Raw genomic sequence first — 47,890 nt, 5'->3', positions numbered from 1 at the left:
ACATGGGTCCCATCACCCTGGTGGAGTTCCTCCGGAACGCGGACAAGCTGGTGGCGGGCTGGCCGAGCCCGCGCCTGCGGCCTCGGCGGTTTGGCCTCCGGTCGGGTCTGCGCCGGCGGCCAGGGCTGCGACCTGCGCCCCGGCCTGACCGGTCGCGGCCAGGGCTGCGGCCTCGGCGGCCGTAACCCCGGCCGGGGTCCCGGTCGGCTGCTGGCCGGCTGCGGCCGGCAGGGCCGGGCCGTGGGTTTGGCCCGCTATGGCCTGGGCGGCCGGGGGGAGGAGGACCGGGTCGATGCCGGCTGCGGCCAGGCCGTCCGGGGCGGTCTGGGACAGGGGGACGCCGATTCGGGCCAGGCGGAGCGGCATCAGGGCTTCCACCGGGGCCTTGCGGCGCCAGGCGCGGCCGTAGCGGGCCTGCAGGCGGGCCTGGTAGATCAGCCGGTCCTGCTCCATGCCGACGGCCTGCTCGTAGGAGCGCAGCTCCCACAGCTTCATCCGCCGCCACAGCTTGAAGGTGGGGATCGGGGAGAGCAGCCAGCGGGTGATGCGGACGCCCTCCATGTGGCGGTCCGCGGTGATGTCCGCGATCCGGCCCACCGCGTGCCGGGCCGCCTCCACCGTCACCACGAACAGGATCGGGATCACCGCGTGCATGCCGACGCCCAGCGGGTCCGGCCAGGCCGCCGCACCGTTGAACGCGATCGTCGCCGCCGTCAGCAGCCACGCCGTCTGGCGCAGCAGCGGGAACGGGATGCGGATCCAGGTCAGGAGGAGATCGAGGGCGAGCAGCACACAGATGCCCGCGTCGATTCCGATCGGGAACACCAGCGAGAAGTCGCCGAAGCCCTTTTTCAGCGCGAGTTCGCGCACCGCGGAATACGAGCCCGCGAAGCCGATCGCCGCGATGACCACGGCTCCGGCCACCACGACGCCGATCAGTATTCGGTGCGTCCGAGTCAGCTGCATCGCGGCCACCCGCGATCCCCTCCCACTCCCACTATTCGAGCTCTGGCAGCCACAGCGTACGGGGGGTGGCCAGGAGTTACTGCTGCGGCTGCTGGTTCGCGGCGCCGACCGAGGCCACGGCCTCCTTCGCGGCGGTGATCGCACCCTCCATCAGCTTGGCCTGGTCGGGGGCCTTCGCGCCCTCGTAGGCGGCGCCGTTGTAGTCGAGGGTGAGCACGACGTTCTGGGTGCGGGCGACGATCGTCGTGTTGAAGGACTCCACGTCCTTCTTCACGCTGTACGTCACGCTGGTCGCCTGGTCGCCGACCCCGCCCGCGGGCTCCGCCTTGACGTTCTGGGCGCCTTCGGAGGCCTTTGCCGCCTCGACCTGCTTGGCCAGCTGCTCCTCGGCGCGCTTGTTGCCGCTGCCGAGGGAGGCGTGCGAGTCGTAGCGGACCAGGGAGACCGCCAGCCAGCGGTAGTCCGAGCCCTTCAGGCCGTCCTCGTCGAGGCCGTTCCAGGAGCAGCCGGCCCGGTTGGCCAGGTCGTTCGACTTGGTCGCGGTGCCGTTCTTGTCCTTGACCTCCGGAACCAGCGTCTCGATGGTCTTCGCCTGGACCACCTTGCAGGGGTCGGGCAGCTTGTCGAAGGCGGCCTTCTCCGGCTTGGCGGCCGAGGGCTGGGTGCTCGGCTGCGCAGAGGAAGCGGACGATTCGGACTTCTTCTTGCCGTCCTCGGAGCCCGAGCCCCCCTTGCCGGAATCGGACGAGCAGCCGGCCACGGTGAGGACCACCGGGACGGCTGCGCAGGCGAGAAGGCGGGTGAGGCGCGAGGCAGATCGGTGCATGATTCCTTCAAAGACTCGTCGGCGGGACCCGGCAACGGTAGCCCGATCGGCGGACGGCCTGCTGTGCGCGCCGTCACGCGGACCGGGTCCGGCCCCGCTCAGTCGCTGAACCGCTCGGCCAGGGCCTCCGCCAACTCCAGTGCGAGGTCCTGGTTTTCCTCGCTCGCGGGCACCGTGCCCGGGACCGAGGGCTGGACGCTGTAGTCGACCGTCACGACGACGTTCGAGGTGCGGAACACAATGCGCACCGTCCGGGACTGGGCGGTGGCGCCGGCCGCGCTGAGCCGGTCGTCCAGGAACGCCTCGTCGCCGAGGCTGTCCAGGACGCGGGAGCCGGGGGTGGCCGGCGGGCTGCCGTTCGGGCTGCTGCTCGGGCTGCCGCCGGTGCTCGGGGTGGGGGCCGGGGAGGCGGTCGGGGAAGTCGTACCGCCGGCTGCCGAGGGGGTGGGCGCCGTCGAGGGCGTCGAGGGCGCCGGCGGCGGGGAGGTGGCGGTGGTCGCGGCCGGCAGGCCGGCTCCGATGAGCTGGCGCTCGTAGACCCGGTGGGCTTTGTCGTCGTCGCTGTCCGCGGCGCGGTCGTAGGACACCACCCGCTCGAAGCCGACGTACAGCAGGTGGGTGGTGGCTCTGTCCTGAGCGTCCTGGGATTTCCAGCGGCAGCCGACGCGGCGGTCCCCGTCGTAGGAGGTGTCGGCGACCCCGGCGTAGAGCTGGTCCTTCTGTTCGGAGGTCAGCGCGGAGTCGACCGGCAGCATGGCCTTGAGGCGTTTGCCGTCGACGGCCTTGCAGGGCATCGGCAGGCTCCGGTACTTGCCGGGCGGGGCGGGCGCGGGGGCGGTGACGCCGCCCTTGGCGTCGCCGTCGCGGTCCCCGGTCCCGCTGCCGCCGGTGCACCCGGCCACCAGCGCGGTGGCCATCGCGATGCCCGGCAGGGCCAGCCGTACTGCCTTGCGCTGCACGTCCTGTGGCTCCCTCGGTCGGAAAATCCGTTGCCGCGGTGTGGCGGCGGCTGGACACAATGTCTACCGCACACGCTGGCGCTGACGCCGGTCCCCTGTCGCCTTTGGGGCCAAGAGCGAGGCTTTTTGCGTATTCAGACTTTTCTTTGGTTTACGGGGTAGTGGGGACGATATGTCATACGTAGAGGTGCCCGGGGCGAACGTCCCGATCCGGATGTGGACCGATCCGGCGTCGGTCGAGGACAGCGCCATGCAGCAGCTCCGCAATGCCGCCGGCCTCCCGTGGATCAAGGGACTCGCGGTCATGCCGGACGTCCACTACGGCAAGGGCGCGACGGTCGGCTCGGTGATCGCGATGAAGGATGCGGTCTGCCCGGCGGCGGTCGGCGTGGACATCGGCTGCGGCATGTCGGCGGTGAAGACCTCCCTGACGGCGAACGACCTGCCGGGGGACCTGTCGAAGCTGCGCTCCAAGATCGAGCAGGCGATTCCGGTGGGCACCGGGATGCACCGCGAGGCGCTGGACCCGGCCCGGCTGTACGGGCTCGGGCCGGCCGGGTTCGGGGACCTGTGGGAGCGCTTCGACTACCTCGCGGACGAGGTCAAGTTCCGGCACGAGCGGGCCACCAGGCAGCTGGGAACGCTGGGCAGCGGCAACCACTTCGTCGAGTTCTGCATCGACCAGGAGGGTTCGGTCTGGCTGATGCTGCACTCGGGGTCCCGGGGCATCGGCAACGAACTCGCCGCGCACCACATCGGCGTCGCCCGCGGGCTCTCCCACAACCAGGGCCTGGTCGACCGGGACCTGGCGGTGTTCCTCGCGGCCACCCCGGAGATGGACGCCTACCGCAACGACCTGTACTGGGCGCAGGAGTACGCCAAGTACAACCGCGCGGTGATGATGGCCCTGTTCAAGGAGGTCGTCCGGAGGGAGTTCCGGAAGGCCAAGGTCTCCTTCGACCGCGAGATCAGCTGCCACCACAACTACGTGGCGGAGGAGCGGTACGAGGGCATGGACCTGCTGGTCACCCGGAAGGGCGCGATCCGCGCGGGCAGCGGCGAGTACGGGATCATCCCGGGCTCGATGGGCACGGGCTCGTACATCGTGAAGGGACTCGGCAACGAGAAGTCCTTCAACTCCGCCTCGCACGGCGCGGGCCGGAAGATGAGCCGGACGGCGGCGAAGAAGCGGTTCTCGGCGCGGGACCTGGCCGAGCAGACGCGGGGCGTGGAGTGCCGCAAGGACGCGGGCGTGGTCGACGAGATCCCGGGCGCGTACAAGTCGATCGAGCAGGTCATCGACCAGCAGACGGACCTGGTGCAGGTGGTGGCCAAACTCAAGCAGGTCATCTGCGTGAAGGGCTGAGGCCGCGCCGCGCAGCTGCTTTCCGGTGGCGGTCGGCAGGGACCCCGCCCTACGGTGAAATCCGATGCACTTTTCCTGACATCCGAGGAGAGGGGCTACGGCAATGGTTGAACGCGACATACGGCGGCAGAGGATGGATGCCGCGGAGGTCTCGGCGGCAGTGGCGGAGGCGCTGGTTCCGGCGCCGCTGGCCACATCCCAGGTCACCAGCTGGCTGACCTGGGATTACGAACCCGTGGTCTCCGTCTACGGGGCCTCGACCCAGCCGGGGACCGCGCTCTGCATCTGGCCGAACAAGGATTCCGAGACTACGGACCAGGTTTCGGACCAGTATTGGAGCTATGCCAACGGCTATCTCACGAATGTAAACAGCGGACTGGTCGCGGAGATCCGCAACTCGGATCCGAGTGACCAAGCCATAGTCCAGATCAACAATCGTGTCCAGGGCGCCCTCAACCAGCAGTGGACGATCTGCGGCGACGGCTTCATCCGGAGTGTGATGAACGGGTACGCCCTCTCAGTCCAAGACAGCTCGGACAACCCCGGCACTCCCGTGGTCATGACCCAGCCCGTACTGCCCATCATCAAGGAACCGACCGCCGCCAACCAGGGTTGGTGGCAGGACTGGTTCAGCAACGGGTCATGCAACAACCTGGTGACGGTCGTCAACAACAACACGCCCTTCGACATGTTGATCCAGGGAACTCCTTCCACCGGAACGCACATGCTCTATCCCGCACCCGGGTCCCCCTCGCTGGACTTTCCACCCGGCGCGTACGTGGTGTTCATGTCGCATTACCACAGCGACAACGAAGTCAGCTTCGACATCTACGGAACGAACCCGAACTCCTCGGCGTCATTCGATGTCCATCAGCACCAATGCGGACTTGAAGCCGGAAACGTCTGGGTCGACAACGTCAACTTCCTGTACGGATTCTGGCTGACGCCGGCCGAATGCGTCGGGGGCAGCTGGGACGAATCGCTGCCCGGCACCATCCTCATCTCGCTGGAGTACAGCAGCCAATGAAACCGGCCGGGCTGCTGCTCCTGATCGGCGTGGCCGGGTCGGGCAAGACCACGGTGGCGCGGCTCCTCGCGGACCGGCTCGGCTGGCCCTGGCGGGACGCGGACGAGTTCCACTCCCCGGCGAACCACGCCAAAATGGCCGCCGGCCAGGCCCTCACGGACGCCGACCGGGAGCCGTGGCTGGATGCCATCGCCGCCTGGATGGACCGGGCGATCGAGGCGCAGCAGCCGGCCGTCGTCACCTGTTCCGCACTCAAGCGCGGCTACCGGGACCGGCTGCTGGCCGGCCGGCCCGGGGTGCGGCTGGTCTACCTGCACGGTTCCCCCGAGCTGATCCGCTCCCGGCTGGCCGCCCGGCAGGGCCACTTCTTCCCGCCGGGCCTGCTGGACAGCCAGTTCGCGGACCTGGAGGAACCGGAGCCGGACGAGCACCCCTGGGTGGTGGACATCGACCGGTCCCCGGAGGCCGTCGCCGATGCCGTGCTGTCTCTGCTGGCCGGAGACGCCGAGGAAGCCGCCGCGGCCCGGCCGGCCGTCGGGCCGACCGGCGAGCAGTGGCAGCTGCAGCACGGCGGGCAGCGTGCCGTCGTGGTCCAGCTGGGCGGAGCCCTGCGCCACTACGAGGCGGACGGCCGACCGGTGCTGGACGGCTTCGGCCCCGGCTCGCCCATCACCGGCGGGCGGGGGCAGCTCCTGGTCCCCTGGCCCAACCGGCTGGGGGACGGCCGCTACCGCTTCGACGGGCAGGACCTGCAACTCCCGCTGACCGAACCGGAGAAGCAGAACGCGATCCACGGGCTGCTCCGCTGGACCCCGTGGCAGCTGCTCGGCCGCACCGAGGACACGGTGCGGGTCGGCACCACGCTCCATCCCCAGCCGGGATACCCGTTCCTGCTGGAGGTTGCCGCCGAGTACCGGCTGGGGCCCGACGGGCTCGATGTCGCCGTCTCCGCCACCAACGCCGGCGCCGGGTCCGCTCCGTACGGGGTGGGCCAGCACCCGTACCTGACGGTCGGCACCGACCTGGTCGACACCGCGCTGCTGACCGTTCCCGCCCGGTACCGGCTGCGCACCGACGAACGGGGCATGCCGGCCGGGCAGGAGCCCGTGGACGGTACGGCGTACGACTTCCGCACCGCCTGCCCCATCGGCGACCTCGCCCTGGACACCGCCTTCACCGGGCTCGACCGGGATTCCGGCGGCCGGGCCGTGGTCCGGCTGGCGCACCCCTCCGGGCTGCGGGGGGTCGACCTGTGGCTCGGCGAAGGCACCCGGTACGTGCAGGTGTACACCGGCGACACGCTGGCCGAGCCCGGCCGGCGGCGCCGCGGTGTCGCCGTGGAGGCCATGTCCTGTCCGGCGGACGCCTTCCGCAGCGGCACCGATCTCACCGTCCTGGAGCCGGGCGCCGTCCACGTGCTCCGATGGGGCCTCACCCCCTGGAGATCCGCATGACCGGCCGGATGCCACAGGAAGAATTCAGGGAGCTCTACCGGCGCCTGCGCGAGGCGACGCGGACGGAGGACCCGCGCGGAGCGCTCCGGCACCTGACACCCGAGCGGATCGCGGCAGCCGCTGCGGAAGTGCGGCTCGGGCGCACGGTGTCCATGGCCGCGCCGATCGAGACCCTGCCGGGCCCGGACAACCCCGTTCCCGCCGCCCACCGGATGACCGGACCCGACCCCGACGACATCGGGGCGGACGGGCTGCACTTCGCCCTCGACCGCATCTCCATGAACGTGCACGGGGATGCGGACAGCCATCTCGACGCGCTCTGCCATGTGATGTTCGACGGGGAGCTGTACCAGGGGGTGCCCGCGAGCACCGTGACGGCCGAGGGCGCCCTGTCGCTCTCCGTGGACCTGGTCAGGGACGGCATCGTCGGCCGCGGGGTGCTGCTGGACATCCCACGGCTGCGCGGCGTGCCCTGGCTGGAGCCCGGCGACCATGTGACCCCGGCCGATCTGATCGCTGCCGAGGCCGCGCAAGGGGTTCGCGTCGGCCCCGGGGACCTGCTGATGATCCGGGTGGGGCACCGCCGCCGGCGCAGGGAACTCGGCGCGTGGGACGCGGCCCGGGCGCGGGCGGGCCTCCATCCGGCGGCCCTGGATTTCCTGGCCGAGCGCGAGGTCGCGGCCCTGGGCGGGGACGGCAACAACGACACCGCGCCCAGTGCGGTCGCGGGCGTCGCCTTCCCGGTCCATGTACTGGCCATGCACGCCATGGGCGTACACCTGATGGACTACCTGCAGTTCGAGGAGCTGGCCCCGGTCTGCGCCGCGGCGGGCCGCTGGAGCTTCCTGTGCACGGTCGCCCCGCTGCGGCTGCCCGGTGCCACGGGCTCCCCGGTGAACCCGATCGCCGTGCTGTGACCCGGTGACCCGCTGACACGCCGACCCGGTGACCCGGTGCCCGTCCGGTCGCCGATCACCGGGAGGGCGGATACGTTCGAAGAGCCAGGGCGTCAAGCGCAAGGACGGTGGTGGCCGTGGCCGACTCCCCGCATTACGACGTGATCATCATCGGGACCGGTGCCGGCGGCGGCACCCTCGCTCACCGGCTGGCCCCCTCCGGCAAGCGGGTGCTCCTCATCGAGCGCGGCGGCTACCTGCCGCGCGAGCGGGACAACTGGGACTCCACCGCCGTGTTCGTCAAGGGCAAGTACCGGGCCCCTGAGTTCTGGTTCGACCGCACGGGCACCGAATTCCCGCCCGAGGTCAACTACTACGTCGGCGGGAACACCAAGTTCTACGGTGCGGCCCTCTTCCGGCTGCGCCCGGAGGACTTCGGCGAACTGCGCCACCACGGCGGGATCTCACCGGCCTGGCCGATCCGCTACGAGGATCTGGAGCCGTACTACACCCAGGCCGAGCACCTCTACCTCGTACACGGCCGGCACGGCGAGGACCCGTGCGAAGGCGCGGTGAGCGCGCAGTACGCCTTCCCGCCCGTGGCGCACGAGCCGCGCATCCAGCAGCTGAGCGACGACCTGGAGAAGCGCGGGCTGCACCCCTTCCACCTGCCGATCGGCGTCAACCTCAGCCAGGACGGCAACGGGCGGGCCAGCCACGACAGCGTCTGCATCCGGTGCAACCGGGTGGACGGCTTCCCGTGTCTGGTGCGCGGCAAGTCCGATGCCGAGGTGATCTGTGTGGAGCCGGCCCTGCGGCACCCCAATGTCGAGATGGTCACCGACACGCGGGTGGTCCGGCTGGAGACCGATCCGACCGGCCGCAGCGTCGACGCGGTCGTCGGCCGGCTCGCCGACGGCTCGGAGGTCCGGTTCTCGGCGGACATCGTGGTCGTCTCCTGCGGGGCGGTCAATTCCGCGGCCCTGCTGCTGGCCTCGGCGAACGACCGGCATCCGGCCGGGCTGGCGAACAGCTCCGACGTCGTCGGCCGCTTCTACATGCGGCACAACAACATGGCCCTGATGGCGGTGTCGAAGGAGCCCAACGACACCCAGTTCCAGAAGACCCTGGCCCTGCACGACTGGTACTTCGGCTCGGACGACTGGGACTACCCGCTGGGCGGCATCCAGATGCTCGGCAAATCGGACGCCGAGCAGATCCACGGCGAGGCCCCGCGGTGGGCCGGCGCGGTCACCCCGGACATGCCCTTCGAGGTGCTGGCGCACCATGCCGTGGACTTCTGGCTGTGCGGCGAGGACCTGCCGCTGCCCGGCAACCGGGTCACCCTGGACGGCGATGCCCGGATCCACCTCGCGCTCGACGAGAAGAACAACATCGAGGGGCTGAAGCGGCTGCGGCACCGGCTCCAGTCGATGCTCGGCCACCTGGGCATGCACGAACACCATCTGCTGTCCCACAGCATCTACCTGCACAAGGGCATGCCGATCGGGGCCACGGCCCACCAGGCGGGCACCGTGCGCTTCGGCACCGACCCGGCCGCCTCCGCCCTGGACGTCAACTGCAAGGCCCACGACCTCGACAACCTCTATGTGGTCGACACGAGTTTCTTCCCGAGCATCGGCGCGGTCAACCCGTCCCTGACGGCCATCGCCAACGCCCTGCGGGTCGGTGACCACCTGATGGCCCGGCTCGGCTGACCCCACCGGCCCGACCTGACCCCCACCGGCCCCGACCGGGCGAAGATGCTGCGCCAGGCGGCCGAACGGCGGCTCGCCGCACATGCCGCCCGCCCCGGCCGGTGGTTGTGTGACCGTATGAATATTCCGGCACAGTTGCTGAAGGGCCAGAAGGCGCTGGTCACCGGCGCGAATTCGGGCATCGGCATGGCCACCGCCATCGGGCTCGGCCGGGCCGGCGCCGATGTGGTCGTGAACTACGTGGCCGACCCCGAGGCCGCCGAGAAGGTGGTCGCGGAGATCACCTCCTTCGGGGTCCGCGCGGCGGCCTACCAGGCGGACGTGTCCCAGGAGGACCAGGTCACGGCCATGGTGGACCGGATGGTCCAGGAGTTCGGGACGATCGACATCATGGTCGCCAACGCCGGCATGCAGCGCGATGCGGCCTTCACCGAGATGACCCTCGGCCAGTGGCAGAAGGTCATCGACGTCAACCTCACCGGCCAGTTCCTGTGCGCCCGGGAGGCGACCAAGGAGTTCCGGCGGCGCGGGGTCGTCCCCGAGGTGTCCCGCTCGGCCGGAAAGATCATCTGCATGAGTTCGGTGCACCAGCTCATCCCCTGGGCGGGCCACGTGAACTACGCAGCCTCCAAGGGCGGCGTGCTGATGATGATGGAGACCCTGGCCCAGGAGCTCGCGCCCGAGAAGATCCGGGTGAACGCCGTCGCCCCCGGGGCGATCAAGACGCCGATCAACCGCAGTGCCTGGGAGACCCCCGAGGCCCTCGCGGACCTGATGAAGCTGATCCCGTACGACCGGATCGGCGAGCCGGAGGACATCGCCAACGCCGTTGTCGCCCTCTCCTCCGACCTCATGGACTACGTGGTGGGGGCCACGCTCTACGTCGACGGCGGGATGACCCTGTTCCCGGGCTTCGCCACCGGCGGCTGAGCCGCGCATGCACATCTCGGTCCATCTGCTGGCGGACGCCCCGGCCCAAATGCTGCCGGCCCGGGAGCTCATGGCTTTCACCCTGGCCTCGCACATCATCCTGGTGCCCCTGGGCGTCGCCCTCCCCTTCATCACGCTGGTGATGCACTACCGCGGGCTCCGTCACCAGGACCCCACCGCCCTGCTGCTGGCGCGGCGCTGGTCGGCGGTCATGGCCGTGCAGTTCGCCGTCGGCGTGGTCACCGGCACCGTGCTCTCCTTCGAGTTCGGCCTGCTCTGGCCGGGCCTGATGGGCCGGTGGGGGGATGTCTTCGGGATCGGATTCGGTGTCGAGGCCTGGGCGTTCTTCCTCGAGGCGGTGCTCATCGCCATCTACCTCTACGGATGGCGGCGGCTGAAGCCCCGTACGCACTTCCTGCTGGGGCTGCCGCTGCCGGCCGCCGCCCTGCTCGGGGCGTTCGGCATCCTGGCCGCCAACTCCTGGATGAACACGCCCCGGGGGTTCTCGCTCGACTCCGAGGGCAACCCGGTCGACGTGAACGTCTGGAAGGCGATCTTCACCCCGATGTTCGGGCCGCAGTACTGGCACTTCGTGGTGGCCATGCTGCTGACCGCGGGCTATGTGGTGGCCGGTGTCTATGCGGTGGGCTGGCTGCGCGGGCGCCGGGACCGCTACCACCGGCTCGGCTTCGCCGTCCCCTTCACCATCGCCGCGGTGGCCACCCCGGTGCAGTTCATGCTGGGTGACTCCATCGCCCGGCAGGTGTTCCACAAGCAGCCGGTGAAGTTCGCCGCCCTGGAGATCGTCTGGGAGACCGACACCCGGGTGCCGGAGTACCTGTTCGGCCGCCTGCAGGAGGACGGGACGGTCAAGGGCGGCATCAAGATCCCCCTGCTCGACTCCATCCTGGCCGGGTTCAGCCCGGACACCAAGGTGGTCGGGCTGACCTCCGTACCGGCGGACGAACGGCCGACGGCCCTTCAGGCGACCATCGCGCACTGGGCCTTCGACCTCATGGTCGTGATCGGTTCCGTGCTGGTGCTGCTCGCCCTCTGGTACGGCCTGGTCTGGCTGCGGTACCGGCGGCTGCCCGAATCCAAATGGTTCTACCGCAGCGCGGCCTGCGCGGGCGTCGCCTCCGTGGTGGCCGTCGAATGCGGCTGGATCGCCACCGAGGTGGGACGCCAGCCCTGGATCGTCTACCAGAACATGAAGGTGGCCGAAGCGGTGACCGCGACCCGCTCCAGCACCCTGTGGATCATGCTCGGACTGGTGATCGTGGTGTACGTGTTCATCTTCGGATCGCTCCTCGCCGTCCTGCTGAAAATGCGGACCCGCTGGCGGCTCGCCGACGAACAGCGGGCCGCGGGGGAACCGGCCGAGGCACCGGAGGCGGACACCCCCTACGGGCCGCGGTCCGAGGCGGCGGGCCGGCCATGACCACCGCCGACCTCATCGCCCTGGTGCTGCTGCTGGCCGTGGCCGCGTACGCCTGCGCGGGCGGCACCGACTACGGGGCCGGGTTCTGGGACCTGACCGCCGGGGGAGCGGAGCGCGGCAAGCGTCCCAGGTGGCTGATCGACCACGCCATGGCTCCGGTGTGGGAGGTCAACAACGTCTGGCTGATCTTTGTCTTCGTCATCATGTGGACCGGCTTCCCGGTGCTGTTCCAGACCGTGTTCTCGGCGATGTGGCTCCCGCTGGCGCTGGCCGCCGTCGGCCTGGTCCTGCGCGGGGCCGGCTTCGCCTTCCGCAAGGTCGCCCGGCGGCTGGCCGGCCGGCGCCTCTACGGTGCCGTGTTCGCCGTGGCCTCGCTGGTCACACCGTTCTTCCTGGGTGCGGCCGTCGGCGGGGTCGCCTCGGGCCGGGTGGCCCCCGGCACCGAGGCCTCGGCGGACGCCTGGGCCAACCCCACCTCCCTGATGTTCGGGCTGATGGCCATCGCGGCCACGGCCTTCCTCGGCGCGGTGTTCCTCGCCGGGGACGCCCGCCGGTTCCACGCACCCGATCTGATCGGCTACTTCCGCCTGCGGGCGCTGGCCAGCCTCATCGTGCTCACCGCATGGGCGGCGCTCACGTTCGTCATCACCCGCGACGACGCCCCCCATGTGTGGCACGGGCTCACCCACGGCCTGGGGCTCGCCTTCGTCGTCCTGGCCGGAGCCGCCGCGCTCGCCACCGCCTGGCTGCTCCTGAAGACGCCCGGCAAGTGGGCCCGTATCGCCGCCGTCGGGGTCGTCGCGTCCGCCGTCCTCGCCTGGGGCATGGCCCAGCGCCCGTACCTGATCCCCACCTCGCTGACCGTGGCCGAGGGCGCCGGCGCACCGGCCACGCTGACCTGGCTGGCCTTCGTCACGCTGGTGGCCCTGGTGCTCGTCGTGCCGGCCGTGGTTTTCCTGTACTGGCTGGACACCCACGGCGTACTGCAGGAACTCACCGACGCCGAACTGCGACGGCCGGACGCCGGCGGTGACGGTGACGGTGGCGGTGGCGGTGCTGCGCCGGGCACGCCGTTGTGACGGAAGACCAGATCCTGCTCGGACTCGCACTGACGGTGGCGCTCGCCACCGGCTCGCAGATCCTGGCGAGCAAGCTGCGCGTCCCCGCCCTGATCATCCTGCTGCCGGTCGGGTTCACCGCCGGCGCGCTCACGCATGTCGTCCATCCCGATCAGCTGGTGGGGCCGGAGTTCTCCGCCCTGGTGTCGCTGGCCGTGGCGGTGATCCTCTACGACGCCGGTCTCGGGCTCGACCTGCGCAAACTCACCGGCCACACCCGGTGGATCGTGGGGCGGCTGCTGGTGCTCGGGGTGCTGCTCACCTTCTTCGTCACCGCCTCGATCTCACCGGCGATGTTCGACATGCCGCTGCGCGTGGCCTCGATGCTCGGCGTGATCCTCGTCGTCTCCGGGCCGACCGTGGTGGGACCGCTGCTCGAATACGTGAAGCCGACTGACCGGGTGCGGCGCATCCTGATCTGGGAAGGGACGCTGACCGACCCGATCGGCGGCATCCTCGGCGCACTGGTCTTCCACGCCATCGCCACCACGCACCAGATCGACATCGGCCGCGGCTACCAGCTGGGCCAGTTCACCATCAGCATGGCCGTCGGCCTGGCCGGCGGAGCCGTGGGCACCGCGGTGCTGTGGTTTACGCTGCGCACCCTGCGGCTCGGCGAGACCCTGGGCACCCTGGCGCAGCTGGCCACCGTGATCGCCGTATCGGCCGGCTGCGACATCGTCCGGGACGACACGGGGCTGATCGCCGCGGTCGTCACGGGACTGGCCGTCGCCAATATCCGCGGCTTCGACATGCCCGCGCGGCGCCCCTTCTTCGAAACCCTGGTCCAGCTGATCATCGGGCTGCTGTTCGTCTCGATCTCCGCCACCGTCACCCCGGCGTCCCTGGTGCCCGTGCTCCTTCCCTCGCTGGCCCTCATCGCCATCCTCGTCCTGGTGGTCCGTCCGGCGGTCGCCTTCCTGGCCACGACGAACTCGGGGCTGAGCCGGGGGGAGCGGGCCTTCGCGGGCTGGATGGACCCGCGCGGCATCGTCGCAGCCGCCACGGCCTCGACGTTCACCGCCGGCCTGGTCGACCGCGGGGTGGCCGGAGCCGGCGCCATCCTTCCGGTCACCTTCCTGGTGATCGTGGGAACCGTCCTGCTGTACGCGCTGACCGCGGCGCCCGTGGCCCGCCGGCTGGGCGTCGTCAAGCCCGCCGGTACGCGGCTCCTGCTGGTGGGCGGCGAGCCGTGGGTGGTCGAGATGGGCAGGACGCTGCGGTCCGCCGGGCTGGACGTACTGATGTGGGCGGGGCTCGACGAGGAGCGGGAACGGATCAAGGAGGCGGGGATCGAACTGGCCACGGGGGACCTGCTGGCCACGGCCACCAACCCGGGGGCGCGCCTGGAGGGGGTGACGGCCGTCTTCCTTGCCACCGACGACGACGACTTCAACGCCCTCGCCTCGGTCGTGATGCAGGGCAACGTCGAAGGCCCGGTGTACCGGGTCGGGCCGCCGCAGCGCAGCCACGGAGTCGTCGCCCCCTACACCGGCGGCGAGATCCTCTTCGGCAGCTCCCTCGTCCGTCATGTGCTGGCCGCGCGCTACGAGGGCGGCGCCCGCTTCGTGGTCCAGCCCGCTTCCGCGCCCCGGCCGCCGGACCACGAGACGCTGTTCGTGGTGCGCGCGGACCGCCGGCTGCAGCCGGTCACCGAGAAGGAGCAGGTCACTCCGGAGAAGGGCGACAGCGTGGTGCTGCTCGTCCCGGCCGCTACGCCCCGCCCGAACCCGCCCGGTTGAGGGTCGCGTCCAGGGTGATCGCGGCATCGATCAGCGCGAGGTGGGTGAAGGCCTGCGGGAAGTTGCCCAGCTGTCGGCCGGTCAGGTCGATCTCCTCGGAGTACAGGCCGAGGTGGTTGGCGTACGTGAGCATCTTCTCCAGCGCGAGCCGGGCCTGATCGGTCCGGCCCGCCCGGGCCAGGGCGTCGACGTACATGAACGAGCAGAGCGAGAACGTCCCTTCGGAGCCGCGCAGTCCGTCGGGCGAGGCCTCCGGGTTGTAGCGGTAGACCAGGCTGTCGGTGACCAGTTCCCGGTCCATCGCGTCCAGGGTCGACGTCCACATCGGGTCGTCGGGGGTGATGAAGCCCACCGTCGGCATCCGCAGCAGCGCGGAGTCGAGCACATTGCTGCCGTAGTGCTGCACGAAGGCCTTGCGGTCCGGGTCCCAGCCCTGCGCCAGGACCTGCTCGTAGATCTTGTCGCGTTCGGCCGCCCAGCGCCCGAAGGCCGACGGCCGGCCGCTGGCGGTGGCGAGCCGGAGGGCGCGGTCGAAGGCCACCCAGGACATCACCCGGCCGTAGGTGAAGTTCTGCCGGCCGCCGCGGGTCTCCCACACTCCCTCGCCCGGCTGGTCCCAGTGGTCGACCAGCCAGTCGAGGATGGTGTGCAGCGAGGTCCAGCCCCGGTGGTCGAGCTGGATGCCGCGCTGGTGCGCGAAGTAGATGCTGTCCAAGGCCTCGCCGTAGATGTCCAGTTGCAGCTGGGTCGCGGCGCCGTTGCCGATGCGTACGGGGGCGGAGCCCTGGTACCCCTCCCAGTGCTCCAGGGTCTCCTCGAACAGGTCGGAGGAGCCGTCGACCCGGTACATGATGTTCAGCGGTCCGGTGCCGGCGCCGTTGTCGTCGCCGGCCTTCTCCCTCACCCGGTCGCGCAGCCAGCCGATGAACGCGGTCGCCTCTTCCTTGAAGCCCAGGCCCAGCAGGGCGTATACGGAGAACGAGGCGTCCCGGATCCAGGTGAACCGGTAGTCCCAGTTGCGCTCGCCGCCCAGCTGCTCCGGCAGGCCCGCGGTGGGGGCCGCGACCAGCGCACCGCTGGGCGCATAGGTCATCAGCTTCAGCGTCACGGCGGAGCGTTCCACCGCCTCGCGCCAGCGGCCCGAGTATCCGGACTGCTTCAGCCACGACCGCCAGAAATGCACCGTCTCCTCGAAGAGCTGCTGGAACTCCGCCAGCCGGATCGACTGGGGCGGCCCGTCGGGTGCGGACTCCATGATCAGGCCGCGCTGTTGGCCCGCCTGGAGGGTCAGGGTGAAGCGGACGTCCTTGTCGCCCGAGAGCAGGTTCACCAACCGCTCGTCCCCCGGCTCGCGGACGGCGTGGACGGCCAGGTTCACGTCCTCGGAGGTGAACACCGCCCCGTTTTCGGTGAGGTGCAGCCCGTGGGGCTTGCGGCCGTAGTCGAACCGCGGGGCGATCTCGACCTCGAAGGTCATGCTGCCGCGCACACAGCGCAGCATGCGGATCAGACGGTGGCAGTCCGTTGCCGTCGTCCCGGTCACCGGCATGAAGTCGATGACCTCGCCCGCACCGGCCTCGGTCATAAAACGCGTCACCAGGAGGGCGGTGTCGGGAAGGTACATCTGCTTGGTCGTGTACGTATCCACGGACGGCCTGACCGAGAAATGGCCACCCTTTTCCCGGTCCAGCAGAGCGCCGAACACACTGGGCGAATCGAAACGCGGACAGCAGAACCAGTCGATCGTCCCGTCGGTGGACACGAGGGCCGCGGTCTGCAGGTCGCCGATCAGCCCGTGGTTTTCGATCAGCGGATAGTCGTCCATTTGCCCAGCTTAGGCACGGGAAACCCGCGCAGTCCTGCTGAGCGGATTCGGGTGAACGGCCTTACTGTGTTCCCATGGTGTCCTGGGCGGCCAGGTTCAGGCTGCGGCAGTACGCGAAGGCAAGCCTGTGGATCGTGCCGCTGATCGGGCTCGTCCTCGGGGTCGTGCTCGCCGAATGGGCGACCGGCGTGGACGGTGCGGACTGGACGTCGGGCGGCTGGGATTATTCCGCGAGCACGGCAAGCGGTGTGCTCACCGCAATTGTCGGGGCCATGGTGGCGCTGCTCGGATTTGTGGTGACCATCGGCGTTCTCGTGGTCCAGCAGGCGACCGGAACACTTTCCCCGCGCTATATGCGCCTGTGGTACCGGGACCGGCTGCAAAAGGCCGTACTGGCGACCTTCACCGGGACGTTCGCCTTTTCCTTTTCCCTGCTGCGCAGCATCGAGGCGAATTCCGTTCCCGACCTCGGGATCACCCTGGCCGGCGCGGCGGTGGCCGTCAGCCTGCTGCTCCTGCTCATCTACCTCAACCGGTTCACCCACAACCTCAGACCCGTGGCCATCGCCGATCTGGTCGGACGCCTGGGGGAGGACGTCCTCACCCAGGGGGTTGCGGCGATCCGCGGCGCGGCCCCGCGCGAGGGCGCGACCATACCGTCCGGGGAGCCGGTGGCGGAGGTGCGCAGCGAACGCGGCGGTGCCATCCAGGCGTTCCATGTGTCCGGGCTGCTGGCCGAGGCGGAGCGCCACGACTGCGTGTTCGTCGTGACCCACCTGATCGGGGACTCCGTACCGCCCGGCGCCGTCCTCGTCGAGGTTCACGGCGGCGCACCGGCGCCTGATGCGGACCGGGTGATCGGTCTGATGGCCCTCGGTGCCGAGCGCACCATCGAGCAGGATCCCGCCTTCGCGCTGAGGATCCTCGTCGACATCGCCATCCGGGCCCTGTCACCGGCGGTGAACGACCCCACCACGGCGGTGCAAGTGCTCAACCACATCGAGTCGTTCCTGCACGTGGCGGGCCGGGTACGGCTGCCCGGCCGCCATGTGCTGGCCGACGACCAAGGCCGACCGCGGCTGGTGGTGCCCGGGCGCGACTGGAAGGACTACCTGCAGCTCGCCGTCTGCGAGATCCGTGAGTACGGGGCCTCGTCCGTGCAGGTCTGCCGCCGGCTGCGGGCCCTGCTGGAGGGCCTGCACGACACCGTGCTGCCGGCCCACCAGCCGGCGGTCCGGAGGGAGTTGGAGCTGCTCCGGGAGTCGGTGGAGCGGGAGTTCACCGACCCGGCCCGCCGTGCCATCGCAGGCCGTGCGGACCGGCAGGGCATCGGCGGCCGGGTCCGGTTCTGAGGGTCAGAGCTCGCGGTGGACCTTGGTGTTCGAGGCCTGGGCGCGCGGGCGGACCACCAGAAGGTCGATGTTGACGTGGCTGGGACGGGTCACCGCCCAGGTGATGGTGTCGGCCACGTCGTCGGCGGTGAGGGGCTCGGCCACGCCCGCGTAGACCTTCGCGGCCTTGTCCGCGTCGCCGCGGAAGCGGGTGGTGGCGAACTCCTCGGTCTTCACCATGCCGGGGGCGATCTCGATGACCCGCACCGGCCGGCCGACGATCTCCAGGCGGAGGGTCTCGGCGAGGACGCGGGCGCCGTTCTTGGCGGCGACATAGCCGGCGCCGCCCTCGTAGGTGGCGTGGCCGGCCGTGGAGGACAGGATGACCACGGTGCCGTCGCCGGAGGCGTCCAGCGCGGGCAGCAGGGCCTGGGTCATGTGCAGCGTGCCGAGGACGTTGACCTCGTACATGGTGCGCCAGTCGGCGGGGTCTGCGGTGGCGACCGGCTCGGCGCCGAGTGCCCCGCCCGCATTGTTGACCAGCAGGTCACAGCGGTCCAGGGAGGCGGCGAGGGCGTCCACGGCGGCCCGGTCGGTGACGTCCACGGCGTGCGCCGCCGCGGAGTGGCCGGCCGCGCGGAGCTCCTCCGCCAGCGCCTCGATGCGGTCCTTGCGGCGGGCCGTGAGGACCACGTGGTACCCGGCGGCGGCGAGCCGGCGGGCGGTGGCCGCGCCGATGCCGCTGCTCGCTCCGGTGACTACTGCGGTACGGGTGGCCGTGCTCATGTGCGGAGCTCCCTCGTATGTACGTACGGTTGCGTTCCGGCCAGGATAGGCAGGGTTCAGCGGCTGCGCGGGGCGTACATGATCACGGCCATGCCGACCAGGCAGATCAGCGCGCCGATCACGTCCCAGCGGTCCGGGCGGTAGCCGTCCGCGACCATGCCCCAGGCGAGGGATCCGGCGACGAAGACCCCGCCGTACGCGGCGAGGATGCGGGCGAAGTCGCCCTCCGGCTGGAGGGTGGCCGCGAAGCCGTAGAGGCCGAGGGCGATCGCTCCGGCGCCGATCCAGACCCAGCCCCGGTGTTCGCGCACGCCCTGCCAGACCAGCCAGGCGCCGCCGATCTCCAGGAGGGCGGCGAGGGCGAACAGGGCGGCGGAACGGAAGATCAGCATGTCCTGAAGGTTCCCACGCCGGGCGCCGCGGGCGCGCAGATGGCCCCTCGCCCCGCCCTCGTTCGTGTGATGGTCCGACTGCCCTCCCGGCCGACTGGTTACCTTCCGCCTGTGGAGGTGGTGGCGGTGGTGCGTCGTGGTGTCGTACGGAGAGCAGTGGCGGCCGTGTCGGCCGCGCTGGCCGTGGTGCTCGTGGCCGGGGCCGCGGGAACGGCCGGCGCGGCCGAGGGCGGACCGGAGGCGGATGTGGCGTACCACGGCCGGGTGTCCCTGGCCGCGGGGCGGCTCGGCATCCTGCTGATCCCGGAGAACCAAGGCCCCGCCGCCCTGCCCACCGCCACCCTCCGGCTCCGCCTGTCGGCCGCACTCGCCGACCGGCAGCCGCTCATCGAGGGCTGCGCCCGGGTCGGCCTGCGCGAGGTGGTGTGCGAGACGGGCGCCCTGCCCGAGCACGGGCAGGGCCGGCACATCGGGCTCGCGCTGCGGCTGAAGGAACGGCCGACCGAGGTGACCCTGCGGATCGACACCTGGTGGAACGGCGGCGCGACCGACCGGAACGTTCACAACAACGAGCATGTGGTGCTGGCCCTGGAGACCGGGGACGTCTACGCCTTCTGAGGCACCCGCTGCGGCCCCGGGCCGAGCCAGCGGGAGACGGCCGCGGCCGTCTCCCCGGGGCCCGGGCGGTCCGCGGACCAGGCGACGTAGCCGTCCGGGCGGATCAGGGCGCAGGTGGTGCGGTGCGGGTCCCGCCAGTGCGCCTGCGCGAGGTGCGGCGGGCCCGGCGGGGGCAGCGGGGTGCCCGCCGGGGTGAGCAGGACGAAGCCGCCCGCGCGCAGTTCCTCGTACAGCCGGCCGCCGTGCGCGAGCGGGACGTCCGGGGCGCGCCGGCCGGCCGGCGGGCGACTGCCGGGCGGTGCGGCGTACGCGATGCCGATGCCGGTGATCAGGCCCATGGCCCGGTTCCGGACGGGCGGCAGCACGCCGAGCGCGACGGCGCCGACCTGCCGGGCGGCGCGCACCGCGGGGGAGCCGGCGATCACCAGCCGGATCAGGGCGCCGCTGGTGCGGAGGACCATCCGGCCGACCGGGTGGCGTTCGCTGTGGTAGCTGTCGAGGAGCGCCTCGGGGTCGGGGGCGCGGCCGTGCAGGGCGGCGGCGAGCTTCCAGGAGAGGTTCGCGGCGTCCTGCATCCCGGTGTTCATGCCCTGGCCGCCGGCCGGGGTGTGGACGTGTGCCGCGTCCCCGGCGAGGAAGACCCGGCCGACGCGGTAGTGCGGGACCTGGCGTTCGTCGCTGTGGAAGCGGGAGATCCAGCGGGCCTCGTACACGCCGTGGTCGGTGCCGAGGGCGTTCCGCATGATGGTGCGGAGCTCGTCGAGGTCGACGGGGTCCTCGTCGGGGGGCTGGTGGTCGCGGTCCCAGGCGATCGCGCGGTACCAGCCGTCGCCGAAGGGGACGAGGAAGGCGAAGGAGTCTCCGGTGCCGCTGAAGGCGAGGAAGTCGCCGGGCGGATCGGTCAGGCGTACGTCGGCCAGGACCACGGAGCGTACGGCGGCGCGGCCGGGGAAGGGCAGGTCGACTGCCTCGCGGACGGTGGAGCGGTGGCCGTCGGCGCCGACGAGGTGGCGGGCGGACAGGGTCCGGGGCCGGCCGTCGGGTCCGCGGACGGTCAGTTCGACGGCCCCGGGGGTGTGCTGGTGGAGGCCCAGGAATTCGGTGCCGAACCGGATGTCCACACCTGTGGACAGTGCGCGGCGCTCCAGCAGCCGTTCGGTCTCGTACTGCGGGGTGATCAGTACGTAGGGGAAACGGGTGTGCGCGGCCAGCCCGTCGAGGCTGAGGGCGAGCCGCCCGCCCAGCCCCAGCCGGCTCACCTGCCGGCCGGTCGCGATCAACTCGTCGGCGAGGCCGCGGGCGTCGAGGAGTTCGAGGGTGCGGGCGTGCACGGCGAAGGCGCGGGTGAGGTTGGCGGCGGTGCGCGGCCGGCGTTCGATGAGGGTGACGCTCAGTCCGGCGGCGGCGAGGTCGCCGGCGAGCAGCAGGCCGGTGGGGCCGGCGCCCACCACGGCGACATCGGTATCGACACCGCGGTGTGTACCGTCGGCGGCGGGAGTGGCGGCGGGGGTGGCGGTCATGGCGCGTGAGTCTGCCAGCCGCCGGTCCGGTGGTGCGGGAGGCTCAGACGGAGGCGCCCGGCGCGTTGCCGAACTCCTCGACCGCTTCGGAGACGATCCGCTCCAGCCGGGCGTGGTGGGCGCCCCGCCAGTAGACGCGCTCGCACTCGGTGCACTGGGCGAAGACGTCGTAACTGCGGTGCGTGCCGCCTTCGAGGCGGTCGCCGACGGTGTCCTTGTCGGCGGCGTGCAGCGGGCCGTTGCAGGCCGTGCAGCGGGTCCACGGCTCCAGGCGGGGCGCGAAACGGCCCAGTACGTCGCGGAGTTGCTCGTCCGGGCGGTCGCTGTAGACGTACGCGCCGGCCCAGATCTCGCGGCGGCGCAGCAGCCCGCGGTCACGGGAGAGCAGCACCCGGCGCTCCGCGGCGGAGCGGGTGGCCAGGGCGGGGTCGCCGATGTCCTCGTTCTCGTAGGCCGCGTCGACGCCGAGGAGGCGGAGGCGGCGGGCGAGGGTGCCGAGGTGCACGTCGAGCAGGAAGCGGAGCGGCGCGCCGGGAACCTCCTGGGGGCGGCTGACCCCCTGCACCTCGATGTGCTGTCCGGCCCGGGGCACGTACGAGACGGGCACCTCCAGGCCGTCGACGAGGAGCCGGCCGACCTCGGTGAGCGGAACCCCGGCCGATTCGACGACGTGGCCGAGGCTGGAGGCGCCGTCGGTCGGGGTCGGGATGCGGTCGGCGCGCCGGCTGGGCGGGGCGAAGAGGCGCAGCTCAGGGGCGAGGGTGAGGTGAATGTCGGGTCCGTTCACGCCCCCAGCATGCCATTGGCTGCCCCGCCGGGCGGACCGCTTTTCCGGGCCCCTGCGGGCCCCACCCTGCTTCCCGCACCCCGGGCGGACGGGCGGCGTCAGTGGAGGTGGTAGCGCCAGTCGTTGCTGACGTGGAGCTTGTTTCTGTACTCGAAGTTCGTTTGGCCCAGGAGTTCGAAGCCTGCGCTGCGGCAGAGTGCGTTCGAGGCGGGGTTGTCGATGCCCGGGAAGGCGTGCAGGTGGGGGCGGGTGCCGTGGGTGCGGGCGTGGGCGATTACGGCGGTCACCGCCGCCCCCGCGAGGCCGCGGCCCTGGAACTCCGGCAGGATGCCCCAGCCGGTCTCGTACACCGCCTCGCCCTGCCAGTCCCGCTCCCAGAACCCGACCGACCCGATGGCCTCGCCGGTGCCGGCCAGGGTCACCATGAACATCCGGCCGGCGGCCGGCTCCCGGGCGCTCAAGGCCACGTACCGGCGGTGCCGGTCCGCGAGCTGCTCGTCGTTCTCCGGACCCCCGACGAAACGGGTCATCGCGGGCGAGTTCTTCTGCCGCAGCAGCAGGACGAAGTCCTCGCCCTCGGCCCACGGGGTCAACTGCACAGCCGTCGCGTCCATGCACCCGACCCTACGCGGCCGGCCGGCCGGACGGTCAGGGCCAGACCAGGCAGTACGGCTGGTGGCCCGCCTCGTGGAGGCGGTTGGAGAAGTCCTGCCACTCGTGGAGCAGCTGGTAGATGTTGAACGCGTCGCTGGGGCCGCCGCGGTCGGGGACCGTGGACCAGATGAATGCCGCCGCGCCCACCGATTCCTCGCCGAGGTCGCGGAGCGGCTCGACCACCGTCATGGGGAGCTTCACCACCGCGTAGTCGGGGTGCAGGACCACCAGCTCCAGCGGCGGCACCTTGTGCAGGGGTATGCCCTCGATGCCGGTCAGGACCATCGCGGCCATCGTCTCCGGCTTGATCTTGGTGAACAGGCCGCCCATGCCGAGCTCGTCGCCGCCGAGCTCCTCCGGACGCATGGTGACCGGGACCCGCGCGGCCGTGGCGCCGTCCGGAGCGCCGAAGTACTTGTACGTCACGCCCATGCCGCGGCCCCCGACGCCGCCCTCGGCGTCGGCATCACCTGCCTCCGCAGACAGGTTCGGGTTCGCTGCCGCCTCGGCCGGGTCCGCCGAGCCGCGCCGGTGCTTGCCGCCGCGGCGGCGGGCCTGGCGGGCCTCCCGGGCTTCGCGGGCGCGCTGCGGGTCGAGGCCGTCCGTACCCTCGCCCGGTCCACCACCGCGTTGCATATCTCCACCCGACTGGTCTTGCCTGCGCCTGCCCCGGCTCCGCAGCCCCCGCCACGCAGCCCGATCATCATGGCAGTGACCTCCCCCGCGCCGCAGCGGTGAAACGCCCGCCCGCAAGACTGTCGCCGCCTCTGAGACCATGGCTGGTGTGAGCTACCCGTACACGTATGAAGCCCCAGTTTCGCAGACGCTCTTCGAGCGCGCGTCCCTCGTGACCCCCGGCGGCGTGAACTCTCCGGTCCGCGCCTTCCGCGCCGTGGGCGGTACGCCCCGGTTCATGGTGTCCGGTACCGGTCCGTACCTCACCGATGCCGACGGCCGTGAGTACGTCGACCTCGTGTGCTCCTGGGGGCCGATGATTCTCGGCCATTCCCACCCGGAAGTGATCGCCGCCGTGCAGGAGGCCGTCGCGCGCGGCACCTCCTTCGGTACGCCCGGTGAGGGCGAGGTCGCGCTGGCCGAGGAGATCGTCTCCCGTATCGAGCCCGTCGAGCAGGTCCGGCTGGTTTCCTCCGGTACCGAGGCGACCATGTCGGCCATCCGCCTGGCCCGCGGTTTCACGGGCCGCGCCAAGGTCGTGAAGTTCGCCGGCTGCTACCACGGTCATGTGGACGCCCTGCTGGCCGCCGCCGGTTCCGGTCTCGCGACCTTCGCGCTGCCGGACACCCCGGGCGTGACCGGCGCCCAGGCCGGCGACACGATCGTGCTCCCCTACAACGACCTGGACGCGGTGCGTGCGGCCTTCGCCGCGCACCCCGGTGAGATCGCCTGTGTGATCACCGAGGCCGCCCCCGGCAACATGGGCGTGGTGACGCCCGCGGCCGGTTTCAACCAGGGCCTGGCCGATGCGTGCCGGGAGAACGGCGCGCTCTACATCTCCGACGAGGTCATGACCGGCTTCCGTACCAGCCGGGCCGGCTGGTACGGGGTGGACGGGGTCAAGCCCGACCTGATGACCTTCGGCAAGGTCATGGGCGGCGGCTTCCCGGCCGCGGCCTTCGGCGGCCGGGCCGATGTGATGGGGTACCTGGCGCCGGCCGGGCCGGTCTACCAGGCGGGCACGCTCTCCGGTAACCCGGTCGCCACCGCCGCCGGCCTCGCGCAGCTGCGGCTGCTCGACGACGCGGCGTACGACAAGGTCAATGCGGTGTCGGCCGAGATCCAGGGGCTGGTGACCGGCGCGCTCACCAAGGAGGGCGTGGCGCACCGCCTGCAGACCTCCTCCAACATGTTCTCGGTCTTCTTCACCCCCGACGAGGTGCGGAACTACGAGGACGCGAAGCGGCAGGAAAGCTTCCGCTTCAACGCGTTCTTCCACTCGATGCTGGCGAACGGCGTGTACCTGCCGCCGTCGGCCTTCGAGTCCTGGTTCGTGTCCACCGCCCACGACGAGCAGGCGGTCGAGCGCATCGCCGCGGCGCTGCCGGCCGCGGCCCGCGCCGCCGCGGAGGCCACCGCATGAGCAGCAGCGACATCACCGTCGTCCACCTGGTGCGGCACGGCGAGGTGGAGAACCCGGACGGCGTGCTGTACGGCCGCCGGCCCGGCTACCACCTCTCCGGGCTCGGCCGGCAGATGGCCGACCGGGTCGCGGAGCACCTGGAGGGCCGGGACATCACGTACGTCGTGTCCTCCCCGCTGGAGCGCGCGCAGGAGACGGCGGCGCCGATCGCCAAGAGCCACGGCCTGGACCTGGCCACGGACGCCCGGCTGCTGGAGGCGGAGAACGTCTTCGAGGGCAAGACCTTCGGCGTCGGCGACGGCGCCCTGCGCAAGCCGGCGAACTGGAAGCACCTGACGAACCCGTTCCGGCCGTCCTGGGGCGAGCCGTACGTCGAGCAGGTCGTACGGATGATGGGCGCGCTGGACGCGGCGCGCGAGGCGGCGCGCGGGCACGAGGCGGTGTGCGTCAGCCACCAGCTGCCGATCTGGATCGTGCGGAGCTTCGCGGAGAAGCGCCGGCTGTGGCACGACCCGCGGCGCCGGCAGTGCACGCTGGCCTCGCTGACCTCGTTCACGTACCAGGGCGACAGGATCGTTTCCGTGGGCTACAGCGAGCCGGCCCGGGACCTGGTTCCGGCGCATCTGCTGGCGGGCGCCAAGCCGGTGAAGGGCAAGTCCAAGGCGTTCGGCGCGTAGGCCGTCCCGGCCGGAACGGCTTCCCGGCAGCCGCCTGATCAGCGGCTGAGCGATGTCCCGGGGGGTGCGGAAGATCCCCGATATGCCCATGCGAAACTTTTCACATGAGAATTGGCCGCGCCCCCATCCTGCTGACCGCGGTGACCCTCGCGAGCGCCCTCACCCTCACGGCGTGCACCGACGGCGGCAAGTCCGCCGCCGGCTCGGCCGGCGGCAGCTACGTCACCGGCCCGTCCGGCGTCTCCACCGTCGCCAAGGCGGATCGCGTCGCGGCGCCCACGCTGGACGGCGAGACCATCGACGGCAAGACGCTCGACACCGCCACCCTCAAGGGCAAGGTCATCGTCCTCAACGTGTGGGGCTCGTGGTGCCCGCCGTGCCGTCAGGAGGCGCCCGGCTTCGCGAAGGTCTCCAAGGAACTGGAAGCGGCCGGCAAGCCCGTCGCCTTCGTCGGGATCAACACCCGCGACAACAGCAAGCAGAACGCGCTCAACTTCGACGAGGACTACGGGATCACCTACCCGAGCTTCTTCGACCCCGACGGCAGGCTGATGCTCCGGTTCCCCAAGAACACGCTCAGCGCCCAGTCGATCCCCTCCACGATCGTGATCGACAAGGAGGGCAAGATCGCGGCCCGCACCCTCGTGGCGATCAGCGACGTGACGCTGCGGAAGATGATCGACCCGCTGCTCGCGGAGAAGTGACCCCGTGACCCCCGTGATGCTCCTCGCCGCGGACACCGGCGTGAACGAGACCGTGATGAGCGGCGGCCTGATGCTGGCCATGCCCATCGCCCTGCTGGCGGGACTGGTCTCCTTCTTCTCGCCCTGCGTCCTGCCGCTCGTCCCCGGCTACCTCTCCTACGTGACCGGGGCCAGCGGCGCCGACCTCGCCGAGGCCCGGCGCGGCCGGCTGCTCGCCGGGGCCTCGCTCTTCGTCCTCGGCTTCACCGCCGTGTTCGTCTCCGGCGGGGCCCTCTTCGGCCAGTTCGGCAGGACCCTCCAGGCCAACGGGGAGAGCATCTCCCGGGTCATGGGCGTCCTGGTGATCCTGCTCGGCCTGTTCTTCATGGGCTGGATCCCGGGCCTGACGATGCGGGAGTTCCGCTTCCACAAGAAGCCCGCGGCCGGTCTGCTGGGAGCGCCCGTGCTGGGTGTCCTCTTCGGCATAGGCTGGGCTCCCTGCACCGGCCCCACCCTCGGCGCCCTGATGACGCTCTCCTTGAACGAGGCCAGCGCCGTCCGGGGCGCGAGCCTGACCGCCGTCTACTGCCTGGGCCTGGGCCTGCCGTTCATCGTCACCGCCGTCGCCTTCCGCAAGGCACTCGGCGCGTTCGGCTGGGTCAAGAAGCACTACGCCTGGGTGATGCGGATCGGCGGCGGCATGCTGATCGTCACCGGCATCCTGCTCGTCACAGGAATCTGGAACAGCATCGTGTGGGAAATGCAGACCTGGACCAGCGGCTTCACCGTCGGGATCTGAGGACGTCACATCACATGAGTACGACCGACAACACCACCGGCACGGCCGACGCCGCCGACCGCGAGGCCACGGGCACGGACGCCGCTGCCGACCGCGAGGCCGCCGCCCAGCTGTCCACCGCGCCCGTCGAGGACGGCGGCCAGGACTCCGGCCCCGTCGGTATCGGGGTCATCGGCTGGGCCCGCTGGTTCTGGCGCCAGCTCACCTCCATGCGGGTGGCGCTGATCCTGCTGCTCCTGCTCTCCCTGGGCTCCATCCCCGGCTCGCTGATCCCGCAGACCCAGGTCGACCCGATGAAGGTCGCCCAGTGGAAGCAGGACCACGACTTCTGGGTGCCGGCCGCCGAGAAGCTCCAGCTCTTCGACGTCTACACCTCGTTCTGGTTCTCCGCGATCTACCTGCTGCTCTTCATCTCGCTCATCGGCTGCATCGTTCCGCGCACCTGGCAGTTCGTCGGCCAGCTGCGCGGTCGCCCGCCGGTCGCCCCCAAGCGGCTGAACCGGCTCCCCGCCTACGCGACCTGGCGCACCGGAACCGCCCCGGACGAGGTCCTCGCCCACGCGAAGGCCGTCCTCGGCGGTCGCCGCTTCCGCACCGAGGCCGACGGCGACGCGGTCGCCGCGGAGAAGGGCTACCTGCGCGAGGCCGGGAACCTGCTCTTCCACATCGCCCTGATCGTGATGCTGGTGGCCTTCGCGGCCGGCCAGCTCTTCAAGTCCGAGGGCGGCAAGCTGGTCCTCCGCGGCAAGGGCTTCTCGAACACGCTCACCCAGTACGACGACTTCAAGTCCGGCAGCCTCTTCGAGGTCGACGACCTGCCGAAGTTCAGCTTCAGCCTGGACCGGTTCGACGCGACCTTCGAGAAGACCGGCCCGCAGAAGGGCACCCCGCGCGACTTCAAGGCGTACGTCACGGTCCGGGAGGGGGCCGACGGCACCCCGCGCAAGGCCGAGATCGAGGTCAACGAGCCCCTCGACGTCGACGGCTCCAAGATCTACCTGCTCGGGCACGGCTACGCGCCGATCGTCTCCGTGACCGACCGCAACGGCAAGGTCATCTTCAAGGACGCCGTGCCGATGCTGCCGCAGGACTCCAACCTCACCTCCTCCGGCGCGGTCAAGGTTACCGACGGCTACCGCGACAAGGACGGCAAGAAGACCCAGCTCGGCTTCGCCGCCTGGTTCGTGCCGACGTACGCCGGCGAGGGCAAGGGCACCATGTTCTCGCAGTTCCCGGCGCTGGACTTCCCCGTCCTCGCGCTCAGCGCCTACCACGGCTATCTGGGCGTGGACTCGGGCCTGCCGCAGAACGTGTACCAGCTCGACACCCGCAAGATGCAGAAGTTCACCGACGCCAAGGGCGAGCTGTTCAAGCAGAAGCTGCTGCCCGGCGAGACCATGACCCTGCCCGACGGAGCCGGCTCGGTGAAGTTCGAGGGCATCGAGCGCTGGGCGACCTTCCAGGTCTCCCAGCAGCCCGGCAACGGCCTCGCGCTCGCGGGCGCGGTCGCCGCCGTCCTCGGCCTGGCCGGCTCGCTGTTCATCCAGCGCCGCCGGATCTGGGTGCGTGCGGCTCCCGGCCCGGACGGGGTGACCGTGGTCGAGCTGGCCGGCCTCGGCCGCAGCGAGTCCGCTCGGCTCCCGGAGGAACTGGCGGAGCTGGCCGCCACCCTGCACGACCGGGCGCCCACGGCGCCGCCCGCATCGGCCGCATCGCCCGCACCGTCCGAGGACCCTGTCGAAGAAACCGTTGAAGGAGAGCGTGGATGACACCGCTCGCAGTCGCAGCCAACGAGAACCTGGCTGAGATCAGCAACTACCTGATCTATTCGTCGATGGCGGTCTACACGCTCGCCTTCCTCGCGCACATCGCCGAGTGGGTCTTCGGCAGCCGCAGCAAGGTCGGCCGTACGGCGGCAGCGCTGACCGGCGCCGCGAAGGCGCCCGCGGTGCAGGTCCGGACGAAGGACGGCGGCACGGCCGTCCTGGACCGGCCGCAGGTGGTCACCCGCGCGGCGGCCGGCAGCCGGGACGTCCCAGACGGCCCCGGCGCGGGCGGTGACACCGAGCAGGGCGACATGTACGGCCGGATCGCGGTCTCGCTGACCGCGCTGGCCTTCCTGATCGAGGCGGCCGGCGTGGTCACCCGCGCGCTGTCCGTGCAGCGGGCCCCCTGGGGCAACATGTACGAGTTCTCGATCACCTTCTCCACGGTGGCGGTGGGCGCGTACCTGGTCCTGCTGGCTGCGAAGAAGAACGTGCGCTGGCTCGGCCTGATCCTGGTCACCACGGTCCTGCTGGACCTGGGCATCGCCACGAAGTGGCTGTACACCGACAGCGACCAGCTGGTGCCGGCCCTGGACTCGTACTGGCTGTGGATCCATGTCTCCACGGCGATCTTCTGCGGCGCGGTCTTCTACATCGGCGCCGCCGGCACGGTCCTGTACCTGTTCCGGGACTCCTACGAGGCCCGGCTGGCGGGCGGCGGGACCGCAGGCCGGTTTGCCTCCTCGGTCCTGGAGCGGCTGCCCTCGGCGGCCTCGCTGGACAAGTTCGCGTACCGGATCAACGCGGCGGTGTTCCCGCTGTGGACCTTCACGATCATCGCGGGCGCGATCTGGGCGAACGACGCGTGGGGCCGGTTCTGGGGCTGGGACCCCAAGGAGGTCTGGTCCTTCGTGACCTGGGTGGCGTACGCCTGCTACCTGCACGCGCGGGCCACCGCGGGCTGGAAGGGCCGCAAGGCGGCCTACCTGGCGCTGTTCGCCTTCGCCTGCTGGATCTGGAACTACTACGGCGTGAACATCCTGCTCAACGGCAAGCACTCGTACGCGGGCGTCTGACGCCCGGGAGTGGGACGCTGGTGCCATGCCCATCGCACATGGCACCGGCGAGCGCCGCGACGGTGATCACTGGCTGCTGCACTTCGCGCCGCACCTGGCCGATGCGTACGAAACGGTCTGGCAGGCCCTGACCACGCCGGAGGGCCTGCGCGGCTGGCTGGCGGAGGCGGAGGTCCTGGAGCGGCACCTGGACGGGGCGGTCACCCTGCGCTGGCTGAACGGCCCGGGACAGGTGCACTCGGGCCGGGTCACGGCCTGGGACGTGGAACGGGTGGCGGAGTACACGCTCGCGGAACACGGCCGGCTCCGCTTCCACCTGGAGCCGCTCGGTACGGACTCCACCCTGATCCGCTTCACCAACGACCGCCACGGCTCCGAGGACGACCTCCTGGACAGCCTGGCCGGCTGGCACGAGCACTTCCTCCTGCTGGAGTCGTACCTGTCCGGCTCCCCGGCCGACTGGCCCGCCTGGACCGACACCCGCTGGACCGCCCTGCGCACCCAGTACGAGTAACCCCGGGTGCGCTCCCCGGGCCCGGGGCCGAGCCTGGTCCCATGGACAAGAGGCCCCTGGTCGTGGTGCAGCCACCCGACGGCCGGGGCCTGCGCAAGGTCACCGTCGGCGCTGCGACGGTCGGCAGCGCCTGGTCGCTGCGCGGGCTGCGCAGACTGCTGTGCCGCGCCGGCTACCCGAAGGACCTGGACCTCGCGGACCGCGAGGCCGTCCGCTGGAACGGCGGCGACAGCACCACCTGGCCCGACCGCAGGGGCCGGCGGTACGCAACCGCCGTCTTCGTCGTCGCGGGGCTGCTGGTCTCCGCAGGCCTGCTCACGGTCGTCGGCATGCCGGATGCCATGGGCGGCATCACCTTCGCGGGCCGCGTCACCGGGCTCCTGTTCATCCTGGCGGGCGGGGTGGAGGCGGTGGCGGCTGCTGCGGCACTCGACCACTGGGGCAAACGGCACCTGAAGTACTCGGGCTCGGTGGTCATGCTCGGGGTCCTGGTCGCCTTCGCCACCAACACCCTGTTCCTGGCGGTCTGGCTCCAGGAACGCGAGTACACGCGCTACCTCCTGGTCTTCGTGCCGCTCTGGTGCTGGTCCCTGGCGGCGCTCTGGCTGCTCTACCGGCAACACGCCTGGGAGCGAATCCCCTTTCCCAGGGGTTTCACCGCGGGGGTGATGGTCTCGGCTGTGCTGGCCGCCTCCAATCTGACGTACTCGGCCGTGTACCAGCCTTTTGCCCGCCAGCCGCTCCTGGACGTGAAGGCCACGTTCGGAACTCCGCTTCCGGACCCCAAACGCCCGGTGATCCACCTGCCGCTCACGCTTCACATGAAGAACACCGGGGCCATCCCCTTCTATGTTCTCGGCAGCGCTTACTGGACCTGGGGGCGGTCGGCCGAGTTCAGTTCGGGAAAGACGGAACTGCAGGACTGGAGGAAGGAGATGGAGTGGTCGGAGGACATCGAGCTTCATGTCGAGCCAACCGACTTCACCCTGATCAGCACCGGCAGTTTCATCGAACCGGGACAGTGGTACGAACCGGGCGACAGCAAAACGCAGCAGACGTTCGTCCAGGTGCCCAAAGATGCCCCGTACGACGCCATGGAAGCGATGCTGGAGCTCGTCATCATGCGGAAGGACCGGGGGAAGATCGATGAAGTGGAATTCTCCCGGCCACGATATTCGTGGGACAAGAAGGAGCGGCAGTACTTCGACTGTGCCCCGGAGGTCTGTGCCGACCACGTTTTCTACCGGGGGAGACTGCGCCACAACAACAACCTCATCAACGTGACGAGAGGGCCGCGTCATGTGACGTCCTATTGGACCGTGGACGGGGAGGCTTCGGAATACGGCGCACACATCGGCCCGCTGAATTCCGCAGGACGCCTTTCCCGTGACGAAGAACCCAGCGAAAGGTACGGGGTCGCATACATCTCGTCCAATGAGGAGAAGATCCCCTTTGCGAAGCTGGCGGGCCCCCAAGGCTGACCCGGTCAGGCCTCCGCCGGCTGCTGCGCCGCCGCGGGCTCGCCCGCGGAGACCACCCGGCCGGGACGGGACCGCAGGCCGGCCGCGCTGACCGCCGCCGCCAGCAGGACCGCCGCGAAGGGGACGAACAACCCCGCCCGGTAGCCGTCCAGGGTCGAGCCCGGCACGGCAGCGGACACCGCCGTCACCGCCGACAGGCCCAGCGCCGCACCGAACTGGAACGCGGTGTAGAGCAGCCCGCCGGCCAGGCCCTGGTCCTCCTCCGCGACCCCCTCCGTGGCCACGATCGTCAGCGGCCCGTAGACCAGCGCGAAGGCCAGCCCCAGCAGCACCAGGCCGGGCAGCATCGCCAGGTACGTCCAGTCCGCGCCCAGCGGCAGGAAGGTCCCGTACGACAGGGCCGCAAGCAGCAGTCCGCCGAAGATCAGCCGGGGGTTGCCGAACCGGGCCACCAGCTTCGGCACCAGGGTGGGGGAGAGGACCGCGTCGATGCCGATCACCACCATCGCGAGGCTGGTCTCCAGCGTGGACCAGCCGCGCAGCTCCTGGAGGTACAGGACGACCAGGAACTGGAAGCCGAAGAAGCCGCCGGCGAAGAGCAGCGCGGCCAGGTTGGTGCGCAGCAGCGGGCCGGAGCGCAGGACGGACAGCCTCACCAGCGGCACGGCCGCCCGGCGCTCCACGGCCACGAAGGCCCCCAGCAGCACCAGCCCCGCCCCGACCGTGGCGGCGGTCCAGCCAGGCGCAGCGTGCGCGGCCCGCTCCACCCCGAGCACCAGCAGCACGATCGCGGCCGTGATGGTGATGCCGCCCGCGAGGTCGATCCGCTCCCCGGCCGCCCGCCGTGGCCGGACCGACTTCGGTACGAGCGCCAGCGCGGCTGCCAGGATCAGTGCGGACAGCACCACCGGAGCGAAGAACACCCAGCGCCAGCCCGCCGAGGTCAGCAGTCCGCCGACGACCAGGCCGATGGAGAACCCGCCGGCCGCCGTGCCCGAGTAGACCAGCAGCGCCTTGTCCCGCTGCGGTCCCTCCGGGAACCCGGTGGTGATGATCGACAGGCCGGCCGGGGTCATGAAGGCCGCGGCCACCCCGGTCACGAAGCGGGCGGTGATCAGCATCCAGCCCTCGGTGGCCAGCCCGCCGAGTCCGGAGAAGAGCAGGAAGACGGCCAGCCAGCCGGTGAACATCTGCCGCCGCCCGAACAGGTCGGCGGCCCGCCCGCCCAGCAGCATGAAGCCGCCGTAGCCGAGGACGTAGGCGCTCATCACCCACTGGAGCTCGCCCGTGGACAGGCCCAGATCCGCCCGGATCGACGGCAGGGCCACATTCAGCATCGCGACGTCGATGCCCTCCAGGAAGATCGCGCCGCACAGGACGAGCAGGACGCCCCACTGGCGTCCGCGAAACGTGTGGTCCATGGGATTCCTCAGCTGACGTAGGGATTGGTTGCCGGCTCAACCAACCCTCGTCCGCCCGCCCCATGGGAACAACGCCGAAGAAAGCAACGTTCGTTCAGCCATGCTTACCGATCGCGATGAACTGGAGTGCTTCCTGATCCTGGCCGAGGAACTGCACTTCGGCCGCACCGCCGAGCGGATGCTGCTGTCCCGCGCCCGGGTCAGCCAGCTGACCCAGCGCCTGGAGCGGCGGGTCGGCGCGCCCCTCTTCCTGCGCACCAGCCGCAGCGTCGCCCTCACCGCCCTCGGTCGGCAGCTCCGCGAGGACCTCGAACCCCACCACCGCGGCATCGAGACCGCGCTGGCCAAGGCCCGGGCCACCGCCGCGGCCACCGCCCGGGCCGCCGACGGCGTGCTCCACGTCGGCTTCTCCACCCCGCCCGCCGGGGACCTCGTCCTCAAGACCGCCCAAGCGCTCCGCGCCAGCCACCCGAACCTGGCCGTGGAGGTCTGCGAACTCCCGCTCACCGACCCGTACGGACAGCTCCGCAAGGGCGAGTTCGACATCGCCTTCGCCGAGTTCCCGGTGCGCGAGGCCGACCTCGGCGAGGGGCCCGAACTGCTCACCGAGGGCCGGGTGCTGGCCGTCGCAGCCGGCCACCCGCTGGCCGACCGCGCCGCGCTGACCCCGGAGGACCTGGCCGGCGTACCGCTGCTGTCCATCGCCGGTGACCTGCCGCCGTACCGGCGCGAACGGCAGACCCCGGCCCGCACCCCGGACGGCCGCCCGATCGGGCGCGGACCCGAGGTCACCAACATGGCGGAGGCGCTGATGATGGTCGCGGCGGACCGGGGCGCACTGCTGACGGCGGCGCACACGGCCACGTACTACGCCCGCCCGGGCGTGGTCTACCTGCCTGTCGAGGACACCCCGCCGGTGGGCTACGGCCTGATCTGGCGGGCCGCCGACACCACCGGGGCGGTACGGGCCTTCGCGCGCGCCGCCGAACGCGTCGCGGGACGGGACTCAGCGCCCCGGACCACTGCGCCGCGGGCCACTGCGCCGCGGCCTTAGGAGCCGCCCTTGTCCTCGTCTCGGTCCTGCTGCTTGCGGTCCTGTTCCTCGCGGAGGCGGTTGAGGAACTCCGGGTTGTCGTCCGGCGCAACCCACTGGCCGCGCCGGCCGCCGGGGCCGCTGCCTGCGGGCGCGCGCTTCTTGCCGGCGAACAGCCACACCACCGGACCCACGATCGAGAACAGCAGGATGATGATCACCCACACCACCTTGGGCAGGTGCTTGACCTCTTCCTCGGGCGTGTTCAAGCAGTCGATGAAGGCGAACACGGTGAGCCCGATGATCAGCAGAAACGGCAGATAGCGCAGCACGGTGTGGGACCGACCCCCAGAGTGTGGTGGCGGGCCGCGACGGGCCCCGGTGACGCTTCCAGGGTAGTCCGTGGCGGATACTTGCCCCTATGGCTTACGACGATCTCCGCTCGCTGCTCCGGGCTCTGGAGCGGGAGGGCGACCTCAAGCGCATCAAGGCCGAAGTCGACCCGTACCTCGAGGTCGGGGAGATCGTCGACAGAGTGAACAAAGCCGGCGGGCCGGCCCTGCTCTTCGAGAACGTCAAGGGCTCGGACATGCCCCTGGCGATGAACGTCTTCGGCACCGACCGGCGGCTGCTGAAGGCCCTGGGCCTGAAGTCGTACGGGGAGATCAGCGAGAAGATCGGCGGGCTGCTCAAGCCCGAACTCCCGCAGGGCTTCATCGGCGTTCGCGAGGCCTTCGGCAAGCTCGGCTCGATGGTGCACGTGCCGCCGAAGAAGGTGAAGGGCGATGCCGCGCCCGTCCAGGAGGTCGTGCTGACCGGCGAGGACGTGGACCTCGACCGGCTGCCCGCGCTGTTCACCTGGCCCAAGGACGGCGGCTCCTTCTTCAACCTGGGACTCACCCACACCAAGCACCCGGAGACGGGCGTCCGCAACCTCGGCCTGTACCGGCTGCAGCGCCACGACAAGCGGACCATCGGGATGCACTGGCAGATCCACAAGGACAGCCGCAACCACTACGCGGTGGCCGCGGCGCGCGGCGAGCGGCTCCCGGTCGCGATCGCCTTCGGCTGCCCGCCGGCCGTCACGTACGCCTCGACCGCCCCGCTCCCCGGTGACATCGACGAGTACCTCTTCGCCGGGTTCGTCGCGGGCAAGCGGATCGAGATGGTCGACTGCAAGACCGTCCCGCTCCAGGTCCCGGCGAACGCCGAGGTGGTGGTCGAGGGCTGGCTGGAGCCGGGCGAGACGCTGCCGGAGGGTCCCTTCGGCGACCACACCGGCTTCTACACGCCGCAGGAGCCCTTCCCCGCGCTGAAGATCGACTGCATCACGATGCGGAAGCGCCCGCTGCTCCAGTCGATTGTGGTCGGCCGCCCGCCGACCGAGGACGGGCCGCTGGGCCGGGCCACCGAACGCTTCTTCCTCCCGCTGCTGAAGATCATCGTCCCGGACATCGTGGACTACCACCTGCCCGAGTCCGGCGGCTTCCACAACTGCGCCATCGTCTCGATCGACAAGAAGTACCCCAAGCACGCGCAGAAGGTCATGCACGCCATCTGGGGCGCGCACATGATGTCGCTGACCAAGCTGATCATCGTGGTGGACAAGGACTGCGATGTGCACGACCTCCACGAGGTGTCCTGGCGGGCGCTGGGCAACACCGACTACTCCCGCGACCTGACCGTGGTCGAGGGGCCGGTGGACCATCTGGACCACGCCTCCTACCAGCAGTTCTGGGGTGGCAAGGCGGGCATCGACGCGACCAAGAAGCTCCCCGAGGAGGGCTACACCCGCGACGGCGGCTGGCCCGACATGGTGGAGTCCGACCCGGCGACCGCGGCCCTGGTGGACCGCCGTTGGAAGGAGTACGGCCTGTGAGCCCCATCGGAGTGGGCGGTCCCGCCCTGTTCCTCGGCGCGGACACCCCCTGCGTGGCGCTGGTCCGCCCCGAGCTCGACGTGAACGACCCGGGGCTGCGGCTCGCGGCCGAGCAGGCCGGGGTCACCCCCGAGGAGTTCGCCGGGGAGTCCGGTGTCTGGCAGGTGATGGCCGACCGTACCGACGGGGAGGGCCGCTCCTTCGAGCTGCCGGAGCTCTCCGACGGGGAGGCGGCGGTGTTCGCGGACGAGCTGCTGGCCGCGCTGGCCGGCGGCGGGGGAAGCGAACTGGAGCTGGGCGACGGCATCCTCGTGGTCTCCGTCGACCCCGCCGGGGACGACCGGGTGTCGCTGGCCGTCAGGGTGGTCCCGCCGGCCGGCGCGGAGGGCGGCCCGCTGGACGTGGAGCTCGGCACGCTGCCGGTTGCGGAACTGCGCGAGGACGTCGCGGTGTTCCACCGGAGCGTGGCGTGATGACCACCGCCGACGAGGTCGTCGACCCCGGCCCCGCAGCACCGCAGGCCCCCGGCAAGGTCAAGGCCTTCCTGCGGCTGGTGATGATCGAGCACTCGATCTTCGCGCTGCCCTTCGCCTATATCGCCGCCCTCACCGCCATGTTCACGGTGGACCGGAGCATCCACTGGGTGGAGCTGCTGCTGGTCACCGTCTGCATGGTGGGCCTGCGGACCTTCGCCATGGCCGCCAACCGGATCATCGACCGGGAGATCGACGCGCGGAACCCGCGCACCGCCGGCCGCGAGCTGGTGACGGGTGCGGTGTCGGTACGGTCCGCCTGGACCGGGGCCGGGGTCGCGCTGGCGGTGTTCCTCGGGGCCGCCGCCCTGCTGAACCCGCTGTGCCTGGTGCTGGCGCCGGTCGCGGTGGTCCCGATGGTGGTCTACCCGTACGGCAAGCGGTTCACGAACTACCCGCACGCCATCCTGGGCCTGGCCCAGGCCATGGGCCCGGTCGGGGCCTGGCTGGCGGTGACCGGGGCCTGGTCCTGGGACGCGGTGATCCTGGGCCTGGCGGTCGGCGTGTGGATCGGCGGCTTCGACCTGATCTTCGCCTGCCAGGACGTGGCGGCCGACCGCGCCGAGGGCGTGAAGTCGGTGCCGGCCCGCTTCGGGGTCCCGGCGGCCCTGTGGGGCGCCCGCGCCTGCCATGCCGTGACCATGGCCCTGCTGGTCTGGTACGCCCTGGCCACGGACGCGGGCGCGCTGTTCTGGTCGGGCCTGGCCATCGTGGCGGCGGCCTTCGTCTACGAGCACACCATCGTCCGCCCGCACGACCTCTCCCGCCTGAACAGGGCGTTCTTCACGGTCAATGGTTTCATCGGGATCGCGCTCTTCGGGTGCGCCCTGCTGGACCTCGCGGTGCGGGGCCTCACGCTGTAGCTGCTGCCGCCCCTGCTACCCGTACACCCCGGCGCGGCCCGCCGGGGCCTTCGGGAGCAGGAGGGCCGTCGCCGCGCCCGCGATCAGGCCGATCAGGTGGCCCTGCCAGCTGACGCCCGAGTCGCCCGGGCCCAGCCCGGCCAGGATGGTGCCGCCCCAGACGGCGGCGACCAGCAGGCCCACGATGATTCCGGTCGGGCGGCGTTCCACGAAGCCGCGGACCACCAGGTAGCCGAACAGGCCGAAGACCAGGCCGGAGGCGCCCGCCGTGATGCTGTCGGACGGGGAGAGCAGCCACACCCCCAGGCCGTCCGCGACGATGATCACCGCGCAGACCAGCAGGAAGCGGCGTATGCCGCCGAGCGCGGTGAGGAAGCCGAGGACCAGCAGCGGGATGCTGTTGGCGGCGACGTGGTCCCAGCCGAAGTGGACGAACGGGGCGGTCAGCACCGAGGGCAGGTCGTCGACCTCCCGCGCGGTGATCCCGTACGCGTGCAGTGCATAGCCGGTGGCCGCGTTGACCGTTTCGAGCAGCCACAGCAGGGCCACCCAGCCCAGCATGAGGAAGCCGGCGATCCTGGCCCGGTCGGAATCGGTCATGGGTGGTGTCGTCCCTGCGCTCATTTCGGCCCCCTGTGCCGCGTCCTGTGCCGGCGTCGTACAGCGGGAACGTACGGCACACCTTGGCGAGTGCCCGGCCGCGGTGGCCGGATAGGCTCGGAACCATGACTGACGGCAAGCGCACCCCCTGGGTGGTAGGGGTTTCCGGGGCGTCGGGGACGCCGTACGCCGCGGCCGTGCTGCGCGGGCTGCTCGCGGCCGGGGAGAGCGTGGACCTGGTGGTCAGCCGGGCGTCCCGGCTCACCCTGCTGGACGAGACCGGTATCGCCTTCCGGGACGCCCACTGGCGCGAGGACCTCGCCGTGTGGCTGGACCGGGGTGCCGACGGGAAACCCGGCACGTTCGGGGACCTGCCGCTGGACGGGGTGCGGTACTGGGGCGCGGGGGACTTCGCCGCCGGGCCGAGCTCGGGCTCGTACCCGGCCAAGGGGATGCTGATCGTTCCGGCCAGTACCGCCTGTGTGGCGGGGGTGGCGCTGGGGCTGTCGAAGGACCTGCTGCAGCGGGCGGCGAGCGTGATGCTCAAGGAGCGGCGCCGGCTGGTGGTCGCGGTGCGGGAGACCCCGCTGAGCGGTCAGACGCTCAAGGCTCTGGTGGCGCTGGACGAGGCGGGCGCCGTGGTGCTGCCCGCCTCTCCGGCGTTCTATGCGGGTGCGACGCACATCCAGGATCTTGTGGACTTCGTCGCGGGGCGGGTGCTGGATGCGGCAGGGGTGCCGCACCGGCTGTACCGCCGTTGGGAGGGGGAGATCGGTGCCTCCCGGCCTCGGGGTTAGCGCTTCTTGGCGTTGCGCGGCTTGGCGTCCTTCTCGGCGCGCTGCGCGGCAACGAGGTGCTGGTGGGCACGGGATCGGTTGGCCTGCTCCTGAAGCTGTCGCATCTGGGCGTAGGCCATCTCGATCGTGTACACGGTGAACCACTCCTGAAGATCGTCATTGATCTGTTGAAAGATTCACAGGGTGTCGACCCTGTGTGCCTTTGATTCTATACGTAAACTTGCGTGATCGCCGAATAATGGAAGGCTCCAGATACATGGACGCGGTGGATAGGCAGCTCATCCAGGCACTCCGGGAGAACGGACGTGCCTCATACGCCGAGCTGGGCCGGCTCGTGGGGCTCTCCGGCCCCAGCGTCACCGACCGGATCAACCGGCTGGAAACGGCCGGTGTGATCACCGGCTACCGCGCGACCGTCGACTCGGCCTCGCTGGGCCTGGGCGTCACGGCGCTCATCGGCATCTCGCTCTCCGACGCCGCCGACCACGAGGACGTGGCGCGCCGGCTGCGGGACCTCGCCGAGATCGAGGACTGCTGGTTCATCGCCGGCGACGACTCCTTCATGCTCAAGGTGCGCGCCAGCGACGTGGACGGCCTGGAGAAGATCATCCGCAAGCTGTCCGGCACCAAGGGCGTCTCCCGGACCCGCACCACCATCGTGCTCTCCACCAAGTGGGAGAACCGGGTCGGGGACCTGCCGGAGGAGCGCTGAGAGTACGGTGGGGCTGGGTTGCAGGACGGCACACACGACAGGAGGCGACCGGTACATGGACGCTGGGCTCAAGCGCGAGCTGGAGGAGAAGGTCCGCTCCGGCGAGCGGCTGACCCGTGAGGACGGCATCGCCCTCTACGAGTCGGACGATCTGGCCTGGCTCGGTGGCCTCGCCCACGAGGTGCGGACGCGGAAGAACGGCGATCTCGTCCGTTTCAACGTCAACCGTCACCTCAACATGACGAACGTGTGCACCGCGTCCTGCGCGTACTGCTCGTTCCAGCGCAAGCCGGGCGAGAAGGACGCGTACACGATGCGCATCGAGGAGGCCGTCCGCCTGGCCAAGGCCATGGAGAACGAGAACCTCACCGAGCTGCACATCGTCAACGGCCTGCACCCGAACCTGCCGTGGCGCTACTACCCGCGCTCCCTCTCGGAGCTGAAGAAGGCGCTGCCGAACGTCTCGCTGAAGGCCTTCACCGCCACCGAGATCCACCACTTCGAGACCATCTCCGGCCTCTCGGCGTCCGAGATCCTGGACGAGCTGATCGAGGCGGGCCTGGAGTCGCTGACCGGCGGCGGCGCGGAGATCTTCGACTGGGAGGTCCGGCAGCACATCGTCGACCACCGCACGCACTGGGAGGACTGGTCCCGGATCCACCGCCTCGCGCACGAGAAGGGTCTCAAGACCCCGTGCACGATGCTCTACGGCCACATCGAGGAGCCGCGCCACCGCGTGGACCACGTACTGCGGCTGCGCGAGCTCCAGGACGAGACGGGCGGCTTCCAGGTCTTCATCCCGCTGCGCTACCAGCACGACTTCGTGGACATGCAGGACGGCAAGGTCCGCAACCAGCTCCAGGCGCGGACGACGATGGCCACCGGCGCGGAGGCCCTGAAGACCTTCGCCGTCTCCCGGCTGCTGTTCGACAACGTGCAGCACGTCAAGGTGTTCTGGGTGATGCACGGAGTGCAGACCGCCCAGCTGGCGCTGCAGCACGGTGCGGACGACATGGACGGCTCGGTGGTCGAGTACAAGATCACGCACGACGCCGACAACTACGGCACCCCGAACAAGCTCACCCGGGACGACCTCCTGGAGCTGATCCGCGAGGCCGGCTTCCGCCCGGTCGAGCGGAACACGCGGTACGAGATCATCCGCGAGTACCCGGGGCCGGACGCCTCGCTGCGGGAGTCGCCGCAGCCGATGCGCGTCTGAGGCACAGCCGCCCCCGAGCGCCCTGGTCCGCACCCCGGACCGGGGCGTTTTGTGCTGGCGCACCGGCGGAGGTAATGGATACTCTCCGCCCATGTCCCTTACCTTCACGCTGGATCCGTCGATCGACGCCGCCCTGCACGAGGGCATCCTCGACCTCTGGACGGACGTCAGCAACGCCGGCGGTGCCGTCGGCTTCGTCCCGCCGGTGGTCCGGGACGACATCCGTCCGCAGCTGATCAAGCAGCTGGCCCAGGTCGCCGACGGCAGCGCCCGCCTGGTGCTCGGCCGGGACGGGACCGGCCGGGTCGCCGCCACCGCCTTCCTCACCCTCAACTCCCATCGCCTGATGACGCACTGGCTGTGGGCGTACACGGTGATGGTTCACCCCCGCTGTCAGGGCAGCGGGGCCGGCCGCGCGCTGATGGCCGCGGTGGCGGACGCGGCCCGCACGATCGACGGCATCGAGGCGATCCGCCTCTGCTGCCGCGGTGGCCTGGGCCTGGAGCACTTCTACGCGGCCTGCGGCTACAAGGAGGTCGGCCGGGTCCCGGACGCGATCCGGGTGGCACCGGGCGACGACCGCGACGACATCACCATGCTGCTGCCGCTGTACTGACCCCTCCCGGGGGCCCTGGGCCGTGGCCGCCGCCCCGGTCGTGCTTCACTGGACGGGCACGACCGACGTAGAGACAAGGGGTCACAGTGACCGGCAAGTCGAACGCAGCCATTCGGTACACCGCGATGCGGCTGGGCATCTTCGCCGGCTGCTTCCTCGTCGTCTTCACCCTCGTCCGGCTCCGGTGGGTGCCCGCCGGGCTCGGCGACGCCAACCTCGCCTGGGTGGTGCTGCTCGCGCTGGTGCTGTCCGCGCCGCTGTCCTTCGTACTGCTCCGCAAGCAGCGAGAGGACATGGGCGTGCAGATCGCCGGCCGGGTCGCGGGCGCGAAGGAGCGGCTTGCCGCGAACCGCACCCAGGAGGACGCGGCCGACGACGCCGCCCGCGCCGGCTCCTAGTTAGCTTCATCACGCACTGAACCGCCCCAGCGCCGGGTTTACCGCCCCAGCGCTGGGGCGGCGGCGTTTCTGCGGGGCATCGGCGCGTCCGCGGCTCAAAGTAAGCCTTTGAGATTCTCAAAGGGTAAGTGTTAGCGTCTTAAACATGTTGACGACAGTTGCGCCCCCCAAGGCCGCGAGCATCCCGCTCGTGGTGCGCCTGCACGTCGATCTCTGCCGCCGCGTGTCCGCGGCCTGTTGCTGTTCGTAGTCCGTCCAGCAGCGGTCCCGGCCGGGCCTTCCTGGCTGCCGCACCGCATCGCCAACCCGCAGAACCTTCCGCTTTCCTGTGCGTCACCCCCGGAGTGTGCCCGTGTCCGCGACAGCGACCACGCCCCCCAAGTCCTCCTTCTCCCCCTTCTCCTCCTTCAAGTTCCCCTTCTGGGCCCAGATCGTCGCCGGTCTCGCCCTCGGTGTGCTGCTCGGCTGGCTCGCCCGCAGCCAGGACATCAGCTGGCTGAAGACCACCCTGGAGCAGGTCGGCGACATCTTCGTCCAGCTGCTGAAGCTGGCCGTCGCCCCGCTCGTCTTCTTCGCGATCCTGGTGTCGATCACCAACCTGCGGAAGGTGAACAACGCCGCCCGGCTGGCCGGCCAGACCCTGCTGTGGTTCATGATCACTTCGCTGATCGCGGTGGGTATCGGCCTCACCATCGGCCTGCTGACCAACCCCGGCGCGGGCACCGGCCTCACCCCGGCCGACGGCCAGCTGCCCAAGAAGACCGGCTCCTGGATCGACTTCCTGACCGGCATCGTGCCGACCGACATCATCACGCCGTTCACCGAGCTGAACGTCCTGCAGATCGTCTTCATGGCCGCCGTCGCCGGCATCGCCGCCCTCCAGCTCGGCGAGAAGGCCCAGCCGGTGCTGAGCGTCGCCGAGTCCGTCCTGGAGCTGCTGCAGAAGGCCCTGTGGTGGGTCATCCGCCTCGCCCCCATCGGTACGGTCGGCCTCATCGGCACCGCCATCGCCTCGTACGGCTGGAACCTGATCGGCAAGTACGCGACCTTCACCGCCGACGTCTACATCGGCTCGGCGCTCGTGATGTTCGGCGTCTACCCGCTGCTCCTCGCCACGGTCGCCAAGGTCAACCCGATCCAGTTCTTCAAGGGCGCCTGGCCCGCCATCCAGCTGGCCTTCGTCTCCCGCTCCTCGGTCGGCACCATGCCGGTCACCCAGAAGGTCACCGAGCGCCTCGGCGTCCCGAAGGAGTACGCCTCCTTCGCCGTGCCGTTCGGCGCGACCACCAAGATGGACGGCTGCGCCGCGATCTACCCGGCGCTCGCCGCGATCTTCATCGCGAACATCTTCGATGTGCAGCTCGGCATCAAGGAGTACCTGCTCATCGCGTTCGTCTCGGTGGTCGGCTCGGCCGCCACCGCGGGTCTGACCGGCGCCACGGTCATGCTGACCCTGACCCTGTCCACGCTGGGCCTGCCGCTGGCCGGTGTCGGTCTGCTGATGGCGATCGACCCGATCCTGGACATGATTCGCACCGCCACCAATGTGGCCGGCCAGGCCCTGGTCCCGGTCGTGGTCGCGGCCCGCGAGGGAATCCTGGACAAGGAGGCCTACGCCTCGGCCTCCGCCTCCCCGCTGGACGAGCGTGCCCCGGTTCCGGTCGCCACGGCCGCCTGAGCAGCCGCACGGCCCGCACACACCACAGCCCCCGCCCCCGTCCGGGCGGGGGCTGTGGTGTGTGTGCGGCGTGCAAGGGCCGTGCCCGCGGCGTGCGCGGAGTGCACGGCGGGTGCGGGGGGCGTGCGAGGGCTGTCGAAAGGCTGGTCAGGCGGCAATACCCGTGCGTAGATTACCGGCGGTAACGCTACGTCGGGTGCGAGGAGGACGCCGTGACAGCAGCCGGTCAGCAGCTGGTGGAGCCCACCAAGACCGTCGAGGGCGGGGTGGTGCGGGAGGTGGTCGTGCCCGCATTGGCCTCGGTGCCGATGACCGGGTCGCTCGGGGACATCCCCTTCGAGAACGCCGAACGGGCCCCGCACGAGGCCGTGCTCGCCCGGAAGCAGCCGGACGGGAGCTGGCAGGACGTCACCGCCGCCGAGTTCGCCGCCGAGGTCATCGCCGTCGCCAAGGGGCTGATCGCCGAGGGCCTGCAGCCCGGCGACCGGCTCGCCATCATGGCCCGTACCTCCTACGAGTGGACCCTGCTCGACTTCGCCGGCTGGGCCGCCGGGCTGGTGACCGTACCCATCTACCCCACCTCCTCCGCCCTCCAGGCACGCTGGATCATCCAGGACTCCGGCGCCGTGGCCTGCGCCGTGGAGGAGAAGGTGCAGGCGCGGATCATCAGCGCCGAACGCGGCAACCTGCCCGGCCTCGTCCACCTGTGGGAGTTCGACACCGGGGCCATCGCCCGGCTGGTGAAGGCCGGGGCCCGGCTGCCCGACGTACTGGTGCACGAACGCCGGCGGAGCCGCACGCCCGAGTCCGTCGCCACCCTCGTCTACACCTCCGGCACCACCGGCCGGCCCAAGGGCTGCGTCCTCACCCACGGCAACTTCTTCGCCGAGGTCGACAACGCCGTCGAGCTGCTGCACCCCGTCTTCAAGTCCGTCAGCAAGGACCCCGCCTCCACCCTGCTCTTCCTGCCCCTCTCGCACGTCTTCGGGCGGATGGTGGCCGTCGGCTGCCTGCGGGCCCGGGTGAAGCTCGGCCATGCGCCCAGCATCGCGACCGAGGACCTGCTGGCCGACCTCGCCGGGTTCCGGCCGACCTTCCTGCTCGCCATCCCGTACGTCCTGGAGAAGGTCTACAACACCGCCCGCGCCACCGCCGAGAAGATGGGCCGGGCCGCCTCCTTCGACCGGGCCGCCCGGATCGCCCGGCGCATCGGCGAGGCAGCGGAGGGCGGGAGCGCCTCCGCGGGCCTCGGGGCGCGGGCCGCCCGGGCCCTGTACGACCCGCTGGTCTACCGCCGGATCCGGGCGGCACTCGGCGGCCGGGTCCGGTACGTGATCAGCGGCGGCTCCCCGCTCGGCCGGCGGCTGGCCGCGTTCTACACCGGGGCCGGGATCGAGGTCTTCGAGGGCTACGGCCTGACGGAGACCACCGGCGCCACCACGGTCACCCCGCCACAGCGGCCCCGGCTCGGCACCGTCGGCTGGCCGCTGCCCGGCAGCGCGGTACGGATCGCCGAGGACGGCGAGGTGCTGCTGTACGGGCGGCATGTGTTCGCCGGGTACTGGAACGACCCGGCGCCGATGCCCCAGGGGCACTGGTTCGCCACCGGCGACATCGGCGAACTCGACGCCGACGGCTACCTCACCATCACCGGCCGGAAGAAGGACCTGATCATCACCTCGGGCGGCAAGAACGTCGCCCCGGCCCCCCTGGAGGACTGGCTGCGCGCGCACCCGCTGGTCGGCCAGTGCCTGGTCGTCGGGGACAACCGGCCGTACGTCACCGCGCTCATCACCCTGGAGCCGGACGGGCTCGCGCACTGGCGGCAGATGCACAAGAAACAGCGGGTCCCGCTCGGCGACCTCGTCCACGACGAGGAACTCCGCGCCGACCTCCAGCGCGCGGTGGACGAGGCGAACACGCTGGTCTCACGCGCGGAATCGATCCGGCGGTTCGCCGTTCTCCCGGGCGACTTCACCGAGGCCCGCGGCCACCTCACCCCGTCCCTCAAACTCCGGCGGGCAGCCATCGCCCGCGACTACGCGAAGGAGATAGAGGAGCTGTACCGCAGGCAGGAGGCGTAGGCCCGGCTCGCGACGGGGCGGCGACCTGATCGGGCCGGCCCGGACCTGACCCGGCCGGACCGGGCCGGGCCGGACCGGCTGGACCGGCTGGACCGGCTGGACCACGCCGGATCGGGATCCGGCGTGGTCCGAAAGACGGGCCCTGGGGCCCGGTCCCGTCGACCGGGCGACCGGCCCAGGCGGTCTGATCGACGAGCCGCCCCCCAGCCCCCCGCCTATGGTGGTCCGAGGACCCGAATCCACCATCCGGCCCAAGGCGAGCCCGGCCTGCGGGCCCGCCGGACCGGGCCCGTGGGCCCGTGGACGTGCCGGGCCGGGCCTCTGGGCCCACGGCCCTGCCGGGCCGGGCGCGCCGGGGTGCCGGTCATGGGCCGGCCGGAGCCGGGTCCGTGGACGTGCCGGGCTGGGTCGAGGCCCGCCTGGGGCCGGCAGGGGCAGCCTGAGGAGGGTGCCGCGTGGACCGTTCCCGCTCAGCTACCCACCGCCGGGCGGCGGCTCTCGCGCTGGCCGGAGCGCTGGCCGTTGGCTCGCTCGCGGCCGGACCGGCCATAGCAGCCCCCGACCCCGGCCCCGGCATTCGCTGGAGCGGGGACTGCCCGGAGCGGCCGGTGCCGCGGGGGCTGGAGTGCGGCACCCTCACCGTGCCCCTCGACCACGCCGCCCCGGCCAACGGAACCGTCGAGCTCGCCCTCGCCCGGATCCCCGCCACCGGCCCGCAGCGCCGCGGCTCGCTCCTCCTCAACTTCGGCGGCCCCGGCGCCCCCGGCATCGCCACCCTCGCCTCCGTCCACCGCGAGTTCGCCGACCTCGGCGAGGCCTACGACCTGGTCGTCTTCGACCCCCGCGGGGTCGGCCACAGCGCCCCGGTCAGCTGCGGCGGCGCGCTCCGCGCCGGACCGCCCGTCCCGGACGACGCCGCCTCCCAGCTGGCCGCCCTGCGCGACGTGGCCAAACGCTGCGCGCAGCACTCCGGCCCGGTCCTCCCGTACATCGGCACCGTCCACGTCGCCCGCGACATGGATCTGATCCGCCAGGCCCTCGGCGAGGACCGGCTCGACTACCTCGGCTTCTCGTACGGCACCCGGCTCGGTGCCGCCTACGCCGCCCAGTTCCCCCACCGGACCGGCCGGATGGCCCTCGACGGGGTCGACACCCTCAGCGAGTCGCTCACCCAGCAGGCCCTGGTCTCCGCCAAGGGCCAGCAGCAGGCCCTGGACAACTTCCTGTCCTGGTGCGCCCGCCAGGCGGACTGCGTGTACGGGACCAACACCCGCACCGCGAAGGAAAAGGTCAGCGCCCTGGTGACCCGGCTCGACCGGTCTCCGCTGACCGGCCACGACGGCTCGTCCTTCACCGGCCAGGACACGGTCGGCGCGATCTCCACCGGCCTCTACTCCACCGCCCAATGGCCGGCCCTGGCCCGCGGCCTCCGCATGGCCGAGCGGCAGGACGACCCGGCCGGCCTGCTGGAGGTCGGCACCAGCCCCGAGCCCGACGAGGACGGCGAGGACACGGACGGATCCGATCCGGTGCCGGAGGACAACGGGGAGGCCGCCCTGGTCGCCGTCAACTGCGCCGACGACCCGGACCGCGGCAACGACAGGGCGAGCCCGGAGGCCGTGGAGAAGCAGATCGAGGCCCTGAAGAGCGAATTCCGCAAGGCCTCACCGATCTTCGGCCCGAGCCAGCTGATGACCGTGCTCTCCTGCTACGGCCGCCCGCCCGGCACCGACTTCATCCGGAAGATCGACCGGCCCGGCGCCCCACGCATGCTGCTGGTAGGCACCCGCGGTGACCCGGCCACCCCGTACCAGTGGACGGAGGAGACCGCCCGTCTGCTCGGCTCGGCGGAGGTCCTGGACTACAAGGGCGACGGCCACACCGGCTACGCGAGTTCGGCCTGCGTACGCGGCCGGGTGAACGCGTTCCTGATCGACGGCGACCTCCCGACCGGAACACGCTCCTGCCCGGCCGAAGACTGACCCGGGCGGGGCTGGTGTCAGTCTGTCGTGGCGGGGAGCGCTTCGAGGCGGGCCAGTTCGGCGGTGTGTTCGCTCAGGCGGGCCGAGGTGGCGCCCGAGGCGTAGAGGGTGGTGCCGACTGCGGCGAAGGGGAGCGAGAGCACGACCAGGGCGAGCAGATCGGCCGTGTCGCGCTCGGCGGCGCAGAGGGTGCCTTCGACGTCGGAGTAGAAACGCTTCTGGCCGGCTTCGCCGGCGTCGTAGAACACGCGGGACGCGCATTCGAGCTCACGGCCGGAGGAACGCTCCACGGTGAAGGGCGCCACCAGCTGGTGCACCACCCACAGCCAGACCACCGCGGCGACGGCGAGGAGTCCGAGCCCCCACACCCGTCTGGTCCTCGCGCGTTCCCGAAACGTCCTGTCGTATATGAGTGCTCGGCTTGAACCCATGCGCGGGAAGGTAGCAGGGGGGGGGCGGGGCCGGGGGGTTGGGGGTTTTCTCTTGGGCGGTGTCAGGTGGTGTCCGGGGGCTGCCCGTCAGTCCCAGTGTCGTGGGGGGGGGGGGGGCGGGGGGGGGGGGGGGCGGGGGGGGCGGGGGCGGGGGGGGGCGGGGGGGGCCCCCCACAACCCCCCCCCCCCCCCCC

The 47,890-nt window shown here is 71.1% G+C and carries 45 protein-coding genes and 1 pseudogene; 31 read left to right on the top strand and 15 right to left on the bottom strand.

The window, feature by feature from the left end; genetic code table 11:
- Positions 1-266: 266 nt before the first annotated feature.
- The 3 genes and pseudogenes from ABT123_RS33635 to ABT123_RS33625 all read right to left on the bottom strand — a co-directional run.
- Positions 267-975, bottom strand: a pseudogene (locus tag ABT123_RS33635) (DUF2637 domain-containing protein); the annotation flags it as partial.
- A gap of 67 nt (positions 976-1,042) precedes the next feature.
- The gene (locus ABT123_RS33630; RefSeq protein WP_351321706.1) at positions 1,043-1,792 is read right to left on the bottom strand and encodes a DUF3558 family protein; all 750 of its coding nucleotides are present in this window, start codon (positions 1,790-1,792) and stop codon (positions 1,043-1,045) included.
- A 98-nt stretch (positions 1,793-1,890) separates the two neighbouring features.
- On the bottom strand, positions 1,891-2,751 hold the full coding sequence (locus ABT123_RS33625; protein ID WP_351321704.1) for a DUF3558 domain-containing protein: 861 nt from the start codon (positions 2,749-2,751) through the stop codon (positions 1,891-1,893).
- 172 nt (positions 2,752-2,923) lie between these two features.
- On the opposite strand from ABT123_RS33625, the gene ABT123_RS33620 reads away from it, so the two are divergent.
- From ABT123_RS33620 to ABT123_RS33580, 9 genes are all read left to right on the top strand, one after another.
- Positions 2,924-4,117, top strand: a complete 1,194-nt coding sequence (locus ABT123_RS33620; RefSeq protein WP_351321702.1) for an RtcB family protein — start codon at positions 2,924-2,926, stop codon at positions 4,115-4,117.
- A 103-nt stretch (positions 4,118-4,220) separates the two neighbouring features.
- Positions 4,221-5,144: an RICIN domain-containing protein gene (locus ABT123_RS33615; RefSeq protein WP_351321700.1), complete on the top strand. Its 924-nt coding sequence runs from the start codon at positions 4,221-4,223 to the stop codon at positions 5,142-5,144.
- Complete coding sequence (locus ABT123_RS33610) at positions 5,141-6,598, top strand: gluconokinase, GntK/IdnK-type (RefSeq protein WP_351321698.1); 1,458 nt, start codon at positions 5,141-5,143, stop codon at positions 6,596-6,598. The genes ABT123_RS33615 and ABT123_RS33610 overlap by 4 nt, the downstream gene beginning before the upstream one ends.
- The gene (locus ABT123_RS33605; protein ID WP_502971139.1) at positions 6,595-7,515 is read left to right on the top strand and encodes a cyclase family protein; all 921 of its coding nucleotides are present in this window, start codon (positions 6,595-6,597) and stop codon (positions 7,513-7,515) included. The genes ABT123_RS33610 and ABT123_RS33605 overlap by 4 nt, the downstream gene beginning before the upstream one ends.
- 116 nt (positions 7,516-7,631) lie before the next feature.
- Entirely contained in the window at positions 7,632-9,212 is a 1,581-nt protein-coding gene (locus ABT123_RS33600; RefSeq protein WP_351321696.1) for a GMC oxidoreductase, read from the top strand.
- Between the two features lie 117 nt (positions 9,213-9,329).
- Positions 9,330-10,142 (top strand): SDR family oxidoreductase, encoded by an 813-nt coding sequence (locus ABT123_RS33595; RefSeq protein ID WP_351321694.1) that lies wholly within the window; start codon positions 9,330-9,332, stop codon positions 10,140-10,142.
- Positions 10,143-10,149: 7 nt separating this feature from the next.
- Positions 10,150-11,583 (top strand): cytochrome ubiquinol oxidase subunit I, encoded by a 1,434-nt coding sequence (locus tag ABT123_RS33590; protein WP_351321692.1) that lies wholly within the window; start codon positions 10,150-10,152, stop codon positions 11,581-11,583.
- A complete protein-coding gene (locus ABT123_RS33585; RefSeq protein ID WP_351321690.1) occupies positions 11,580-12,662 on the top strand; it encodes a cytochrome d ubiquinol oxidase subunit II in 1,083 nt (360 codons plus the stop codon). Before ABT123_RS33590 ends, ABT123_RS33585 begins: the two co-directional genes overlap by 4 nt.
- On the top strand, positions 12,659-14,443 hold the full coding sequence (locus ABT123_RS33580) for a cation:proton antiporter (RefSeq protein WP_351321688.1): 1,785 nt from the start codon (positions 12,659-12,661) through the stop codon (positions 14,441-14,443). Before ABT123_RS33585 ends, ABT123_RS33580 begins: the two co-directional genes overlap by 4 nt.
- On the opposite strand, the gene ABT123_RS33575 is transcribed toward ABT123_RS33580, so the two are convergent.
- Positions 14,415-16,268: a glycoside hydrolase family 15 protein gene (locus tag ABT123_RS33575; RefSeq protein WP_351321686.1), complete on the bottom strand. Its 1,854-nt coding sequence runs from the start codon at positions 16,266-16,268 to the stop codon at positions 14,415-14,417. The two genes, ABT123_RS33580 and ABT123_RS33575, sit on opposite strands and share 29 nt — an antisense overlap.
- 74 nt (positions 16,269-16,342) lie before the next feature.
- Here ABT123_RS33575 and ABT123_RS33570 point away from each other — a divergent pair, with 74 nt between their 5' ends.
- A complete protein-coding gene (locus ABT123_RS33570) occupies positions 16,343-17,620 on the top strand; it encodes a DUF2254 domain-containing protein (RefSeq protein WP_351321684.1) in 1,278 nt (425 codons plus the stop codon).
- Between the two features lie 3 nt (positions 17,621-17,623).
- On the opposite strand, the gene ABT123_RS33565 is transcribed toward ABT123_RS33570, so the two are convergent.
- Together ABT123_RS33565 and ABT123_RS33560 are read right to left on the bottom strand one after the other, a co-directional pair.
- On the bottom strand, positions 17,624-18,385 hold the full coding sequence (locus tag ABT123_RS33565; RefSeq protein WP_351321682.1) for an SDR family NAD(P)-dependent oxidoreductase: 762 nt from the start codon (positions 18,383-18,385) through the stop codon (positions 17,624-17,626).
- Positions 18,386-18,441: 56 nt separating this feature from the next.
- Positions 18,442-18,777, bottom strand: coding sequence for a YnfA family protein (locus tag ABT123_RS33560; protein ID WP_351321680.1), 336 nt, complete (start codon positions 18,775-18,777; stop codon positions 18,442-18,444).
- 111 nt (positions 18,778-18,888) lie between these two features.
- Between ABT123_RS33560 and ABT123_RS33555 the strand changes: the two genes are divergently transcribed.
- On the top strand, positions 18,889-19,395 hold the full coding sequence (locus tag ABT123_RS33555) for a hypothetical protein (RefSeq protein WP_351321678.1): 507 nt from the start codon (positions 18,889-18,891) through the stop codon (positions 19,393-19,395).
- On the opposite strand, the gene ABT123_RS33550 is transcribed toward ABT123_RS33555, so the two are convergent.
- The 4 genes from ABT123_RS33550 to ABT123_RS33535 all read right to left on the bottom strand — a co-directional run bounded on the left by ABT123_RS33550 (position 19,383) and on the right by ABT123_RS33535 (position 22,992).
- On the bottom strand, positions 19,383-20,915 hold the full coding sequence (locus ABT123_RS33550; RefSeq protein WP_351321676.1) for an FAD-dependent monooxygenase: 1,533 nt from the start codon (positions 20,913-20,915) through the stop codon (positions 19,383-19,385). The genes ABT123_RS33555 and ABT123_RS33550 overlap by 13 nt on opposite strands.
- 43 nt (positions 20,916-20,958) lie before the next feature.
- Positions 20,959-21,702: a Mut7-C RNAse domain-containing protein gene (locus tag ABT123_RS33545; protein WP_351321674.1), complete on the bottom strand. Its 744-nt coding sequence runs from the start codon at positions 21,700-21,702 to the stop codon at positions 20,959-20,961.
- 98 nt (positions 21,703-21,800) lie between these two features.
- Positions 21,801-22,316, bottom strand: a complete 516-nt coding sequence (locus ABT123_RS33540; RefSeq protein WP_351321672.1) for a GNAT family N-acetyltransferase — start codon at positions 22,314-22,316, stop codon at positions 21,801-21,803.
- 34 nt (positions 22,317-22,350) lie between these two features.
- Positions 22,351-22,992, bottom strand: a complete 642-nt coding sequence (locus ABT123_RS33535) for a hypothetical protein (RefSeq protein ID WP_351321670.1) — start codon at positions 22,990-22,992, stop codon at positions 22,351-22,353.
- 139 nt (positions 22,993-23,131) lie between these two features.
- On the opposite strand from ABT123_RS33535, the gene hemL reads away from it, so the two are divergent.
- The 8 genes from hemL to ABT123_RS33495 all read left to right on the top strand — a co-directional run bounded on the left by hemL (position 23,132) and on the right by ABT123_RS33495 (position 31,450).
- Positions 23,132-24,454: a glutamate-1-semialdehyde 2,1-aminomutase gene (gene hemL, locus ABT123_RS33530; RefSeq protein WP_351321668.1), complete on the top strand. Its 1,323-nt coding sequence runs from the start codon at positions 23,132-23,134 to the stop codon at positions 24,452-24,454.
- Positions 24,451-25,131 carry a histidine phosphatase family protein gene (locus ABT123_RS33525; protein WP_150209126.1) on the top strand — a complete coding sequence of 227 codons (681 nt, stop codon included), beginning with the start codon at positions 24,451-24,453 and terminating at the stop codon, positions 25,129-25,131. The genes hemL and ABT123_RS33525 overlap by 4 nt, the downstream gene beginning before the upstream one ends.
- Before the next feature lie 104 nt (positions 25,132-25,235).
- The gene (locus ABT123_RS33520) at positions 25,236-25,835 is read left to right on the top strand and encodes a TlpA family protein disulfide reductase (RefSeq protein WP_351321666.1); all 600 of its coding nucleotides are present in this window, start codon (positions 25,236-25,238) and stop codon (positions 25,833-25,835) included.
- Between the two features lie 16 nt (positions 25,836-25,851).
- Positions 25,852-26,613: a cytochrome c biogenesis CcdA family protein gene (locus ABT123_RS33515; protein ID WP_351321708.1), complete on the top strand. Its 762-nt coding sequence runs from the start codon at positions 25,852-25,854 to the stop codon at positions 26,611-26,613.
- A gap of 14 nt (positions 26,614-26,627) precedes the next feature.
- Positions 26,628-28,382 carry a cytochrome c biogenesis protein ResB gene (gene resB / locus ABT123_RS33510; protein ID WP_351321664.1) on the top strand — a complete coding sequence of 585 codons (1,755 nt, stop codon included), beginning with the start codon at positions 26,628-26,630 and terminating at the stop codon, positions 28,380-28,382.
- Complete coding sequence (gene ccsB / locus ABT123_RS33505) at positions 28,379-29,455, top strand: c-type cytochrome biogenesis protein CcsB (protein WP_351321662.1); 1,077 nt, start codon at positions 28,379-28,381, stop codon at positions 29,453-29,455. Before resB ends, ccsB begins: the two co-directional genes overlap by 4 nt.
- Before the next feature lie 25 nt (positions 29,456-29,480).
- Entirely contained in the window at positions 29,481-29,969 is a 489-nt protein-coding gene (locus tag ABT123_RS33500; protein WP_351321660.1) for an SRPBCC domain-containing protein, read from the top strand.
- Between the two features lie 41 nt (positions 29,970-30,010).
- Positions 30,011-31,450: a hypothetical protein gene (locus tag ABT123_RS33495; RefSeq protein ID WP_351321658.1), complete on the top strand. Its 1,440-nt coding sequence runs from the start codon at positions 30,011-30,013 to the stop codon at positions 31,448-31,450.
- Positions 31,451-31,455: 5 nt separating this feature from the next.
- Here the strand turns inward: ABT123_RS33495 and ABT123_RS33490 are convergent, their stop codons facing one another.
- Positions 31,456-32,871: an MFS transporter gene (locus ABT123_RS33490; protein WP_351321656.1), complete on the bottom strand. Its 1,416-nt coding sequence runs from the start codon at positions 32,869-32,871 to the stop codon at positions 31,456-31,458.
- Positions 32,872-32,971: 100 nt separating this feature from the next.
- On the opposite strand from ABT123_RS33490, the gene ABT123_RS33485 reads away from it, so the two are divergent.
- Complete coding sequence (locus tag ABT123_RS33485) at positions 32,972-33,925, top strand: LysR family transcriptional regulator (RefSeq protein ID WP_351321654.1); 954 nt, start codon at positions 32,972-32,974, stop codon at positions 33,923-33,925.
- Here ABT123_RS33485 and ABT123_RS33480 read toward each other — a convergent pair.
- A complete protein-coding gene (locus ABT123_RS33480) occupies positions 33,922-34,236 on the bottom strand; it encodes a PLD nuclease N-terminal domain-containing protein (protein WP_351321652.1) in 315 nt (104 codons plus the stop codon). The two genes, ABT123_RS33485 and ABT123_RS33480, sit on opposite strands and share 4 nt — an antisense overlap.
- Positions 34,237-34,325: 89 nt before the next feature.
- Between ABT123_RS33480 and ABT123_RS33475 the strand changes: the two genes are divergently transcribed.
- From ABT123_RS33475 to mqnP, 3 genes are read left to right on the top strand one after another with little or no spacing between them, the layout of a single operon-like run.
- Positions 34,326-35,783: a menaquinone biosynthesis decarboxylase gene (locus ABT123_RS33475; protein WP_351321650.1), complete on the top strand. Its 1,458-nt coding sequence runs from the start codon at positions 34,326-34,328 to the stop codon at positions 35,781-35,783.
- On the top strand, positions 35,780-36,256 hold the full coding sequence (locus ABT123_RS33470; protein WP_351321648.1) for a hypothetical protein: 477 nt from the start codon (positions 35,780-35,782) through the stop codon (positions 36,254-36,256). Before ABT123_RS33475 ends, ABT123_RS33470 begins: the two co-directional genes overlap by 4 nt.
- Entirely contained in the window at positions 36,256-37,179 is a 924-nt protein-coding gene (gene mqnP / locus ABT123_RS33465) for a menaquinone biosynthesis prenyltransferase MqnP (protein ID WP_351321646.1), read from the top strand. Before ABT123_RS33470 ends, mqnP begins: the two co-directional genes overlap by 1 nt.
- Positions 37,180-37,194: 15 nt before the next feature.
- Here mqnP and ABT123_RS33460 read toward each other — a convergent pair whose 3' ends face one another.
- Positions 37,195-37,779 (bottom strand): rhomboid family intramembrane serine protease, encoded by a 585-nt coding sequence (locus ABT123_RS33460; protein ID WP_351321644.1) that lies wholly within the window; start codon positions 37,777-37,779, stop codon positions 37,195-37,197.
- A gap of 125 nt (positions 37,780-37,904) precedes the next feature.
- Here ABT123_RS33460 and ABT123_RS33455 point away from each other — a divergent pair, with 125 nt between their 5' ends.
- On the top strand, positions 37,905-38,576 hold the full coding sequence (locus ABT123_RS33455; RefSeq protein WP_351321642.1) for a UbiX family flavin prenyltransferase: 672 nt from the start codon (positions 37,905-37,907) through the stop codon (positions 38,574-38,576).
- Here the strand turns inward: ABT123_RS33455 and ABT123_RS33450 are convergent.
- Positions 38,573-38,710: a hypothetical protein gene (locus ABT123_RS33450; RefSeq protein WP_351321712.1), complete on the bottom strand. Its 138-nt coding sequence runs from the start codon at positions 38,708-38,710 to the stop codon at positions 38,573-38,575. The genes ABT123_RS33455 and ABT123_RS33450 overlap by 4 nt on opposite strands.
- A gap of 122 nt (positions 38,711-38,832) precedes the next feature.
- Here ABT123_RS33450 and ABT123_RS33445 point away from each other — a divergent pair, with 122 nt between their 5' ends.
- From ABT123_RS33445 to ABT123_RS33415, 7 genes are all read left to right on the top strand, one after another.
- Positions 38,833-39,288, top strand: a complete 456-nt coding sequence (locus ABT123_RS33445) for an Lrp/AsnC family transcriptional regulator (RefSeq protein WP_150209141.1) — start codon at positions 38,833-38,835, stop codon at positions 39,286-39,288.
- A gap of 55 nt (positions 39,289-39,343) precedes the next feature.
- Entirely contained in the window at positions 39,344-40,507 is a 1,164-nt protein-coding gene (mqnE, locus tag ABT123_RS33440) for an aminofutalosine synthase MqnE (protein WP_351321639.1), read from the top strand.
- A 91-nt stretch (positions 40,508-40,598) separates the two neighbouring features.
- Positions 40,599-41,123, top strand: coding sequence for a GNAT family N-acetyltransferase (locus ABT123_RS33435; protein ID WP_351321637.1), 525 nt, complete (start codon positions 40,599-40,601; stop codon positions 41,121-41,123).
- A gap of 86 nt (positions 41,124-41,209) precedes the next feature.
- Positions 41,210-41,521 (top strand): DUF4229 domain-containing protein, encoded by a 312-nt coding sequence (locus tag ABT123_RS33430; RefSeq protein ID WP_351321635.1) that lies wholly within the window; start codon positions 41,210-41,212, stop codon positions 41,519-41,521.
- A 352-nt stretch (positions 41,522-41,873) separates the two neighbouring features.
- Positions 41,874-43,199, top strand: coding sequence for a dicarboxylate/amino acid:cation symporter (locus tag ABT123_RS33425; protein ID WP_351321633.1), 1,326 nt, complete (start codon positions 41,874-41,876; stop codon positions 43,197-43,199).
- Positions 43,200-43,411: 212 nt separating this feature from the next.
- Complete coding sequence (locus ABT123_RS33420) at positions 43,412-45,283, top strand: AMP-dependent synthetase/ligase (protein WP_351321631.1); 1,872 nt, start codon at positions 43,412-43,414, stop codon at positions 45,281-45,283.
- Between the two features lie 455 nt (positions 45,284-45,738).
- Positions 45,739-47,265 (top strand): alpha/beta hydrolase, encoded by a 1,527-nt coding sequence (locus ABT123_RS33415; RefSeq protein WP_351321629.1) that lies wholly within the window; start codon positions 45,739-45,741, stop codon positions 47,263-47,265.
- Between the two features lie 17 nt (positions 47,266-47,282).
- On the opposite strand, the gene ABT123_RS33410 is transcribed toward ABT123_RS33415, so the two are convergent.
- Complete coding sequence (locus ABT123_RS33410; RefSeq protein ID WP_351321627.1) at positions 47,283-47,633, bottom strand: hypothetical protein; 351 nt, start codon at positions 47,631-47,633, stop codon at positions 47,283-47,285.
- Positions 47,634-47,890: the final 257 nt, after the last annotated feature.

The organism is Streptomyces sp. NPDC002054, assembly GCF_040296685.1.
In the GTDB taxonomy this organism is placed as follows: Bacteria; Actinomycetota; Actinomycetes; order Streptomycetales; family Streptomycetaceae; genus Streptomyces.
Note: the sequence above shows the minus strand (reverse complement) of the source record. Positions and strands in the feature narration are given on the sequence as shown.

Coding starts and splice junctions, on each gene's coding strand:
- ABT123_RS33630 (WP_351321706.1), bottom strand. CDS start 1,792: ATGCACCGATCTGCCTCGCGCCTCACCCGCCTTCTCGCCTGCGCAGCC.
- ABT123_RS33620 (WP_351321702.1), top strand. CDS start 2,924: ATGTCATACGTAGAGGTGCCCGGGGCGAACGTCCCGATCCGGATGTGG.
- ABT123_RS33615 (WP_351321700.1), top strand. CDS start 4,221: ATGGTTGAACGCGACATACGGCGGCAGAGGATGGATGCCGCGGAGGTC.
- ABT123_RS33610 (WP_351321698.1), top strand. CDS start 5,141: ATGAAACCGGCCGGGCTGCTGCTCCTGATCGGCGTGGCCGGGTCGGGC.
- ABT123_RS33605 (WP_502971139.1), top strand. CDS start 6,595: ATGACCGGCCGGATGCCACAGGAAGAATTCAGGGAGCTCTACCGGCGC.
- ABT123_RS33595 (WP_351321694.1), top strand. CDS start 9,330: ATGAATATTCCGGCACAGTTGCTGAAGGGCCAGAAGGCGCTGGTCACC.
- ABT123_RS33590 (WP_351321692.1), top strand. CDS start 10,150: ATGCACATCTCGGTCCATCTGCTGGCGGACGCCCCGGCCCAAATGCTG.
- ABT123_RS33585 (WP_351321690.1), top strand. CDS start 11,580: ATGACCACCGCCGACCTCATCGCCCTGGTGCTGCTGCTGGCCGTGGCC.
- ABT123_RS33575 (WP_351321686.1), bottom strand. CDS start 16,268: ATGGACGACTATCCGCTGATCGAAAACCACGGGCTGATCGGCGACCTG.
- ABT123_RS33570 (WP_351321684.1), top strand. CDS start 16,343: ATGGTGTCCTGGGCGGCCAGGTTCAGGCTGCGGCAGTACGCGAAGGCA.
- ABT123_RS33565 (WP_351321682.1), bottom strand. CDS start 18,385: ATGAGCACGGCCACCCGTACCGCAGTAGTCACCGGAGCGAGCAGCGGC.
- ABT123_RS33560 (WP_351321680.1), bottom strand. CDS start 18,777: ATGCTGATCTTCCGTTCCGCCGCCCTGTTCGCCCTCGCCGCCCTCCTG.
- ABT123_RS33550 (WP_351321676.1), bottom strand. CDS start 20,915: ATGACCGCCACCCCCGCCGCCACTCCCGCCGCCGACGGTACACACCGC.
- ABT123_RS33540 (WP_351321672.1), bottom strand. CDS start 22,316: ATGGACGCGACGGCTGTGCAGTTGACCCCGTGGGCCGAGGGCGAGGAC.
- ABT123_RS33535 (WP_351321670.1), bottom strand. CDS start 22,992: ATGCAACGCGGTGGTGGACCGGGCGAGGGTACGGACGGCCTCGACCCG.
- hemL (WP_351321668.1), top strand. CDS start 23,132: ATGGCTGGTGTGAGCTACCCGTACACGTATGAAGCCCCAGTTTCGCAG.
- ABT123_RS33525 (WP_150209126.1), top strand. CDS start 24,451: ATGAGCAGCAGCGACATCACCGTCGTCCACCTGGTGCGGCACGGCGAG.
- ABT123_RS33520 (WP_351321666.1), top strand. CDS start 25,236: ATGAGAATTGGCCGCGCCCCCATCCTGCTGACCGCGGTGACCCTCGCG.
- ABT123_RS33515 (WP_351321708.1), top strand. CDS start 25,852: ATGCTCCTCGCCGCGGACACCGGCGTGAACGAGACCGTGATGAGCGGC.
- resB (WP_351321664.1), top strand. CDS start 26,628: ATGAGTACGACCGACAACACCACCGGCACGGCCGACGCCGCCGACCGC.
- ccsB (WP_351321662.1), top strand. CDS start 28,379: ATGACACCGCTCGCAGTCGCAGCCAACGAGAACCTGGCTGAGATCAGC.
- ABT123_RS33500 (WP_351321660.1), top strand. CDS start 29,481: ATGCCCATCGCACATGGCACCGGCGAGCGCCGCGACGGTGATCACTGG.
- ABT123_RS33495 (WP_351321658.1), top strand. CDS start 30,011: ATGGACAAGAGGCCCCTGGTCGTGGTGCAGCCACCCGACGGCCGGGGC.
- ABT123_RS33490 (WP_351321656.1), bottom strand. CDS start 32,871: ATGGACCACACGTTTCGCGGACGCCAGTGGGGCGTCCTGCTCGTCCTG.
- ABT123_RS33485 (WP_351321654.1), top strand. CDS start 32,972: ATGCTTACCGATCGCGATGAACTGGAGTGCTTCCTGATCCTGGCCGAG.
- ABT123_RS33475 (WP_351321650.1), top strand. CDS start 34,326: ATGGCTTACGACGATCTCCGCTCGCTGCTCCGGGCTCTGGAGCGGGAG.
- mqnP (WP_351321646.1), top strand. CDS start 36,256: ATGACCACCGCCGACGAGGTCGTCGACCCCGGCCCCGCAGCACCGCAG.
- ABT123_RS33460 (WP_351321644.1), bottom strand. CDS start 37,779: ATGACCGATTCCGACCGGGCCAGGATCGCCGGCTTCCTCATGCTGGGC.
- ABT123_RS33455 (WP_351321642.1), top strand. CDS start 37,905: ATGACTGACGGCAAGCGCACCCCCTGGGTGGTAGGGGTTTCCGGGGCG.
- ABT123_RS33445 (WP_150209141.1), top strand. CDS start 38,833: ATGGACGCGGTGGATAGGCAGCTCATCCAGGCACTCCGGGAGAACGGA.
- mqnE (WP_351321639.1), top strand. CDS start 39,344: ATGGACGCTGGGCTCAAGCGCGAGCTGGAGGAGAAGGTCCGCTCCGGC.
- ABT123_RS33435 (WP_351321637.1), top strand. CDS start 40,599: ATGTCCCTTACCTTCACGCTGGATCCGTCGATCGACGCCGCCCTGCAC.